Raw genomic sequence first — 44,638 nt, 5'->3', positions numbered from 1 at the left:
CGCCCCCCCCCCGGCGATGGGCCGCAAAGCGGCCCCAGGTTCTTCAAGGTTCACGCCCATGAAACGGCTAATGCTCACCGCCCTCCTGGCCATGGCCTTGCCGCTCTCGGCCGCTCCCGCCCCGTTCTACCAATGGCAAAGCCTGGCCACCGGCCGCTACCTGTGCTCTGCCAACAACCCGGGCGAGGGCTGGGTACGCCATTCCGGCCCTTACAACAACGCCGCTTGCCGCACCTTCTGAGCACGCCCTTGCCGCAGGCGGCAAACTTCCGCCGACAAACTGACGTTTGTTGCCCCTTGCTGCGCTGGAGCCCCTGTAAACAGGCGGTTTCAGACTTGGTTCGATTATTGCTTCGGACCTGGCCAGTGACAGCGCGGCAGCGACGCGCAGAGGAGATACTGTGGACAAGTTGCTTTATGTGGCCATGACCGGCGCCAGCCAGAACGCGCTGGCGCAAAAGGCCCACGCCAACAACCTGGCGAACATTTCCACCAACGGTTTTCAGCGTGACCTGGAGCAGGCCCGTTCGATGCCGGTGTTCGGCGACAGCTTTCCGGCGCGCGCCTTTGCCATGACCGAACGCCCGGCCACCGACTTCAGCGAGGGCCCGTTGGTCGAGACGGGGCGTGACCTGGATGTCGCCGTGACCGGCAAGGGCTTCATTGCCGTGCAGGCCCCGGACGGCAGCGAAGCCTACGTGCGTACCGGTAGCCTGAACATCGACGCCCTCGGCGTGCTGCGTGCCGGCAACGGCATGCCGGTGATCGGCAACGGTGGCCCGATTGCCATCCCGCCAGAGCAGAAGGTTGAGGTGGGTGCCGACGGCACCCTCAGCATTCGCTCCATGGGTGAAGACCCCCGCGTGATGGCCGAGGTCGACCGGATCAAGCTGGTCAACCCAGACACCAAAGGCCTGCAAAAAGGGCTGGATGGCTTGATCCATACCGCTTCTGGCCAACCGGCCGATGCCGACGTCAACGTTCGGGTGGTGTCGGGCTTCCTGGAAGGCAGCAACGTCAATGCTGTCGAGGAAATGACCTCGGTGCTGGCGCTGTCTCGCCAGTTCGAACTGCACGTCAAGATGATGAACACGGCCAAGGAAGGCGACGAAGCCATGGCTCGGGTTTTGCAAATCGGCTAATCACTTTTGAACGGGTGCCGTAAAACAGGCGCACGAGGAGAAACTATATGCTTCCGGCTCTTTGGGTCGCTAAAACCGGCCTGTCCGCCCAGGACACCAACCTGACGGTCATTTCCAACAACCTGGCCAACGTCTCCACCACCGGCTTCAAGCGTGATCGCGCCGAATTCGCAGACCTGCTCTACCAGATCAAGCGTCAGCCTGGCGCGCAGTCGACCCAGGACAGCGAGCTGCCTTCGGGCCTACAGGTCGGTACCGGTGTGCGCATTGTCGGCACGCAAAAAAGCTTCGTCGCTGGCAGCCTGCAAACCACCGAGAACCCGCTGGACATGGCGGTCAACGGCCGTGGCTTCTTCCAGATCCTGCAGCCAGACGGCACCGTGTCGTACACCCGTGACGGCACCTTCCACCTGAACTCCGACGGCCAGATCGTCACCGCCAATGGCTACGCCCTCGAGCCTGCCGTTGTGGTGCCGAACGACGCGCAAACCTTCACCGTCGGCCAGGACGGCACAGTATCGATCACCACCGCCGGCAACCCGGCTGCGCAGGTGATCGGCAACATCCAGACCGCCGACTTCATCAACCCGGCTGGCCTGCAGGCCATCGGCGACAACCTGTTCCTGGAAACTGCCGCCAGTGGTGCGCCGCAAGTCGGCACACCGGGCTTGAACGGCTTCGGTACCACCCAGCAGCAGACCCTGGAAAACTCCAACGTCAGCACCGTGGAAGAGCTGGTGAACATGATCACCACCCAGCGCGCTTACGAGATGAACTCCAAGGTCATTTCCACCGCCGACCAGATGCTGTCGTTCGTGACTCAACAGCTCTAAGCCCTGTCGCTTCGTTACACCCGTGAGGTATGCACCATGAATCGTCTGTTGTCCGTGTTCGCCCTGGGGGGGGCGGTGTTGCTGGCAGGTTGCGTCGGCCCGACGCCCAAGCCCAACGACCCGTACTACGCGCCGGTACTGCCGCGCACCCCGTTACCGGCAGCGGCCAACAACGGTTCCATCTACCAGGCCGGTTTCGAGCAGAACCTGTACAGCGACCGCAAGGCGTTCCGGGTGGGTGACATCATCACCATCACCCTTAACGAGAAAACCTCGGCCAGCAAGAACGCAGGTTCGCAGATCCAGAAAAACAGCAAGGCCGATATCGGCCTGACCTCGCTGTTTGGCAGCACACCGAACACCAACAACCCGTTCGGCGGTGGTGATCTGTCGCTGGAGGCCGGGTACAACGGCGAGCGTGCCACCAAGGGCGACAGCAAGGCCACCCAGGGCAACACCCTGACCGGTTCGATTACCGTGACCGTGGCCGAAGTGCTGCCCAACGGCATTATCGCCGTGCGCGGCGAGAAGTGGCTGACCCTGAACACCGGCGAGGAGCTGGTGCGCATTGCCGGCATGATCCGCGCTGATGACATCGCCACCGACAACACCGTGCCGTCTACCCGGGTGGCCGACGCGCGCATCACTTATTCCGGTACCGGCTCGTTCGCCGATGCCAGCCAGCCCGGGTGGCTGGACCGCTTCTTCATCAGCCCGCTTTGGCCTTTCTGAGTACGGATGACCATGTTCAACGTGAGGCAGCTGATTGCCGCAACCCTGCTCCTGTCCTGTGCCTTCGGTGCCCAGGCAGAGCGCCTGAAGGACATCGCCAGCATTTCTGGCGTGCGTTCCAACCAGTTGATCGGTTACGGCCTGGTGGTGGGCCTGAACGGCACGGGTGACCAGACCACCCAGACGCCGTTCACCCTGCAAACCTTCAACAACATGCTGTCGCAGTTCGGCATCAAGGTGCCGGCCGGCTCCGGCAACGTGCAGTTGAAGAACGTCGCGGCGGTGTCGGTGCATGCCGACCTGCCGGCGTTCGCCAAGCCCGGCCAGGTGGTGGACATTACCGTGTCGTCGATCGGTAACTCCAAGAGCCTGCGTGGCGGCAGCCTGCTGATGACCCCGCTCAAGGGTATCGACGGCAACGTCTACGCCATCGCCCAGGGCAACCTGGTGGTGGGTGGCTTTGACGCCGAAGGCCGTGACGGCTCGAAGATCACCGTCAACGTTCCGTCGGCGGGTCGTATTCCGGGCGGTGCCAGCGTTGAACGGGCTGTGCCGAGCGGCTTCAATCAGGGCAACAGCCTGACCCTGAACCTGAATCGGCCGGACTTCACCACGGCCAAGCGTATCGTCGACAAGGTCAACGAGCTGCTTGGTCCGGGTGTGGCCCAGGCCGTGGACGGTGGTTCGGTGCGGGTCAGTGCGCCTATGGACCCCAGCCAGCGCGTGGATTACCTGTCGATCCTTGAGAACCTCGAAATCGACCCGGGCCAGGCGGTGGCCAAGGTCATCATCAACTCGCGTACCGGCACCATTGTCATCGGCCAGAACGTCAAGGTGTCGCCCGCGGCGGTGACCCACGGCAGCTTGACCGTGACCATTACCGAAGACCCGATCGTCAGCCAGCCGGGGGCCTTCTCCAATGGCCAGACGGCCGTGGTGCCCCGCTCGCGGGTCAACGCCGAGCAGGAAGCCAAGCCGATGTTCAAGTTCGGCCCAGGCACCACACTGGATGAGATCGTCCGGGCGGTGAACCAGGTGGGCGCGGCGCCCGGCGACCTGATGGCCATTCTCGAAGCCCTGAAACAGGCCGGCGCCTTGCAGGCCGACCTGATCGTGATCTGAGGACGGCGCGGATGAATATCAAAAGCCAGGTCTCCGGCAGTGCCGACAGCGGTGCCTATACCGACCTCAATCGCCTGAGTGCTCTGAAGCACGGTGACCGCGACAGCGAAGCCAACGTGCGCAAGGTGGCCCAGGAGTTCGAGTCGCTGTTCATCAGCGAAATGCTCAAGGCCTCGCGCAAGGCCAGCGACGTGCTGGCCGATGACAACCCGATGAACACCGAAACGGTCAAGCAGTACCGTGACATGTACGACCAGCAGCTGGCCGTGAGCATGTCCCGCGAAGGTGGCGGTATCGGCCTGCAGGACGTGCTGGTGCGCCAGCTGACCAAGGGCCGCAGTGCATCGATCAATACCAGCCCGTTCCCGCGTGCCGATGGCAGTGGTCCGGCGCTGTGGGGCAACAAGGTGGCGGAGCCGGTGCATGCCACGGACTCGGTCAGCACCCGCAACGACGTCGCTGCGCTCAACTCGCGGCGCCTGGCCTTGCCGAGCAAACTCACCGATCGCCTGCTGGCCGGTATCGTGCCATCGGCCGCCAGTGCCAATGCCGCCGCCGTGCCTGCCCGTGACGGCCAGCAGGTGGCCAAGGCTTTCGCTGTGCCGGACAACGGCCTGCGCATTGTCGGCCGCGCCGTGGCCCAGCCCCCGCTGGCGCCGAACAAGGCCTTTGCCGACAGTGACGAATTCGTTGCCACCATGCTGCCGATGGCCGAGCAGGCCGCCAAGCGCATTGGCATCGACCCGCGTTACCTGGTAGCCCAGGCCGCACTGGAAACCGGCTGGGGCAAATCAGTGATGCGCAATACCGATGGCAGCAGCAGCCACAACCTGTTCGGCATCAAGGCCACCGGCAACTGGCAGGGTGAGCAGGCACGGGCGATCACCAGCGAGTTCCGTGATGGCCAGTTCGTCAAGGAAACCGCAGCCTTCCGCAGCTATGACTCGTACCAGGACAGCTTCCACGACCTGGTAAACCTGCTGCAGGGCAATTCTCGCTATCAAGATGCGTTGGCCTCGGCCGATAACCCTGAGCAGTTTGCAAGAGAGCTGCAAAAGGCAGGTTATGCGACCGACCCGGGCTATGCGAAGAAGATCATCAGCATCGCCCAGCAAATGCAGACAACCCCGCAATACGCCATGGCTGGCAGAACCACGAATCTATAAAAGGACTAAATCATGTCGAGCCTGATTTCCATCGGCCTGAGTGGCCTGAGTGCCAGCCAGGCGGCCTTGTCGGTAACCAGTAACAACATCGCCAACGCCGCGACCAGTGGCTATTCGCGCCAGCAGACGATTCAGGCGGCGGGGCCTTCGCACAACATCGGCGCGGGGTTCCTGGGTACCGGTACCACGCTGTCGGACGTGCGTCGCATCTACAGCTCCTACCTGGACAACCAACTGCAGACCGCGACTTCGCTGCAGGCGGACTCGGTTGCCTTCCAGGACCAGATCACCAGCATCGACAAGCTGCTGGCCGATCGCGATACCGGCATCAGCTCGGTCCTCACGGCGTTCTTTTCGGCCCTGCAGACGGCAGCGGCCAAGCCCGGTGACGTTGCCTCCCGGCAGCTGTTGCTGACCCAGGCACAAACCCTGAGCAACCGTTTCAACGCGGTGAGTACCCAGCTGACCCAGCAAAACGAAACGATCAACTCCCAGCTCGACACCATGGCTGGCCAGGTCAACAAGCTCACGGCCAGCATTGCCGAGTACAACAAGCAGATCGCGGCGGCCTCGGGCACTGGCAACACGCCGAACAGCCTGCTGGATGCGCGCAGCGAAGCGGTACGCCAGCTCAACGAGCTGGTTGGCGTGACCGTGCAGGAGCGTGACGGCAACTACGACGTGTACCTGGGCAGCGGCCAGTCGCTGGTCACCGGCAACAAGGCCAACACCTTGTCGGTGCAACCGGGTACTGCCGACAAGAGCCAGGCCAGCCTGCGTATCAACTACGAGTCGTTCAGCTCCGACGTGACCTCGGTCGTGACCGGTGGCGCGATCGGCGGCCTGGTGCGCTACCGCCAGGACGTGCTGACACCGTCCATGAACGAATTGGGCCGTGTAGCCCTGGTGGTTTCGGACAGCATCAACAGCCAGCTGGGGCAGGGCCTGGATGCCAATGGCCAGTTCGGCAGCTCGCTGTTCTCCAGCATCAACAGCGCCACTGCCGTTGCCCAGCGCAGCCTGGCCTCGTCGAGCAACAGCACCGGCTCCGGCAACCTGGACGTGACCATTGCCAACAGCGGTGCGCTGACCACCTACGACTACGAGGTGAAGTTCACCAGCGCCAACCAGTACAGCGTACGCCGCTCCGACGGCACCGACATGGGTAGCTTTGACCTCAGCGCCGACCCGGCGCCGGTGATCGACGGCTTCAGCCTGTCGCTGAAAGGCGGTGGCCTGGCGGCAGGCGACAGCTTCAAGGTCATCCCCACTCGTGCCGCAGCAGGCAGCATCACCACAACCCTGACCGATGCCAACAAGCTGGCCTTTGCCGGGCCGATCAGCGCCGCCTCGGGTAGCGGCAACAGCGGCACCGGCACCATTACCCAGCCTACTTTGAGCCAGTCGCTGGATATCTATGGCGGTGCCGACACCGCACTGATCCAGCAGTCTATTCGCGACTCGATGCCGGTGCGCGTGGTGTTCGACACTGCCAGTGGTGGCTCACAAGGCTACAAGCTGTTCGATGCCAAGGGCACCCAGATCGGCACCGGCAGCGTGGTGCCGGGAACGGACAACAAACTGTCGGTGGCCGTGCCAATGCTCGATGCGGCTGGGCAGCCGATTCTCGATGGCAGCGGCAACCCGCGCACGTTCAGTGTCGAGACCACCATCGGCGGCAGCCCGGCGGCCAACGACAGCTTTACCCTGTCGTTCAATGCCGACGGCAAGGCCGACAACCGCAACGCAACGGCGCTGCTGGGCCTGCAGACCAAGTCGACGGTGAACACCGGGTCCGGCGGTGGCACCAGCTTCACGTCGGCCTATGCCTCGCTGGTGGAGCGCGTGGGTGCCAAGGCCAACCAGGCGACCATCGACACCACGGCGACCGAGGCGGTACTCAAGTCCGCCAGCGAAAGCCGCAGCGCGGTGTCTGGCGTCAACCTCGATGACGAGGCGGCCAGCCTAGTGAAATTCCAGCACTACTACACGGCTTCGTCGCAAATCATCAAGGCGGCGCAAGAAACCTTCAGCACCCTGATCAATGCCTTGTAAGGAGTAGACTCTCGTGCGTATTTCCACTGCTCAGTTCTATGAGGCCAGCGCCAGTAGCTACTCCAAGAACTTCTCCACCATGAACAAGACCAACGATCAGGTCACGTCGGGTATCCGTATCCAGACGGCCGCCGATGACCCGGTCGGCGCGGCGGGACTGCTGCTGCTGCAACAGCAGCAGTCGCTGCTGGACCAGTACAGCGGCAACATCAACACGGTGAGCAACGCCCTGCTGCAGGAGGAGAGCGTGCTCTCCACCATCAACGACACCATGCAGCGCGCCAGCGAGCTGGCGATCCGTGCTGGCGGCCCTGGGGTTACCGACTCTGACCGTGTGGCCATCAGTACCGAGCTGAAAGAGATCGAGGCCAACATCTTTGGCCTGCTCAACTCGCGCGATGCCAACGGCGACTACATGTTCGGCGGCTCCAAGAGCACCACGCCACCCTATGTGCGCAACTCCGATGGCACCTACAGCTATCACGGTGACCAGACCCAGCTGAGTCTGCAGGTCTCCGACACCCTGAATCTGGCCACCAACGACACCGGCTTCACCATCTTTGATTCCGCCAGCAACAAGAGCCGCACGCAGTCGACCCTGGTGGTACCGGCAACTGACGATGGCGTTGTCGGGGTATCGTCTGGCCTGATGACCTCAAGTACCACCTACAACAACAGCTTTACTGCCGGCCAGCCGTACAAGCTGACCTTCACCAGCGCGACCCAGTACACCATCACCGATGCAAGTGGCAGGGACATCACGTCTGAAACCGCCACCAACGGTACCTTCGACAGCAAGACCGAGGGCGCCAACAGCATTGCCCTGCGTGGCGTCGAGTTTGAAATCACCGTTACCGTGGAGGAGGGCGCCGACGCCGACGCCGCGGTGGCAGGGCGCGAGTTTTCCCTGGCGGCGCGCCCGGACTCGTTCAACACCACCCGCAACGCCAGCAACACCTCCAGCGCCCAGATCACCAGCAGCACGGTGACCGACCAAGCGGCGTATCGCAGCACCTTCCCCAGCAACGGGGCTGTGATCAAGTTCACCGGGCCCGGCGCCTACGAGCTCTACGCCCAGCCGCTGACGGCTGACAGCAAGGCCGTGGCCACGGGTACCTACACCGCGCCAGCCTTGACGGTGGCAGGTGTGACCTACCAGGTAACCGGTTCGCCGGAGGCGGGTGACCAGTTTGCGGTCACCGCCAATACGCACCAGAACCAGAATGTTCTGGAAACCCTCAGCCAGCTGCGTGCTGCGCTGGATACGCCGGTAACGGGAGTAGGCCAGGCCAATGCGCTGAAGGATGCAGCGGCCTCGGCGATCGCCAACCTGGCCAGTGCCCGTGAGCAGGTCGATATCACCCGTGGTTCGATCGGCGCCCGTGGCAACTCGCTGGAGATCCAGCGCCAGGAGAACACCAGCCTGGGCCTGGCCAACAAGACCACCCAGAACGCCATCGGCAACACCGACATGTCGCAGGCGGCCATCACCCTGACCTTGCAGCAGGCCATGCTGGAGGCGTCACAACTGGCCTTCTCGCGCATTTCGCAACTGAGCCTGTTCAACAAGCTCTGATCTGTCTTGCTGCTCCATCAGGCTGGGAATGCCCTGTGGGAGCGGCCTTGTGCCGCGAAAGGGCTGCGAAAGCAGCCTTGGCATTCTGCATTAACGCTGAGATCGCCGGGGCCGCTTTGCGGCCCTTTCGCGGCACAAGGCCGCTCCTGCAGGGATTTGTGCCCGCCTGGTCATTCCCCGAATTCCCCAGTCTCCACGCCCTCGCCACGGCTTTCGTAGCATTTCAATGTGACCAATGAGTCAAAACGATCATCTTCCCTGTATTCTATGCAGCAGCTGTTGCAGCATTTTGTTACCGGTGCGCAGGTGAGCTCTGCCTTCAACCCCTGGCGGTGACGCCCCGGTATTTGGCGCCCTCAATTCATCGAGTGGTGGTCTTTGGCTGTTTTCATTGGGAAGCCAGAATGATTGGCATCAAAAGCATCGCGAGTTACGTGCCTACCGCTGGCCTGGACAACTACGTCCAGGGTGCGAAGTTTGGCAAGGACGAAGAGTTCATGTTCGGCAAGATCGGCGCGTCGTTCCTGCCGCGCAAGGCCGAAGAGCAAGAAACCTCCGATCTGTGCGTAGAAGCCGCCCGGGCCCTGTTCGCCAGCAACCCTGACCTGGATCCGCAGTCGATCGATGCGCTGATCGTGGTCACCCAGAACGGTGACGAAGAAGGCCTGCCGCACACCGCAGCCATCGTCCAGAGCAAGCTCGGTCTCTCTACCCGCGTGGCGGCGTTCGACGTGTCGCTGGGCTGTTCCGGCTATGTGTATGGCCTGTATGCGATCAAAGGCTTCATGGAAGCTGCAGGGCTGAAAAACGGCCTGCTGATCACCGCCGACCCGTATTCGAAGATCGTCGACCCGGAAGACCGCAACACCACCATGTTGTTCGGCGATGCCGCCACAGCCACCTGGATGGGTGAAGGCGCCGTATGGAACCTGGGTCAGGCGCGCTTCGGCACTGACGGCTCCGGTGCCGAGCACCTGAAAGTGACCGACGGCAAATTCTTCATGAACGGCCGCCAGGTGTTCAACTTCGCGCTGGTCAAGGTGCCGGCGCACCTGCACGAGCTGCTGGATGCCAGCGGCCTGAAGTCGTCGGATATCGATGCGTTCTGCATTCACCAAGGCAGTGCGGCGATTGTCGACGCCGTGGCGCGGCGCTTCGAAGAGCAACACCCGGAGAAGTTCGTCAAGGACATGCTGGAAACCGGCAATACCGTGTCCTCCAGTGTGCCGCTGCTGCTGCAGAAGCACATGCTCGACGGCAGTTGGAAGCGTGTGGCGATCAGCGGCTTTGGCGTGGGTCTGTCGTGGGGCTCGGCCATCCTGTACCGCGACTGATCCCTCAGCAGTCCCCCGAAGCGCCCGGCGGCCACCGCCTGGCGCTTTTTTTTGCCTGCAAAATGCTGTGGCATGGCGCAGCTTCTGTGGGAGCGGGCATGCCCGCGAAGCAGGCGACTCGGTGTATGGCACCGGCTTTGCCGGTGTTCGCGGGCGCGCCCGCTCCCACAGGTGGAGGCTGGTAGGTGATGCTCAGTGTGCTTGGGAGTGGAATTTGACGCCAATAAAATGCCCTTAACCCCTTGATTTCTCGGGGCTGGCCCCATGCCAGCATTTTTTTTTCGAAAAACCCCTCAAGCATCCCGCGCACCCGACGATAACTATTACGAAGGTTCTCTAGGCCAGTCCGGCGGTTGCCAAGGCCGGAAGCCGCAGTACCCATCCAACGAGGATTTCGTCATGGCTTTAACTGTAAACACCAACATTGCGTCGATCACCACTCAGGGCAACCTGACCAAGGCTAGCAACGCTCAGACTACTTCGATGCAGCGTCTGTCCTCGGGTCTGCGTATCAACAGCGCTAAAGACGACGCTGCAGGCCTGCAGATCGCCAACCGTCTGACCAGCCAGATCAATGGCCTGGGCCAGGCTGTCAAGAACGCCAACGACGGTATCTCGATCGCCCAGACCGCTGAAGGTGCAATGCAGGCTTCGACCGACATCCTGCAGAAAATGCGTACCCTGGCCCTGTCCTCGGCTACTGGCTCCCTGAGCGCCGACGACCGTAAGTCGAACAACGACGAATACCAGGCTCTGACCGCTGAGCTGAACCGTATCTCGGAAACCACCACCTTCGGTGGCCAGAAGCTGCTGGACGGCTCCTACGGCACCAAGGCCATCCAGGTCGGCGCCAACGCCAACGAAACCATCAACCTGGCGCTGGACAACGTTTCGGCCAAGAGCATCGGCTCGCAGCAGATCAAGTCGGGCACTATCGCGCCGAGCGCTAGCGGCGTGGCAGCAGCAGATCTGGTTGTAACCGGCAACGGCCAATCCAAGACTGTCAGCTATGATGAAGGCGCTTCGGCCAAAGATATTGCTGCCAAACTCAATGGCGCAATCGGTGGCCTGACAGCCTCTGCCAGCACCGAAGTGAAAATGACCGTTGCAAGTGGTGCCGCAGCCACCCCTGCCAACTTCGAGCTGACCGTTGGTGGCAGCACCGTAAGCTTCATTGGTGTTACTGACACTGCGAGCCTGGCTGATCAATTGAAGTCCAACGCCGCCAAGCTGGGTATCAGCGTCAACTACGATGAATCGACCAAGAGCTTGTCGGTGAAGTCGGACACTGGTGAGAACCTGAAATTCACCTCCAAGGCTGGCGCTGATGCCATTTCTGTCGGTGCGCGGGATGGTAATGGTGATTTCCCGAACTCTCTGACCACGCTTTCCGCTACTGCTGATGACACATCGGTTGTAACTGGCCAGATTTCCCTGGACTCTGCCAAAGGTTACTCGGTAGCCGATGGTACAGTCGGTACTGGTGCTACCGACCTGTTCGGTTCAGCTTCCAAGTCTTCGGCCAAGACCACCATCGCCGACACCGATGTGACCGACGCCGTCAACGCCCAGAACGCCCTGGCCGTTATCGACAAGGCCATCGGTTCGATCGACAGCGTCCGTTCGGGCCTGGGTGCTACCCAGAACCGTCTGCAAACCACCGTCGACAACCTGCAGAACATCCAGAAGAACTCCACCGCTGCCCGCTCCACCGTGCAGGACGTGGACTTCGCTTCGGAAACTGCCGAGCTGACCAAGCAGCAGACTCTGCAGCAGGCTTCGACTGCGATCCTGTCGCAGGCTAACCAGCTGCCATCTTCGGTCCTGAAACTGCTCCAGTAATTCAGGCGCCTGAGTAAAGGGTGAAAGGGCGCGTTTACGTGCCCTTTCACCCTTTTTGACATGAGGAGTTCGAAACATGGACATGAGTGTCAAGCTGAGCCAGGTGTATCCGTCTGTGTTACCCCAGGCGCCAGTCGCTGACCGGGACCCGGTAGTGCCTGCCAAGGTGCAGGAGGCTGCTGCCCCCGATAGCCAGCCGCACTCGCGCGAAGACCTGGAGAAGGCGGTTGGCGAGATTCGTGATTTCGTCCAGTCGAGCCAGCGTCAGCTGGACTTTTCCATTGATGATTCCACGGGGCAGGTTGTGGTCAAGGTGATCGCCACCCAATCAGGTGAAGTGATTCGCCAGCTCCCGTCGGAAACGGCGCTGAAGCTTGCACAAAGCCTCAGTGAGGCCAGTAGCCTGCTGTTCGATGATCAGGCATAGGCTGGCATGATTTTTGTTGCTGCTGGCCCATTGATGGACTTATCCGCCAAGGATCCGGCAGCTACTGAACAAGGAGAGCAATGATGGCAGGTACAACAGTCAGCGGTATTGGCTCGGGCATTGATACCCAGGCGATCGTCGATTCCCTGGTGGCCGCGCAGAAGGCGCCCAAACAGGCGCAGATCAATACCCAAACGCTGAAGGCAACCACCACGTTGTCCTCTATCGGCAAGATTCAGTCGGCGCTGGATGCCTTCCGTGGCGCCTTGACCAACATGACCGACACCAACAGTTTCGGTGGCCTTAGCCTGAAGTCTTCGGATGAGAAGGTGGCGACCGTCACCATGGGTACCGGGGCTGCCAACGGTTCGTTCAAGTTGATTGTCGACAAGCTGGCGACTGCGTCGAAGGTGTCAACGAAGGTCTACGCAAATGGCGCGGGCTCTGTAGTCAACGCCACTGGCAGTCCGACCACGTTGACCATGACCCAGAATGGCAAGGCCTACGATCTGAGTGTTCCTGCTGGCGCAACGCTGCAGCAGGTGCGCGATAGCATCAACAGTCAGTTCAGTACGGCAGGCCTGAGCGCCAACGTACTGACCGACGCCACGGGTTCGCGTCTGATCATCACCTCGACCAAGATGGGTGACGGCTCCGACATCACCCTTTCGGGCAATTCGGGCATTGATACTGGCTATACCGTGGTCGACGAGCCGGCGGACGCCGAGTACACGCTTGACGGTATTGCCATGAAGTCCAAGACCAACGACATCACCGATGCCGTGAGTGGTCTGAACATCAAGTTGCTGGGTACTTCACCGAAAAACGCTACCAGTGGCGAGGTTACAGCCACTGTTCTCTCGCTGACTACCAGCTCCACTACTTTGAAGTCGGGCCTCAAGGGTTTCATCGATACCTACAACGCCCTGCTCAAAGTCATGAATGCCGAAACCAAGGTCACCAAAAACGCTGATGGCACAATGACGTCGGCGGCGCTGACCGGTGATGCCACGATGCGCACGTTGATGTCCTCCATTCGTGAAGAGCTCAATGCGGTGTCGGGCAACGGTACCTTGAAATCGCTCGCTGCCTTTGGCGTCACCTCTGCCCAGGATGGCGGTACGCTGAGCCTGGATGACAAGAAATGGGACAAGGTCGCCTCCACCAATGCGGCGGACCTGACCAGTATCTTCAATGGCAAGGATGGACTGTTGGCACGCCTGCAAAAGGTGACCGAACCGTTTGCCAAGGCCAGTACCGGTACTTTGGCCGAGCGCTCCAAGGTGCTGAGCGAAAGCCTGACCAAGCTCAAGACCGAGCAGGATACCCTGGACACCCGCATGGAAGCCCTGCAGAAGAGCCTGCAGGACAAGTACAACAACATGGATACCCTGGTCACCCAGCTGCGCCAGCAGCAGAGTTCCGTGCTGAGTACGCTAAACGCGCTGAACAAGTCGAGCAGTGACGATTAAACCGTGAACATTGCATGAAGTGCGGGCATGATGCCCGGCTTCATGTCATCGGCCGGTAAAGTTTTTCACCGTCTGCCCGATACAAGGAATATCTCTCCCTTAAGCCTGCCCGTCACGAGGTCGCAAGATGAATCCCATGAGAGCCCTTCGTCAGTACCAGAAGGTCAATTCCCATGCCCAGATTTCCGAAGCCACGCCGCACCGCCTGGTGCAGATGCTGATGGAAGGCGGCCTTGATCGCATGGCCCAGGCCAAGGGTGCCTTGGCGCGTGGCGACATCGCGGAAAAGGGCCTGATGCTCGGCAAGGCGATCGACATCATCATCGGCCTGCGCGATGGCTTGCAGCCTGAAAAGAGCGAAAACCCGGAATACGTCGAAAAACTAGACGCCCTTTATGTCTACATGACCAACCGCCTGATGCAGGCCAATGTCGATAACGATGCCGGCATTATCGACGAAGTTGCCCAGTTGCTGATCACCGTTAAAAGCGGTTGGGACGGCATTGCCGACGCCCAGCCTGCCAGCTGACGGCAAGGAGATTACCGTGACCGCACTGCAACGCCTCGATGACACCTGCGATGCCTTGGTTGGTGCCTTGGGTGAGCGTGACTGGGATGCCATTGCCAAGCTGGATGTGGCCTGCCGCGCGTGCATCGACGAGGTGCTGGAAACCCATGCGATGGACCAGGCGTTGCTGCGCGAGAAGCTGGAAGGGGTGCTGCTGGTCTACCGCAACCTGATCGAAGTGACAACCGGTGAGCGCCAGGCAATTGCCGAAGAGATGATGCAGATCAACCAAGCGAAAAATGCTTCGAAGGTTTACCATCTGTTCAGTTAAGATGCACACAACTTGACAAAAGGCGCCATAAATTTGACTGTGCGGGCCTTTTTGACTTTACTAGTGGCTGTTCTCGAATTTCAGACGTCCGAACACTGACCATTCAGTCGGAATGATGTCGAGCATGCCCCTGCAGGGCGCCGATATGACTAGGGAAGTTGCTATTGCATGTGGCGTGAAACCAAGATTCTGCTGATCGATGACGACAGCGCGCGCCGCCGCGACCTTGCGGTGGTGCTGAATTTTCTCGGCGAAGAGAACCTCGCTTGCTCGAGCCAGGATTGGCAGCAAGTGGTCGAGCCGTTGTCCTCGAGTCGTGAAGTGCTGTGCGTACTTGTCGGCGCTGTAGACGCTCCGGGTAATCTCCTGGGGCTCATTAAGACACTGGCTGGGTGGGATGAGTTCCTTCCAGTGATGCTTTTAGGTGAAATTTCTTCTGCGGAGTTCCCGGAAGACCTTCGCCGTCGTGTGCTGTCCAACCTGGAAATGCCGGCAAGCTACAGCCAGTTGCTGGACTCGCTGCACCGTGCCCAGGTCTATCGCGAGATGTACGACCAGGCGCGCGAGCGCGGCCGCCAGCGTGAGCCCAACCTGTTCCGCAGCCTGGTCGGCACCAGCCGTGCCATCCAGCACGTGCGGCAGATGATGCAGCAAGTGGCCGATACCGACGCCAGCGTGCTGATCCTGGGTGAGTCGGGCACCGGCAAGGAAGTGGTGGCGCGCAACCTGCATTACCACTCCAAGCGCCGTGAAGCGCCGTTCGTGCCGGTCAACTGTGGCGCGATCCCGGCCGAGCTGCTGGAAAGCGAACTGTTCGGGCACGAGAAGGGCGCCTTTACCGGGGCGATCACCAGCCGTGCCGGGCGTTTCGAGCTGGCCAATGGCGGTACCCTGTTCCTCGACGAAATCGGCGACATGCCATTGCCGATGCAGGTCAAGCTGCTGCGCGTGCTGCAGGAGCGTACCTTCGAGCGTGTGGGTAGCAATAAAACCCAGAGCATTGACGTGCGCATCATTGCTGCAACGCACAAAAACCTCGAGACCATGATCGAGGACGGCACCTTCCGTGAAGACCTGTACTACCGCCTGAACGTGTTTCCCATCGAGATGGCGCCGCTGCGTGAGCGGGTGGAAGACATCCCGTTGCTGATGAATGAACTGATTTCACGCATGGAGCACGAGAAGCGCGGTTCCATCCGCTTCAACTCCGCCTCGATCATGTCGCTGTGCCGCCACGGCTGGCCGGGGAACGTGCGCGAGCTGGCCAACCTGGTAGAGCGCATGGCGATCATGCACCCGTACGGGGTGATTGGCGTGTCCGAGCTGCCGAAAAAATTCCGCTACGTCGATGACGAAGACGAGCAGATGGTCGACAGCCTGCGCAGCGATCTGGAAGAGCGCGTGGCCATCAACGGTCACACGCCAAACTTCAGCAACCCTGCGATGCTGCCACCTGAAGGCCTGGACTTGAAGGACTACCTCGGTAGCCTGGAACAAGGCCTGATCCAGCAGGCGCTGGACGATGCCAGCGGTGTCGTTGCACGCGCGGCTGAACGTTTGCGTATTCGCCGGACCACCCTGGTCGAGAAGATGCGCAAGTACGGCATGAGCCGACAGGGCGGCGAGGACCAGGCGGAGGATTGACGCCGAGGTCTGGGTGTTCGCCTCGGCCTTTCTGGTGTCTGTGAGATCGAGCGCCGCCCGCGCGGCGCATCGCGAGCCGCGCTCGCTCCTACGTTTTTTTTCGGGCCAGTTATGCCTGTGACAGGCGCGCGCGGCCGCCTGGTGAGTACGACGCTATCTCGCGCCATGTGCCAAGGCATTCGCGCGCAAATCCCCCAGGAATAATTCGCCCGAAACAAACTTAGGAGCGAGCGCAGCTCGCGATGCGCGGCGCGGGCGGCGCTCGATTTGCGCCCCCTATAAATCTCCAGTCATGCATTGCGATTGCCACCCTAAAGCAGGCATGCGTTTTGCTTTGCCTAGCATAAAGGGCCCGGGGCCAGTTTTTTGTCGCCGCCCCCTCCGACCAATGCGGACCAACAGTACAATGAAAGCAGTCATTCTGGCCGGTGGGCTGGGCACACGCATCAGCGAAGAATCTCACCTGCGCCCCAAGCCGATGATCGAGATAGGCGGCAAGCCGATCATCTGGCACATCATGAAGATCTACTCGCACTACGGCATCAACGACTTCGTCATTTGCCTTGGCTACAAGGGCTACGTGATCAAGGAGTACTTCGCCAACTATTTCCTGCACATGTCGGACGTGACCTTCGATATGGCGGAAAACCGTATGGATATCCACAATCGCCACGCGGAGCCGTGGCGGGTGACGTTGGTGGACACCGGGGAAAACACCGCCACAGGTGGTCGTCTAAAGCGTGTTCGCGATTATGTCGGCAATGAAACCTTCTGCCTGACTTACGGCGATGGTGTGTCCGACGTCGATATCCCGCGCCTGGTCGATTTCCACCGCAAGCACGGCAAGATGGCCACGGTTACCGCCGTCCAACCGCCGGGCCGTTATGGCGCCCTGGATGTGCAGGGCGAGCAGGTGCGCGGCTTTCAGGAAAAGCCGGCGGGCGACGGTGGCTGGATCAACGGTGGCTTCTTCGTGCTTGAACCGGCTGCGCTCGAGTACATCGAAGGCGATGCTACCACCTGGGAAGACGAGCCCATGCGTCGCCTGGCCGAAGACGGCCAGCTCATGAGCCACCTGCACCGTGGCTTCTGGCAGCCGATGGATACCCTGCGTGATCGCACGTTGCTCGAAACACACTGGAAGAACGGCGAAGCAGCATGGCAGCTATGGCGTTGAGCCCGGCATTCTGGGCGGGCCGCCGAGTCCTGCTGACCGGGCACACTGGCTTCAAGGGTGGCTGGCTGGCTGTATGGTTGCGCCAGCTTGGCGCTGAGCTGCGTGGCTTGGCCTTGCCTGCCGCGACCACGCCATCGCTGTGGCAGGTTGCGCACTTGCAACAGCAGGTGCCCGGCGAGTTTGCCGATATTCGTGACGCCTCGGCCGTGGCCCGTGCCGTGCAGGCGTTCCAGCCCGAACTGGTGCTGCACCTGGCGGCTCAGCCACTGGTGCGCGAATCCTACCGGGCGCCGGCCGACACCTACGCCACCAACGTCATGGGCACGCTGAACCTGCTGGAGGCCGTGCGTGCCACGCCCTCGGTTCGTGCGGTGCTGGTGGTGACCACCGACAAGTGCTACGACAACCGCGAGTGGCCCTGGCCCTACCGCGAGCAGGATGCCCTGGGCGGCTTCGACCCCTATAGCAGTAGCAAGGCCTGTGTCGAACTGCTGTGCGCAAGCTACCGCGACGCTTTCCTGCGTTCCGCCGGCGTGGCCCTGGCCACGGCGCGCGCAGGCAACGTATTGGGTGGCGGGGACTGGTCTGCCGAGCGCCTGCTGCCGGATATCTTGCGCGCCTGGCAGGACGGTGAAGAAGTGGTCTTGCGCTATCCCCATGCCACGCGCCCCTGGCAGCACGTGCTAGACCCGCTGATGGGCTACCTGCAGCTGGCGCAGGGCTTGCTCACGGACGCCGAGCGGTACGCTACAGCCTGGAACTTCGGCCCGGACAGCGCAGGGCTGGCCACCGTCGGTGAAATCGTCCGGCGTCTTGCCCAGCGCTGGCCTGGCGAGGCGCGCTGGTCGGTTGCCGCCGATGCCCAGCCGCACGAAGCCGGTTTGCTGGCACTGGATTCCAGCAAGGCGCGGCAAGTGCTTGGCTGGTCACCGCGCTGGTCGCTGGATGACACCCTGAACCACACCCTGGACTGGCACCTGGCCTGGCGCGCAGGGCGTGACATGAACATCGTTACCCGCGAGCAGATCGCGGCTCACCAAGGCGGAACCCATGAGTGACAGTACGGCGCAGCAGTTGCGCCAACAGATTGCCGAACTGGTCGGGCGCTATGCCGAGCTGCAGATGGCACCCAAACCTTTCGTGGCGGGGCAGAGCAACGTGCCGCCTTCCGGCAAGGTGATTGGCGCCGGCGAGCTGCAGTCCATGACCGAAGCCGTGCTGGATGGCTGGTTGACCACCGGCCGCTTCAACGAGGCGTTCGAGAAGCGCCTGGCCAAGTACCTGGGGCGTCGCTGCGTACTCACCACCAACTCCGGCTCGTCGGCCAACCTGCTGGCGTTTTCCGCGCTGACCTCGCCGCGTCTCGGCGACCGTGCGATCAAGCCAGGTGACGAGGTGATCGGGGTTGCCGCCGGTTTCCCCACCACCGTCAACCCGATCCTGCAGTTTGGTGCGGTACCGGTGTTCGTCGATGTCGAGATGGGCACCTACAATATCGACCCCGCGCTGATCGAAGCGGCCATCGGCCCGAAGACCAAGGCCATCATGCTGGCCCATACGCTGGGCAACCCCTTCGACCTCAGCGTTGTGCGCGCCCTGTGCGACAAGTACGGCCTGTGGCTGATCGAAGACTGCTGCGATGCGCTGGGTTCCACCTACCAGGGCCGCATGGTTGGCGGCTTCGGCGATATCGGCACCCTCAGCTTCTACCCGGCGCACCACATCACCATGGGCGAGGGCGGTGCGGTGTTCACCGACTCGCCGTTGCTCAAGCGCATCATCGAGTCGTACCGCGACTGGGGCCGCGATTGCTACTGCGCACCGGGCGAGGACAACACTTGCAGCAAGCGCTTCTGCTGGCAAATGGGTGACCTGCCGCAAGGCTACGACCACAAGTACACCTACTCGCACCTGGGCTACAACCTGAAGATCACCGACATGCAGGCCGCCTGCGCGCTGGCGCAGATGGACCGGGTTGAAGATTTCGTTGCCGCGCGCAAGCGCAACTTCGCCTGGCTCAGCGACCGGCTGGCCGGTTGTGCGGACAAACTGATCCTGCCGCAGGCCACCCGCGAAAGCGACCCTTCCTGGTTCGGCTATCCGATCACCCTGCGCGATGGCTGCGGCATCAATCGCGTCGAGCTGGTGCGCTACCTGGATGAACAGGGCGTGGGCACGCGCTTGCTGTTTGCCGGCAACCTGACGCGCCAGCCCTACATGCAAGGGCTGAATTACCGTGTTTCCGGCGAGCTGTCGGTGACTGACAAGATCATGAACGACACGTTCTGGATCGGCCTCTGGCCGGGCTTGAGCGACGACCATCTGGAACATGCGGCCAGTCACATCGAAGCCTGGCTCAACCGAGGATCCCACTGATGAGCACAGCCCCTACCGCCAACGCGGGAACGTTGTTCGACAAACCGCTGTTCATTCTGGAAATGGCGAACAACCACATGGGCGATGTGGCGCATGGCGTGGCGCTGATTCGCGCCTTTGCCGAGGTGTGCAAGGCATTCCCGTTCCGCTTCGCTTTCAAGCTGCAATACCGTGATCTGGATACCTTCATTCATCCGGCCATGCGCGGCCGTGACGATGTCAAGTACATCAAGCGCTTCAGCGAGACGCGCCTGTCCCGTGAGCAGTTCGATAGCCTGGTGGCGGAAATCCGTGCCAACGGTTTCCTTTGCCTGTCCACGCCGTTCGATGAGGCATCGGTGGAGGTGATCGAGCAGCAGCAGCTGGATGCGATCAAGATCGCCAGTTGCTCGATGAGCGACTGGCCATTGCTGGAGCGTGTGGTGCAGACTCAGCATCCGCTGATCGTTTCCACTGCCGGTTCGACCCTGGAAGAGCTCGATCGCCTGGTCAGCTTCCTTGCCCACCGGGAAAAGAATTTCGCCATTCTGCATTGTGTAGGCGAGTACCCGACCGCCGATGCCAACATGCATCTGTCGCAGGTGGATTTTCTACGTCGGCGTTATCCGGGCGTGCGCGTGGGCTTTTCAACGCATGAGAACCCGGACAATACCGATATCGTCAAGATTGCACTGGCCAAGGGCGCGCGCATCTTCGAAAAGCACGTTGGTTTGCCCACCGAGCAGTTCCCTCTCAACGCCTATTCGGCAAGCCCTGAGCAGGTTCGACGCTGGCTGGAAGCCGCGCAGTATGCCTTGCTGCTCTGCGGTGAAGGCGAGCAGCGCTTGCCGGTAAACGAGAGTGAAGTCGCCAGCCTGCGCTCCCTGCGTCGTGGTGTATTTGCGCGCAGGGCCATTGCCGCAGGCGAGGTAGTACAGGCTGACGATGTGTATTTCGCTTTCCCGCCGCAGGACGGGCAGATCACTGCCAACGACTGGTCGAAATACGCCACCTTTACTGCCCAGGCGGACATTCCCGAGCATGCAGCGCTGAGCACACAGAACAGCACGCGGCGCGATGTGCGTGACAAGGTCTGGGAGATCGTCCAGCGCGTTCGCGCCCAGCTGAGCAGCAGCCACGTGGTGGTGCCGGGCCGGGTCGATCTGGAAATATCCCACCACTATGGTCTGGACCATTTCGACGAGATCGGTTTGACCATGCTCACCGTGGTCAACCGGGGTTACTGCAAGAAACTGCTGATGCTCCTGCCGGGTCAGCAGCACCCGGAGCAATATCACCAGCGCAAGGAAGAAACCTTCCACGTCCTGCATGGCGAGCTGACGCTGCAGCTGGACGGTGTGAATCGTGCCTGCCGTCCGGGGGATGTGGTCACCGTCGAGCCGGGTGTTCGCCATGCCTTCCACAGTCAGGAAGGGGCAATCATCGAAGAGCTGTCTTCCACGCATTTCAGCAATGATTCGTTCTATACCGACGAAGCGATCAATGCCAATCGCGACCGTAAAACCCTCTTGAGCTATTGGATGGACTGACGTGCCAAGCCCTTATCGTGTTGCCGACTACATTGCTGACTTCATCGCCGATCTGGGCGTGGAGCATGTCTTCCTGTTGCCAGGCGGAGGTGCCATGCACCTCAACGACGCAGTCGGCAAGCACCCCGGCCTGGAGGTAGTGGCCTGCCACCATGAGCAGGCTGCCGCGATTGCTGCCGAAGCCTACTGCCGCATCAACGAGAATATCGGTGTGGCCATGGTCACAACCGGGCCGGGTGCGACCAATGCCGTGACTGCCGTCGCTGGCGCCTGGATCGAGTCGGTGCCGTTGCTGGTTATCTCCGGCCAGGTCAAGCGTGCCGACCTGTTGCGTGGTGCGCCACTGCGGCAGAAGGGCGTGCAGGAAGTGGATATCGTCAGCGTGGTCGAGCCGATCACCAAGTACGCGGTAACCATCCAGCAGCCAGAAGACATTCGCCGAGCGTTGGAGCGGGCTGTCTTTGTGGCACGAGATGGCCGTGCCGGCCCGGTATGGATTGATGTACCGCTGGACGTGCAGGGCGCGCCGATTGATCCCGACAACCTGGTGGGTTGGGACGAGGCCGCTGCACCTGTTGCAGCGCTGGAGGCGCAAACGCTGACGCAGATCCGCAGCTTGCTTGAGGGGGCCCAGAGACCGCTGATCCTCGCCGGCCATGGCGTTCGCTTGAGCGGAGCGGCAGCAGCTTTTCGTGATCTGATCGAATCCATGGGCGTGCCGCTGGTGACGACCTGGAATGCAATGGACCTGCTGCCTCATGAGCACCCGTTGTATGTGGGGCGGCCAGGTGTGGTTGCACTGCGTGCGCCGAACTTCGCGGTACAGAATGCCGACCTGCTGATCACCCTCGGCTGTCGTCTGGACAACATCATCACTGCCTATGCTCCACGCGACTTTGCCCGCAATGCACGCAAGGTCGTCGTGGATGTGGATGCCAACGAGATCGCCAAGCTCGACATGGATATCGATGTCGCCGTTACCAGCGACGCCGCCAGCTTTGTCGACACACTGGCTGCCTCTCTGAAAGGCGCTTCGTTCAGCCGTCCACAATGGTTGGAGCGTTGCCGCGACTGGAAGTCACGCTATGGCGTCAACGACGGCAAGCCCTTCGCCGCCAGCGGGCCGATCAGCCACTTCCAGTTTGCTGACTCGCTTTCCAATGCAGTGCCGGAAAATACCTTGGTCAGCACCGGCAGCTCCGGGCTGGCGGTCGAAGTGTTTTACACCGTATTCCGCAATCGTCCAGGCCAGCGTGTGTTCCTGACCTCGGGTCTGGGTGCGATGGGTTACGGCCTGCCAGCTGCGATTGGTGCTTGCTTCGCCAACGGCTGCAAGCCGATGGTGGCGGTGGAGAGCGATGGCAGCCTGCAATTGAATATCCAGGAGCTGGCCACGCTACGCGGTTTCAACCTGCCGATCTGCCTGGTGGTGATGAACAACGGCGGTTATGCCTCGATCCGCAATACCCAGCGCAACTACTTCGAAAGCCGCTATGTGGGCACAGGCCCTGAAGCTGGCTTGTGGATGCCGGACCTGGAAGAACTGGCGCGTGCCTACCATTTGCCGTTCAAGCGTATCAGCGATGCCGCCGAATTGGATCAGGGCCTGGCCGAGGCGATGCAAATGCCGCGGCCGATGATTCTGGAAGTACTGTTGATGAAAGATGAGGCATTGAGCCCGAAAGTCGCCGCGATTCCGCAGGCCGATGGTTCGATGACCTCCATGCCGCTTGAGGATATGTCGCCCTTGCTGCCGCTGGCAGTACTGGAGGAAGAAATGGCTGGCAACATCGCCCCGGTATCGCGCCAGGTTCGGCAGCAGGTCAAGTGATGAAGCGCCACGTCCTGTTCGACTTCGACGGCACCTTGGTTGACTCCGCGCCGGCCATTCTGGCCTGCTTTGCCCGTGTGCTGAAGGCACACGGCCTGCACGCCATGTGCCCGATAGACGCCAGCCTGATCGGGCCGCCTTTGCGCCAAACGCTGGCGACACTCAGCGGTAGTAGCGACGCAGCATTGCTGGATGCCCTGAGCGCTTCGTTCAAGGACATCTACGACGCCGAAGCCTGCCTGGAAACGGCCGCTTATGAAGGGTGCCAGGCGGCCTTGGAACAGCTGCGCGCGCAGGGCTTCAATCTGTCGATCGCGACCAATAAACGGCTGCTGCCAACCCAGCGCATCATTGCGGCATTGGGGTGGCAAGGGCTGTTCAGCGAAGTGTATGCCAGTGACTCCTACCCTGGTCGCTATTCAGACAAGAGCGGCATGATCGCTGCCTTGCTGGAAGACGGCGGCATTGCAGCGCAATCGGCCATCTACATTGGCGATACTGTAGCGGATGGTCGCGCAGCGGCTGCCAATGGTGTCGAGTTCTGGCCAGTAGTTTGGGGCTATGGCCAGTTTGCCAGCGATGAGCAGCCGTTGCCTTCGCCGCAACAACTGTTGGAACGCCTGGTACGCGCATGATGACAACCACTACAGCCAGTGCATGCCCCTGCTGCGGATCCATCGAGATGCTGTTGCCCAGCCCGGAGTACACACCTTGCCGGCTGTGTGGCCATCGTTGGCGGATGCCGTTGGACCAGGCGGGCTACTATGAGACGTTGGTTGCACGTAACGATCTGAACACACCCTGGTTCAAGCGCAAGATGCGTGAACGCGTCGCTGCGGTATCTGACCTGCTGAAGACGGGTAAGGAGCGCGTGCTCGAAGTCGGCTGTGCGGAGGGTGAGCTTGGGCGCGAGATCAAGGCGCGCTTTGCCGTCAGCTATGAGGGTGTGGAGTTGTCGCAAGACAGGGTGCTGGCCGAGCAGAAGCTTGACCGCGTCTTCCATACGCCGACCAGTCAGATCGAGGCAGCGCCGTACCAGTTGATCGTGTCCTTTCATGTGCTGGAGCACATCGCCCGACCCGAGCAGGAGCTTGCGGCCTGGTCGAGTCTTCTTGGTGCGGACGGGCGTGTGCTGATCGAGGTACCGAACCAGGCCGGGCATCCACTGCTGGCCAGTGATCGCAATCTTGAGCACTTGCACCAGTTCACCCCGGCTTCGCTGACCCTGCTACTTGCACGTTGCGGGTTTAGCTGTGATGGGGTGTCCGTGGGGCATTACGAATCACCGGTCTACTCGGACTCGATCCGCATCGTCGCCCGCCTGCAACCTGGGGCAGAGCGCCGCGAGCAGCTGCTGCTGCAGCGTTTTCGTGAAAGAACCGGTGGCCCGTTCCTGGTGTACGGAATTGGCGGCGACTACCTCAATTACCTGGCACCGTTAGCCGAGTCGCTGGATATTCACGCCTTGCTGGACTCATCCGAAGCGAAATGGGGGCAACGCCTGGGTAAACACGTGGTGTGTGCCTACGACCCGCAAGCGCATGCGGAATTACCCATCGTCATCTGCTCCATCCGCTTCGCCGCAGAAATCCGTCAGCACCTGCTCAACCTCGGGATTGCAGCGCAGCGTATCATCGGTCTGGACAGCATTTATGAAGACGCCTGATTCCATTCTTGCGGGGGATTTGAGCGGTATGCTCGCCGCCCCGTTGCCTTGGGAGGCCCTGTACGGTCGTCACATCCTGGTCACTGGGGCCTCGGGTTTTATCGGTGGGCACGTAGTCGAGGCCCTGGCCTGGCTCAATCGCCTTCAGCCCCAGGCGAACCTGCAGGTGTATGCCTTGGCTCGGGACCTGGAAAAACTGCGTCAACGCATGCCCTGGCTGGATATGCCTGGTGAAGTGACGCCCCTGATCCAGGATGTCACCCAGCCCTGTGGCCTTGCTGCACCACTGGATTTCATCATCCATGCCGCCAGCCCTGCCAGCCCCAAGGACTATCTGCAGCGGCCGGTCGATACGATTCGCGCCAATACCGATGGCACCCGGGCACTGCTTGAGCTGGCCCGGGACAAGCAGGCACGTGTTCTGTTTCTCAGCAGCGGTGCGGTGTACGGCGATAATCCCTGGCAAACCGATGCAATCGCGGAAGGTGATTTTGGCCGTGAAGACCCGTTGGCTCCTCGGGCCTGCTATGGCGAGAGCAAGCGGCTGGCTGAAACGCTGTGCCGGGCCTACCACACCCAGTACGGCGTGGATGCCAGGATTGCGAGGATTTCCCATTGCTATGGGCCGGGTATGCGTCTGGACGATGGCCGGGCGATTTCCGATCTGCTTGCCGATGTACTTCACAATCGGGATATCCAGCTGGATTCCGATGGAAGCGCCTCGCGTCCGTTCTGCTATGTCTCCGATACCGTGCTCGGGCTGTTCCACATCCTGTTCCGGGGCCAAGCGGGCCATGCCTACAACGTCGGTGAAACGCAGGAAACCAGTATCCTGGAATTGGCCGAAAAGTTGATTGCCTCAGCCGGTAAGGCTGGGCAGCTCAAAGTCAGGCCGAAGGCGCGCAGTGGTCCGGCGCCCGCCGTGCGAAGCGCCGGGCATTTCAATATCGACAAGATCCGCGCTTTGGGGTGGGTGCCACTCACATCTCTGGATGTGGGTCTAACCAGACTCTTGCAGGCCAATACATGAACGCTCCCGATTCGCGTCCGACTCTGATTGGTTACCTTCCCCCGCCTGAGGGGATTAAAAAGACAGGGGCCAATTACCAGTATCATTCCCAATTTATCAACATTGGGGATATTGTTTACGCCCATGCCGGCGCGCTGTTGACTTCGGGGCGCAATTTTGAGGCCTGGAACTTTCGGATGACCGCAGAAGAGGTCAATGAACGATTCTCCAAGGTGATATTTTTCATCCCTTGCAGGATTGCGCCGCCTCCGTATGACCAGGATGGTTATCCTTACGCCTACGTTACGGACTTTATCGAAAAACTGAAGATTCCTTTTTTCAGCCTTGGCGAATCCATTCAAGCCAGGGAGTACGATTATCAGCCTGGGTTCCACAAGCAGCTTTCGCCTGCGGTGGTCCGCTATCTGAATGTGATCGCTGATAGGTCGCCGGTGGTGGGGACGCGCGGTTATTATTCAGCGGATGTGCTGAATAGCCTCGGGATCAAGAATGCCGTTCCCTTAGGCTGCCCATCCCTCTACTTGAATGGCCCTGCGCTGCGCACGTCCTTGCTGGAGGTGCCGAGCAACCCTGAAAAGGTTGCGGTGTGCTACTCGAATTATCAGGGCAATCGGCATAGCCGGATCGACGACTTTCTTCGCCTTGCGAGTGAGCAGAATTATTACTATGTCGAGCAGGTCTTTGGCCTGCTTACGCAGGCACTCTATTACCCCGGGAAGGTCAGCGGGGCCGATATCCATGCGGCGCGGCGGTTCTATAAAGACTTGGCGCCTGTGCTTGCCTTGTTGAAACAAAAGCGCGTTCGCTACTTTACAAACTACAGCCTGTGGAAGGAATTCCTCGGGTCGATGGATTTTGTGTTCGGGGCCAGAATGCACGGTTTGACGCCGGCGATCCATGCCGGAAAACCTGCCGTTTTCATTGCGCACGATTCAAGGGTGCGGGAAATGTGCGAGTTCTTTTCACTGCCGTTTGTGGCGGAACATGAACTGCCCGCATCAATGGATATCAACTTCTTCTTGTCACGCTGTGACTACACCGCAACGCTTTCGCAGTATCAGGACACGTATGCGCGATTCGTTCAGACGCTGCGCGCGCTTGGGCTGGACGGCAATATCGATGCAGCGGGTTCGATTATTGACTGCTGGGAGCCCGCGCCTGACGTGCAGGTGGCCGGCGAGGAGCGAATCCCCCGTTACTCACCCGAAGAAATGTTTAACCTGGAGCAGCAACTTGCCATTTGCGCCGGGATTCCGGACGAGGCCTTTGTGAGGCTTGCCCAGATCCGTGATATTTCTCAAAGTTGGTACCGTTCTCGCCTCAATACACAGGCGGGCTAAGACCGCTTTTTTGGCCAGTTATTGTTGCGTCTTCTGTTTTGGCAAGGCCGTTCGTAAAGTTCAGGGTAGGCGATATGAGAGCGTGTGAAATTTGTGGCGCAAGCCATCCGGAGCAATTGCACCGTCAGCATTTTCTGTTCCCGGGGCTTCCCCAGGCAGTCCATTACGATGTGGTGGCCTGTCGGAACTGCGGTTTTGCCTACGCCAGCGACATTCCGGATCAGTCGGCGCTCGATCAGTTCTATCAGAACGTCGAGCATCACCTGCATACTGACCTGCCGCCCGGATTGGCGCGGATTCATGGGGATTTTTTCCACTTCGTCGAGCAGTATGCAGACTTGGCAAGCGACGCTCGCATCCTCGATATCGGTTCGGGCATGGGGCATTTCCTTGCACATTTCCAGCAGGCCGGCTTCCAGCGGCTACTCGGTATGGAACCTAGCCCGGCTGCTGCCAAGCTGGCGCGCGAAATCTACGGGGTGGAGATCAGAAGCGCGACCGTGGATGCTTTCGTCACTGAAGAGCGCTTCCAGTTGATCAGTCTTTGCGGCGTGCTGGAGCATATTGCCGACCTGCGCAACAGCCTGGCGAAGATTGCGGCGCTGCTGGCGGATGACGGCTATCTGTTCATCGCTGTTCCCGATGCCGAAGCCTTCGGCAAGACGCCGCCGGCTGAGCCCTTCCTCGAGTTTGCACTGGAACACATCAACTTCTTCAGTGCTGCCAGCCTCGACAACCTGCTGGCGGCTAACGGCTTCGAGAAAGTGACGGTGATCTCCCAGCACAACGATTTCTACGACAACCATTACCTGCTGGCCATGTACCGCAAGACCAGCCCGGCCGCGAAGCGTTTCACGGTTGATGCTGTGGCGGCTGCCAGCCTGCTCAGTTATGTCGAGCTTTCACGGCAGGTATTGCGCCCGGTGGAAGCGCTGGCCCAGCAACTGGAGGCCAGTGCTGAGCCGGTGCTGATCTGGGGTGCTGGCGCGCTTACCAGCCGGTTGCTCTGCGATACCCGGCTGGGCAAGGCCAATATCTGCGGCATCGTCGACCGGAACAGGAACCTGCAGGGCAAATCCCTGCTCGGTTTGACCATTACCGGCCCCGATGAGCTGGCGCAGCACCAGGGGGCCACGGTCTTCATTGCCAGTACCACTTACGCTGCAGAGATCCGCGACACACTGACCCAGCAACATCACTGGCGCGGCAGAATCCTCAGCCTCGCAACCGGAGCCCGGTAATGCCGATGAACACGCTCAACCACATCCGTACGGCCTATGAGGCCGGGGGCTCTGCCAAGCAGGATTACATCGAAGCCATTCACGCGCGGCACACCAGCCTGTTCGAGTACCCTGAGTTTATCGCCGGTACCGATGTGGAGTCTTTGCGCATTCTGCCAGAGGGCATCTTCGTGCGTTCCCGCTCGCAGCAGATCGAGTTGTTTGTGGACCCCCAGGACCAGCATCTGGTGCCCTGCACCCTGATGAACTTCCGTGCCTATGAAACACAGGAAACCGAGTTCCTCAAAGCCATAACCCAGGAAAACGCGGTGATTCTGGACATCGGCGCCAATTGCGGCTGGTATGCCCTGGCGCTGGCTCGGCATTGCCCGTCGGCGCGGATTTACGCCTTCGAACCGATCCCCCATACCCATGAGATTCTCGAGCGCAACATCCGCCACAACGGCTTGTTCAACATAGAGGCGCACCGGCTGGCCTTTTCCAACCAGCAGGCGACGCTGGAGTTTCTTTACACGCCCAACTGCTCCGGCGCCACTTCCCAGGTACTGGCCGGGCAACCCGGCCGCCAGGAAAGTCTTCAGAAGGTATGCTGCCCGGCCACGACGCTGGATAGCTTTTGCGCCCAGCATGAGCTGGCGCCCCAGCTCATCAAGTGCGATGTGGAAGGGGCGGAGTTGATGGTGATCCAGGGCGGCGAGGCGATGCTCGCCCAACACAAGCCTGTGATTCTGATCGAACTGTTGAGGAAGTGGGCCAGGAAGTTTGACTACCACCCCAATGAGGTCGTGGAACGGCTTGGTCGTCTTGGCTATCAGGCCTATACCCTGAGCAACGAGGGACTACGTCCATGCCCGGGCATTGACGAGCAAACCCAGGAAACCAATTTCGTCTTTCTACACGGGCAGAAGCACCGTGATATTCCTGACCTGGTGCGCGCCTTACCATGAAACCCGCCATTCCGCCGCTGACTGTTGCCCTGCTGACTTACAATCGGGTGCACTACTTGGAGCAGTCCATTGCTGCCGTGCTCGGGCAGAGCTATGAGCATTTTGAACTGCTGGTTCTCGACAATAACAGCAGTGACGGGACTGCGCAGTTCATCCTCGGCTTGCAGGACCCGCGAATCCGTTATGTCAGGAACGCCAGCAATGTTTCCACCGTGGAGTTCAACTGCCTTTCGGCTTATCACCTTGCCTTGGGGCATCGGGTGATTGTGACCCACGACGATGACATCATGGAGCGCGATATGCTGGAGCGGCAGATGCGTTTCATGGACTGCCACCCTGAGGTGCGGATGGTATGGACGCGCGTCAGCGACATCGATCAGGATGGCCATGCGCTGGTCGACGGCAGCGCCATGCTCGGCTCGGAGCGGGTTTTCGCGCCCGGGGAATACGTCAGCAGTTTCCTCAAGGAGCGGCTGTGGCCGATGCCCAGCGGCGTGATGCTGGAGCGGGCCGTACTGCCCAAGTCCTATGCGGTACACCGCTACCTCGGCGACGCTCCTCGCAAGCAGACAAAGGACGCGGCGGGCATCGAGGACGTGCTGTTACCGGCGCGCATCAACCGCCGGCATGCCATAGGCTACCTTGACCAACCATTGCTGCGCCGTCGCGTGCATACCAAGCAGTTCTCCCATGTGGCAAGCCTGTCGCTGCCAGGCGTCGCCCTCTATCAAGGGCTCAAACGCATCGCCAAGGGTGTGCCCGGTATGCAGGCAGAGGCTCTGCATTTCGATGCCTGCACAGCGCGCTTCGAAATTCAGGAGGCGATTACCACCCAGCCGGGCAGGGCAATCAGCAAGGGCGTTCTGAGCAAAACCGGCAAAGCTGCCGCGAACCTGCAGCGCAATATGCAGCAAGCACCCGACGCCTTTCTGGCGGGCTTGCCTGTGGTTCTGCTTGCCCAGTTTCTATCGTTGACTGAACAAACAAGCCAGCTGGAGAAACTGTCGGTCTGCGGACATGCCGGCGCAACCCAGAAACTCCTGAGCTGGGCGCGCAGAGCTAGTGAGAGTCCATCGGCGAGCATTCTCGCCAGCCTGGAGGGGCGCCGAATCATCATCTTTGGCAGCGCCTTCATCGCTGCGCTGCTGATTCTTGAAGCCGAGAAGAGCAGCAGCCAGGTCGTTGCCTGCATCGATTCCAACCTCAACCGCCAGGGCAATCAAATGCTTGGCGTACCCATTCAGCCGCTGGCCTGGATAAGCGAACAGGTCGGGGCGGACGATGTCGTGATCATCAGTTCCGAGCGCGACCATGAACATTACATCGAAGCGATCATTCGCCAACATCTCAGGACGCAGGCGCGCATCGTGTCCTGGAAAGAACTGGCTGAATCCGCGTGATTCAGGGCATACCGGCTGCGTGCCGACAGGCGCCGCATTGCCTGCAGCAAGCGAGCAACAATTTAGGGGAGTGACAGCATGACGAATTGGGCTTTGATCGCGGGTGGTCGTTGTATCGGGCAACCTTGGCGGGTACGGGTTGCCGGCTATTGCCTGGGCGATCAGCAGGCATTCCTGCTGTCCGATGCTGATTGGCAAGCACTGAAGGGGCAATTGCCGCTGGAGCCCCTGGCGGTCTATGGCGTCAGCAACGGAATCTGGTTCGAACGGGCTACCAGTGCCGAAGATGAGGCCGATGCTGTCCTGCTGATTGCCCATCCGCGCCAGGCTCAGTTGCCGTTGCAGTTGCCAGCGCAGGCGCAACGGTATCTGCTCCTGCGTAATGCCGAGCAGTCGGAGGCGCTGCAAGAAGACGCGTCTTTCAGTAAAGTGTTGGTCCAGGCATGGTCAGGGCGTACGGCTCATTCGCGGACCTACATCGGCAGTTTGAGGCTTGCTGATGGCGATGGGCTCGAATTGCAAGCGTGGCCAATTACGCGGGAAGCGCAAGACCGTGATCACTCCCGCAATTACCACTGCTCGGCAGACTACTGGCTTTATCAGGTAACCTGCGCCATCGCCGATGATGCGGCCGCCGTACGCCACGTCGAGCCGCTGCTGAGCGTAGTCATCCCCACCTACAACTACGGGCGTTATCTGGCCCAGTGTGTTCAGTCGGTGCTCGATCAGGGTGTGGACAATATCGAGATCCTGGTCCTGGACAACGCTTCCACGGACGATACCGCTGAGGTAATGGCGGCATTCGCGAGCAACCCGAAAGTGCGTTACATCCGTAACCGATACAATTACGGCCCGGGTTACAACTGGCGAAATGGCTTGCGTATCGCACAGGGGCGTTATTTCACGTTCCTTTCCGCCGATGACTATTTCAACCCGGGGCACCTGACGCGTTTGCTGCCCACGCTGGAAAACAATCCCAACGTTGCAGTGGGCTATACCGGCATTCGCTGGGTCGATGGTGCCGGGCAGCCCTTGAACCGGTCTCGCCATCCGGGATACCGCAATGGCGATTACGTAGGCGACCGCAATGAAGTCGCTGATCTGTTGATCCACGACCTTTACATGACGCCCTCGGCGGTAATCTACCGGCGTGAAGCGTTTTGCAGTGTCTGGAAGCCGGGGAACACCTACGGTGCTGGTGACTGGGAAATGGTCGTGCAGATGGCGGAGCGTTACCCCGATTTCGCCTACGTCGACATGCCGGGTGTCAGCTATCGCTGGCATGGTGCGCAGTATTCGAGCGGGTTTTATGCCTCCAGCGAGCCATTGATGGGGCACCTGGCCATTGTCGAAGGCGTATTCGAGCGCAATGCGCAGCATCACCTTCACGGGCGTGAGCGCGAGGTGGCGGGGCACCTCAAGCGGCGTCTGGATCTGTATCCTGACGAGCAGGGTTCCGAGCTGGGGGCCCGGGCGCGCCGGCTTTGCGAGCGCCTGGAAGAACAGGCGCGGCAGCAAGATGAGACGTTGTTCTCTGTTATCCTGACCACCTACAACCGCCCGCAATTGCTCAAGGATGCGCTGGACAGCATTGCTCATCAGTCCTTCAAGGACCTTGACGTCATCCTGGTCAATGACAACGGTGACCCGGTCGAGTCGCTGCTGGCTGAGTACGATTTCCCTGTCACGTACATCCGCCAAGGCCGTAATCGCGGCCCTGCCGCAGCCCGTAATACCGCGTTGCACGTGGCCCGGGGTCGGTACGTCGTGTATCTGGACGACGACGACCTCTACCTGCCTGACCATCTTGAAACATTGGCCAAAGCGCTGGATGCCCACCCCGACAGTGTGGTGTACACGGATGCAGTCTTCATTCAGGAAACCATTGCGGCAGGCAAGCGGACCGAGGTGTCGCGTGAACAACGCTATCCACACGAGGCCTACTCGCGAGAGCGTTTGCTTGTAAACAACTACATCCCGATCAACACCTTTGCCTGCCCGCGCGCGCTTGCCCTCGCCGTGGGGGACTTCGACGAGTCGCTGGCAGGGCTGGAGGATTGGGATTTCCTCATGCGCCTGAGTGCGCGAAGCGCTTTCCATCATGTGCGCAGCGAGACGGTGGAAGTCCGTATGCGCCGGGACGACAATGCACCTGCACGACGCTCCGAGCAGGCGCTGAAAGATTACCCAGCGCTTTATCGCGAGTTGTATGCGCGCCATGGCGACGTTGGCAGTGAAGAAGTACAGCGCGGGCGCCAGCAAATGCTGGAGCATCTGGGTGGCAAGCCCAAGGCGTTGACACTGCAAACCTGGCTGGCCGAACGCGTTCCGGATGCCATGCAAAGCCGCATGATCCAACAGCGTCTGCTCGGTAACCAGGGCGGCCCTGTGATCGGCATTATCGTAGTGGACGCTGATGGGCGCGCAGATTCATTAAAGGCCTCTCTGCAAAGCCTGAATAGCGATCACTGCCTTTATCACTCGTTGAAAATTGTGGCGCTGACGCCGGGCGAGGCACCCGCGACTTCGGCGCAGGACAAGCTGCATTTCCTGCGTTTGACCGATGCCAGTCTGGGCGATCAGCTGAACCAGGCAGTTCAGGCGGGTGAGTTCGACTGGTTCATGCTGGTAGAGGCGGGGAGTGAGTTCACTGCGAGCGGCTTGCTGATTGCCGCGCTTGATCTGTTGGCGGCGCCAGGCTGTCGTGCCGTATATGGCGATGAAGGGTTGCGTTTCGATGGGGCGGAAATGGGCGCCGCGCTGCGCCCTGATCTCAACCTTGATCTGCTGCTCAGTTTGCCGGCAAGCCTGTCACGCCATTGGCTGTTCAACCGTCAGGTGTGGCTGGAGATGGGGGGCTTCCGCCAGGAGGCCGGCCAGGCATTCGAGCTGGATTACATTCTGCGCCTTATCGAGTCTGCCGGTTTCGAGGGGTTGGGGCATATCAGCGAGCCGTTGTTGGTCTGTGATGCCCCGTCGCTGCGCGACTGCCCGGACGAGCGTGGTGTCATTCAGCGCCATCTGCAGACCCGCGGCTTTGCCCACGCCCGCGTCGGGTCTCGTCTGCCCGGTCGTTATGATCTCGACTATGGCGCCCCCGGTGACGCACCGGTCAGCATCCTGATTCTGCTCCAGGGCAACAGCACCGAGCGGGTGCAGCGTTGCATGGAAACCATTCTGGAGAAGACAACCTATCGAAACTACGAGGTGCTGCTGCTGGCGCGTGATAATGCCAGCCCGGCAGTAAACAGCTGGCTCGACAACGTTGCCCGGCTTGGCACCGATGCCATTCGTTGCATGCGATTCCCGGCAGGCATGGCGCCTGTGCAAATGCGCAACCAGGCTGCCGGGCAGGCCCGTGGTGATTTCTTGCTGTGGCTGGACGAAGGCGCAGCGGTGCTCGATAACGATTGGTTGCAGCAGATGCTCAACCACGGCATGCGCCAGGAAGTCGGCGTAGTGGGGGCCAAACTGGTGGCGGGGGACGCCACCATCAGCCATGCCGGTTACGTGCTTGGCCTGAATGGCCCTGTTGGCGAAGCCTTTGCTGGTCAGCCGATGGACGCGTCCGGCTATCTGCAGCGCCTGCAAATCGATCAGAACTATGTCGCAGTCAGCGGCAAGTGCTTGCTGGTGAGCAAAAGCCTGTTCCTGGAGGCAGGCGGTTTCGACGAGGCGCCCGAGTTGCAGCGCTGGACGGATGTTGATCTGTGCCTGCGCCTGCACCGTGGCGGCTACCTGAACGTGTGGACGCCGCGTGTGCAGTTGCTGCTCAGTGAGGATGCTGTAACGCCGGCCACCGCCGCAGAAGAAGATGCGTTGTATGACCGCTGGCTGCCTGTATTGGCACGCGACCCGCTCCACAACCCGAATTTCTCGCTGTCTTCCAACAATGGCCTCGGCCTGGCGCCCTCCGGTCTGAGCTGGCGACCGTTGTCGTCCTGGAACCCGCTGCCGACTGTCCTTGCCCATGCGGCGGACAGAGGGGGGTGTGGCAACTACCGGGTCATTCAGCCGCTGGATACGCTCAACCGCGAGGGGCTGGCCGAGGGGGTGGTGGCGTGGAATTATCTGGCGCCAGCGGAGCTTGAGCGCTATCAGCCGGACAGCATCATCCTGCAGCGCCAGGTGGGCGACGAGCAGATTGAGCACATGCGCCGGATGCACGCATTTTCGCGGGCCTTCAAGGTCTTCGAGCTGGACGACTATCTGCCCAACCTGCCACTCAAGAGCGTGCACAGGGCGCACATGCCCAAGGACATTCTGCGCTCTCTGCGTCGCGGCCTGGCCTATGTGGACCGCTTTGTCGTCTCCACCCAGCCGCTGGCCGAGGCCTTCGCAGGCCTGCATGGCGATATCCGGGTGGTGCACAACACGCTGGACACCCGCTACTGGAAAGACCTCAAAGCCCTGCGCCGGCAGTCGCGCAAACCGCGTGTCGGCTGGGCGGGTGGGGCGAGCCACACGGGCGACCTGGAAGTGATCGCGGACGTGGTCAAGGAATTGGCCAATGAGGTGGAGTGGGTGTTCTTCGGCATGTGCCCGGACAAGCTGCGGCCTTATGTTCATGAGTTCCACCCGAGTGTCTCGATTGAGCAATACCCCGCGACGCTGGCCAGGATGAACCTGGACCTGGCCCTGGCGCCCGTCGAACAGAACCTGTTCAACGAGTGCAAGAGCAACCTGCGCCTGCTGGAGTACGGCGCCTGTGGTTTCCCGGTGATCGCCAGCGACCTGCGTTGCTACCAGGGCTACAGCGATTTGCCGGTCACACTGGTGAAAAACCGTTTCCGAGGCTGGGTAGATGCCATTCGCATGCACATCTCGGATCTGGACGCCACGGCCAAGGCCGGTGATGCGCTGCGCGATGCAGTGCTGGGCGGCTGGATGCTCGAAGGTGACAACCTGAGCAACTGGCGCAAGGCCTGGCTGCCGGACTGATACATCGCCGTAGGCTTGGGCCGGCCTCTTCGCGGGCTTGCCCGCTCCCATAGGTACAGTACAGGGCTTAAACCCATGCTGGCCCCGTGGGAGCGGGCAAGCCCGCGAAGAGGCCGGCACAGGCAACTCAAATCCCCATCTCCGGCACGGCTATTGCTACACCGCTGGCAACACACCGTTTTTATGACGGTCAGCCACGCGAGAGAGCACGATGCCCCAGGCCGCCCACGTAACCCGAGCCCCCAATCAGCAGGGGCATGCCCCGATCGAGCAGGACAGCCACCAGGGTATCGAGCACGCCTTCGCCCTGTTCAACCAGGTGTCCAGCCAACTCAGCCAGTCCTACAGCCTGCTCGAAGCCCGGGTCAGTGAGCTGAAAGGCGAGCTGGCGGTGGTCAGTGCGCAGCGCATCGAAGAACTCAGCGAAAAGGAACGCCTGGCCAACCGCCTGCAGAACCTGCTGGACCTGCTGCCTGGCGGGGTAATCGTGATCGATGGTCATGGCCTTGTACGTGAAGCCAACCCGGCTGCCTGCGAACTGCTCGGCGAGCCGCTGATCGGCGAATTGTGGCGCCAGGTAATCGCCCGCAGCTTTGCGCCGCGCAAGGACGATGGCCATGAAATCTCGCTGCGCGATGGCCGCCGCCTGTCGATCTCCACCCGCTCGCTGGATGCCGAACCCGGCCAACTCGTGCTGCTCAACGACCTGACTGAAACCCGTCGCCTGCAAGACCAACTGGCCCGCCACGAGCGCCTGTCATCGCTGGGGCGGATGGTCGCCTCGCTGGCCCACCAGATTCGCACGCCGCTGTCGGCAGCCATGCTCTATGCCAGCCACCTGGCCGATAGCGAGCAAGCGTTGAGCGCGGAAACCCGCCAGCGTTTCGCCGGTACCTTGAAGGAGCGCCTGCACGAGCTGGAGCATCAGGTGCGCGACATGCTGGTGTTCGCCCGTGGCGAGTTGCCGCTGGGTGACCGGGTTACCCCAAAAGCCCTTTTCCAGGCCCTGCAGCAGGCGGCCCAGGCCCATGTGCAGGGGCACGCTGTGCGCTGGCAGTGCGACAGCCATCTGGGTGAGCTGCTGTGCAATCGCGATACCTTGGTCGGTGCCTTGCTCAACCTGATCGAGAATGCCCTGCAGGCCAGCGACAGCCCGGCGCGGTTGAAGGTGCACCTGTTCCGCCGCGAGCGCACCTTGCAGCTGTGCGTAAGTGATGCGGGCAGTGGTATCGACGCCGGGTTGTTGGCGCGTCTGGGTGAGCCGTTCCTGACTACCAAAGCCACTGGCACCGGCCTTGGCCTGGCGGTGGTCCAGGCCGTGGTGCGTGCCCATCAGGGCCGTTTGCATCTGCGCTCGAAAGTGGGCCGTGGCACCTGCGTGCGGGTAGAGCTGCCGTTGATCGACGGGCAATTGGCGGAGGGGGTGTAATGGCAATCAAGGTGCTGCTGGTCGAGGACGACCGCGTATTGCGCCAGGCGCTGGGCGATACCCTGGAAATCGGCGGTTTCGCCTACCAGGCGGTGGGCAGCGCTGAGGAAGCGCTGGAGGCGGTGCTGGATGATGCCTTCAGCCTGGTGGTCAGCGATGTGAACATGCCCGGTATGGACGGGCACCAGTTGCTGAGCCAGTTGCGCCGTCAGCAGCCCCAGTTGCCGGTGCTGTTGATGACGGCGCACGCCGCCGTCGAGCGTGCCGTCGAGGCCATGCGCCAGGGGGCTGCCGACTATCTGGTCAAGCCGTTCGAGCCCAAGGCGCTGCTCAGCCTGGTCGAGCGGCATGCCGCGGGGCGGGTGGTCGCCGAAGAAGGCCCGGTGGCCTGCGAGCCGGCCAGCCGCCAGTTGCTGGAGCTGGCCGCGCGCGTGGCGCGCAGTGATTCGACTGTGCTGATTTCCGGGGAATCCGGCACCGGCAAGGAAGTGCTTGCACGTTACATCCACCAGCAATCGCAGCGGGCAGCGCAGCCCTTCGTGGCAATCAACTGCGCGGCCATCCCCGACAACATGCTCGAAGCTACCTTGTTTGGCCATGAAAAGGGTGCCTTCACCGGTGCTATCGCTGCCCAGGCCGGCAAGTTCGAGCAGGCCGAAGGGGGCACCTTGTTGCTCGACGAAATTTCGGAAATGCCAATGGCCTTGCAGGCCAAGCTGCTGCGCGTGTTGCAGGAGCGCGAGGTGGAGCGGGTCGGCGGGCGCAAGCCGATCAGCCTGGACATCCGTGTGCTGGCCACGACCAACCGCGACCTTGCTGGCGAAGTGGCCGCCGGGCGTTTCCGTGAAGACCTGTACTACCGCCTGTCAGTGTTCCCCCTGGCCTGGTGCCCATTGCGTGAGCGCCCGGGCGATATCTTGCAACTGGCCGAGCGCCTGCTGGCGCGCCACGCGGCCAAGATGAAACACGCCCCGGTGCGCCTGTCGCCGCAGGCCCGGGCTTGCCTGCAGGCCTATGCCTGGCCGGGCAACGTGCGCGAACTCGACAACGCGCTTCAGCGGGCGCTGATCCTGCAGCAGGGCGGGGTGATCGAGGCGGCGGATTTCTGTCTGGCAGGCGCCATTCCATTGTCAGCTGGCACAGAGCCATCACCTGGAGTGTCAGTCGAGGCCAGCGGGCTGGGCGATGACATGCGTTGCCATGAGTACCAGATGATCATCGACACCCTGCGCGCCGAGCGCGGTCGGCGCAAAGAGGCGGCCGAACGGCTGGGCATCAGCCCACGCACCTTGCGCTACAAGCTGGCGCAGATGCGCGATGCCGGGTTCGACGTCGAGGCCAGCCTGTTCGGCTGACACTGCGCCCCGCTGTGAATGGATACCACCCTGTGGGAGCGGGCATGCCCGCGAAGAACCCCACGCGGTGGCTGGCACCGGCTGCGCCGGTGTTCGCGGGCTCGCCCGCTCCCACAGGGGCCGCACCAACCCGTGAAGGTGATTGCCAAGGCTGGCACCTTTGTTGCTTTACGTAGGCTATTCGCCGCATGAGTGTCAAAAAAATGCGGCCGCAGGAGAGAGAAGGGTCATGAGCCAAGGTGTTGAATTCAATCGTCTGATGCTGGACATGCGGGCCATGCAGGCCGATGCCATGTCGCTGCCTAAGGTCACCGCAGCCCCCGAGCTGGCACCGGGGCAGAGTACCTTTGCCGACATGCTTGGCCAGGCCATCGGCAAGGTGCATGAGACGCAGCAGGCATCGACCCAACTGGCCAATGCCTTCGAGATCGGCAAGAGCGGCGTCGACCTGACTGACGTGATGATCGCTTCGCAAAAGGCCAGCGTGTCGATGCAGGCCATGACCCAGGTACGCAACAAGCTGGTCCAGGCGTATCAGGACATCATGCAGATGCCGGTTTGAGGACGGACGTAAACCATGGCTGAAGCAGTCGTCGACAACGCCCCCGCCAAGACGGGCCCGGCAGCGGCCAAGCGCCCGCTGCCAGGTATGTCGTTCCTGGAAAACATCGCGCAGATGCCCATGCTGCGCCAGGTCGGCCTCATGGTCGGCCTGGCGGCCAGCGTGGCGATCGGCTTTGCCGTGGTGCTGTGGTCGCAACAACCCGATTACCGTCCGCTGTACGGCAGCCTGTCGGGCATGGACACCAAGCAGGTCATGGACACCCTGGGTGCCGCTGATATCCCTTATAACGTTGAGCCCAACTCCGGTGCTCTGCTGGTCAAGGCCGACGACCTCTCCCGTGCGCGCCTGAAACTGGCGGCTGCCGGCGTAGCGCCCAGCGATGGCAATGTTGGCTTCGAACTGCTCGACAAGGAGCAAGGCCTGGGCACCAGCCAGTTCATGGAGGCCACGCGCTACCGCCGCAGCCTGGAAGGCGAGCTGGCGCGTACCGTTTCCAGCCTGAACAACGTGAAGGCCGCGCGCGTGCACCTGGCCATCCCGAAAAGCTCGGTGTTCGTGCGTGACGATCGCAAGCCCAGCGCCTCGGTGCTGGTCGAGCTGTACCCGGGCCGTGCCCTGGAGGCCGGTCAGGTGTTGGCCATCGTCAACCTGGTGGCGACCAGTGTGCCGGAGCTGGATAAATCCCAGGTCACCGTGGTCGACCAGAAGGGTAACTTGCTGTCCGAGCAGTTGCAGGACTCTGCCCTGACCGAAGCCGGCAAGCAGTACGACTACAGCCGCCGCATGGAAAGCATGCTCACCCAGCGCGTGCGCAACATCCTGCAGCCCGTGCTGGGCAATGACCGCTACAAGGCCGAAGTGTCTGCCGACCTGGACTTCAGTGCCGTCGAGTCGACCGCCGAGCAGTTCAACCCCGATCAGCCAGCATTGCGCAGCGAGCAGTCGGTTGAAGAGCAACGTGCCAGCAGCCAAGGCCCGCAAGGCGTGCCTGGTGCGCTGAGCAACCAGCCGCCAGGCGCCGCTTCGGCACCGCAAACCACCGGTGGCGCCGCTACCCCGGCCGCCGCCATTCAGCCTGGCCAGCCGCTGGTGGATGCCAACGGCCAGCAGGTCATGGACCCGGCCACCGGTCAGCCGATGCTCGCGCCGTACCCGTCGGACAAACGCCAGCAAAGCACCAAGAACTTCGAGCTGGACCGCTCCATCAGCCACACCCGTCAGCAGCAGGGGCGCATGACCCGCCTGTCGGTGGCGGTGGTCGTGGACGACCAGGTCAAGATCGACCCGGCCACCGGCAACACCAGCCGTGCGCCGTGGGCTGCCGAAGACCTGGCGCGCTTCACTCGCCTGGTGCAGGACGCGGTCGGCTTCGACGCCAGCCGTGGTGACAGCGTGACGGTGATCAACGTGCCATTTGCCGCCGACCGTGGCGAAGAAATCGCCGATATCGCCTTCTACCAGCAGCCGTGGTTCTGGGACATCGTCAAGCAAGTGCTGGGCGTGGTGTTCATTCTGGTGCTGGTGTTCGGCGTGCTGCGGCCGGTGCTTAACAACATCACAGGGGGCGGCAAGCAGGCGGCTTCCGATAGCGACATGGAGCTGGGCGGCATGGTGGGGTTGGATGGCGAACTGGCCAACGACCGCGTCAGCCTGGGTGGCCCGACAAGCATTCTGCTGCCTAGCCCGAGCGAGGGTTACGAGGCACAGCTCAACGCAATCAAAGGCCTGGTGGCCGAAGACCCGGGCCGTGTAGCCCAGGTCGTCAAAGACTGGATCAACGCCGATGAGTGATAACCGAGCCGTTACCGCCAAGCTGAGCCGCGTCGACAAAGCGGCAATCCTGTTGCTCTCGCTGGGCGAGACCGATGCGGCCCAGGTACTGCGGCACATGGGCCCCAAGGAAGTGCAGCGGGTGGGTGTGGCCATGGCGCAGATGGGTAATGTGCACCGTGACCAGGTGGAGCAGGTGATGAGCGAGTTCGTCGACATTGTCGGCGACCAGACCAGCCTGGGCGTGGGGTCCGATGCCTATATCCGCAAGATGCTCAACCAGGCGCTGGGCGAGGACAAGGCCAACGGCCTGGTCGACCGCATCCTGCTGGGTGGCAACACCAGCGGCCTGGACAGCCTGAAGTGGATGGAGCCGCGCGCCGTCGCCGACGTGATCCGCTACGAGCACCCGCAGATCCAGGCCATCGTGGTCGCTTACCTCGACCCTGACCAGGCGGGTGAAGTGCTGAGCAACTTCGACCACAAGGTGCGCCTGGACATCGTCCTGCGCGTGTCGTCGCTGAACACCGTGCAGCCGGCGGCGCTCAAAGAGCTGAACCAGATTCTGGAGAAGCAGTTCTCGGGCAACTCCAACGCCGCGCGCACCACCTTGGGCGGTATCAAGCGCGCTGCCGACATCATGAACTTCCTCGACAGCTCCGTGGAAGGTGCACTGATGGATGCGATCCGCGAAGTCGACAGCGACCTGTCGGAGCAGATCGAAGACCTGATGTTCGTCTTCAACAACCTGGCCGACGTCGACGACCGGGGTATCCAGGCGCTGCTGCGCGAAGTGTCGTCCGACGTGTTGGTGGTGTCGCTCAAGGGCGCCGACGAGCGGGTCAAGGACAAGATTTTCAAGAACATGTCCAAACGTGCCTCGGAACTGCTGCGCGACGACCTGGAGGCCAAAGGGCCGGTGCGGGTCAGCGACGTGGAAACGGCGCAGAAGGAAATCCTCACCATCGCCCGCCGCATGGCCGAGGCCGGCGAGATCGTGCTCGGCGGCAAGGGTGCCGAGGAAATGATCTGAGTCACTAGCGGCGGGCCTTGAGGGTTCTGTGTAGGAGCGGGCTTGCCCCGCGAACACCGGCAACGCCGGTGCCATGCACCGCGGCGCCTGCTTCGCGGGAAAAGCCCGCTCCCACAGGGGCCAGACCTGTATCCCTTTGAACAGGGTTGTGAGTACCTGAAAACATGTCCAGCAAAGAACATCACCCCAGCGACCTGATCCGCGCCCGCGACCTCGAGGGCGTGGACGTGTGGACGCTGCCCAGCTTCGACCCGGAGCCAGAGCCCGTACCCGAGCCTGAGCCGGAACCCGAGGCGGTCGAGGAAGAAATCGAGGAAGTGCCGCTGGAAGAAGTCCAGCCACTCACCCTGGAAGAGCTCGAGGCGATCCGCCAGGAAGCCTACAACGAAGGTTTCGCCACCGGCGAGCGAGAGGGCTTTCACAGCACCCAGCTCAAGGTCCGCCAAGAGGCCGAAGCGGCCCTGAAGGCCAAGCTCGACAGCCTCGAGCAACTGATGACCAACCTGATGGACCCGATCGCCGAGCAAGACACGCAGATCGAGAAAACCCTCGTTCACCTGGTGGCGCACATGACCCGCCAGGTGATTGGCCGCGAATTGCGCAACGACTCCAGCCAGATCACCCAGGTGCTGCGCGAAGCACTGAAGCTGCTGCCCATGGGGGCGGACAATATCCGCATTCACCTCAACCCGCAGGACTTCGAGCTGGTCAAGGCCCTGCGCGAACGCCATGAGGAAAACTGGCGGTTGCTGGAAGACAGCGCACTGCTACCGGGGGGCTGCCGTATCGAGACTGCCCATAGCCGCATTGATGCAACCATGGAAACGCGCATCGAGAAAACCGTGGCGCAGCTGTTCGACCAGTTGCACGATCATTCTCTGCACCCGGCGGCGCCAGACATGTCGGTAGACCTGGACGCCCCCGTCGAGCGTTCGGTGGAAAGCCCTGATGCACCTTAAGCGCACCAGCTTCGGCAAGCGCCTGGGCAGTTATGCCGAGGCCATCGCGCTGCCGACCCAACCCATCGTCGAAGGCCGCCTGCTGCGCATGGTCGGGCTCACCCTGGAGGCCGAAGGCCTGCGCGCTGCCGTGGGTAGCCGCTGCCTGGTAATCAACGACGACAGCTACCACCCGGTCCAGGTGGAAGCCGAAGTCATGGGGTTTGCCGGGCCCAAGGTGTTCCTCATGCCGGTCGGCAGCATTGTCGGTATCGCCCCCGGCGCCCGGGTGGTGCCGCTGGACGACGGCGGCCGATTGCCCATGGGCATGAGCATGCTCGGTCGGGTGCTGGATGGCGCCGGCCGTGCGCTGGATGGCAAGGGCGGGATGAAGGCTGAGGACTGGGTGCCGATGGATGGGCCGGTGATCAACCCGCTCAACCGTGACCCTATCAGCAAGCCGCTGGACGTGGGCATCCGCAGTATCAATGGTCTGCTGACCGTTGGTCGCGGCCAGCGCCTGGGCCTGTTCGCCGGTACCGGCGTGGGTAAGTCGGTGTTGCTGGGCATGATGACCCGCTTTACCGAAGCCGAAATCATCGTGGTTGGCCTGATCGGCGAACGGGGCCGCGAGGTGAAGGAATTCATCGAGCACATTCTGGGTGAGGAGGGCCTCAAGCGCTCGGTGGTGGTGGCTTCACCTGCCGATGATGCGCCGCTGATGCGCCTGCGTGCTGCCATGTATTGCACGCGCATTGCCGAGTACTTCCGTGACAAAGGCAAGAACGTGCTGTTGTTGATGGACTCGCTCACCCGTTTCGCCCAGGCCCAGCGGGAAATTGCCCTGGCCATCGGTGAGCCGCCGGCCACCCGTGGTTACCCGCCGTCGGTATTTGCCAAGCTGCCCAAGCTGGTGGAGCGGGCGGGCAATGGCGAGCCGGGCGGTGGGTCGATTACCGCGTTCTACACCGTATTGTCCGAAGGTGATGACCAGCAAGACCCCATCGCCGACTCGGCGCGCGGTGTACTCGACGGCCACTTCGTGCTGTCGCGCCGGTTGGCCGAAGAGGGCCATTACCCGGCCATCGACATCGAAGCCTCGATCAGCCGGGTGATGCCCCAGGTGGTCGACGCCGACCACTTGCGCCAGGCGCAAAAGTTCAAGCAACTGTGGTCGCGCCTGTCGCAAAGCCGCGACCTGATCAGCGTGGGCGCCTACGTGGCCGGCGGCGACCCGGAAACCGACCTGGCCATTGCCTTGCAATCCAGGCTTGTGGATTTTCTGCGCCAAGGCCTGCAGGAGAATGTGGGCATGGCGCAGAGCCGCGAACAGTTGGGGGCGATCTTCACGCCCCCGGCAGGCTGATAGGGCATGGCCCTGCCTGGGCGCGCGGCGCGCCTGACGCCGGTGGTGGGCATGGCCGAAGAGGCCGAGCGCAAGGCCGCCCAGCGCCTGGGGCATTTCCAGCAGCAAGTGGCCACGGCTCAGGCCAAGCTGGCCGAACTGGAGCGTTTTCGTGAGGATTACCAGCTGCAGTGGATCAACCGTGGCGGGCAGGGGGTAAATGGCAGCTGGCTGGTCAACTACCAGCGTTTTCTGGGGCAGCTTGAAACGGCCATGACCCAGCAGCGTCAGAGCCTGGTCTGGCACCAGAACAACCTCAACAATGCCCGTGGCATTTGGCAGCAGGCCTATGCCCGGGTAGAGGGGTTGCGCAAGCTGGTGCAGCGCTACATGGACGAAGCCCGGCGCGCCGAAGACAAGCGTGAGCAGCGGTTGCTGGACGAACTGTCGCAGCGCCTGCCCCGCCAAATCCTTTAGCCAAAGCCTTGCGCTGTGCCTTGTAGGAGCGGCCTTGTGCCGCGAAAGGGCCGCAGAGCGGCCC

36 protein-coding genes are annotated in these 44,638 nt (G+C 61.6%); all 36 read left to right on the top strand.

From position 1 onward, the window contains the following. Positions 1-58 precede the first annotated feature (58 nt). The 36 genes from AC07XM_RS13310 (at position 59) to fliJ (ending at position 44,574) form a co-directional block, all read left to right on the top strand. Complete coding sequence (locus AC07XM_RS13310) at positions 59-241, top strand: hypothetical protein (RefSeq protein ID WP_024717754.1); 183 nt, start codon at positions 59-61, stop codon at positions 239-241. A 160-nt stretch (positions 242-401) separates the two neighbouring features. Further along, complete coding sequence (locus AC07XM_RS13305) at positions 402-1,142, top strand: flagellar basal body rod protein FlgF (RefSeq protein WP_016488461.1); 741 nt, start codon at positions 402-404, stop codon at positions 1,140-1,142. 47 nt (positions 1,143-1,189) lie between these two features. Further along, positions 1,190-1,975, top strand: coding sequence for a flagellar basal-body rod protein FlgG (gene flgG / locus AC07XM_RS13300; RefSeq protein ID WP_012273525.1), 786 nt, complete (start codon positions 1,190-1,192; stop codon positions 1,973-1,975). A 36-nt stretch (positions 1,976-2,011) separates the two neighbouring features. Next, positions 2,012-2,707: a flagellar basal body L-ring protein FlgH gene (gene flgH / locus AC07XM_RS13295; RefSeq protein WP_016488460.1), complete on the top strand. Its 696-nt coding sequence runs from the start codon at positions 2,012-2,014 to the stop codon at positions 2,705-2,707. A 12-nt stretch (positions 2,708-2,719) separates the two neighbouring features. Next, entirely contained in the window at positions 2,720-3,829 is a 1,110-nt protein-coding gene (locus AC07XM_RS13290) for a flagellar basal body P-ring protein FlgI (RefSeq protein ID WP_024717755.1), read from the top strand. Between the two features lie 11 nt (positions 3,830-3,840). Beyond that, the gene (flgJ, locus tag AC07XM_RS13285; RefSeq protein WP_016488458.1) at positions 3,841-4,995 is read left to right on the top strand and encodes a flagellar assembly peptidoglycan hydrolase FlgJ; all 1,155 of its coding nucleotides are present in this window, start codon (positions 3,841-3,843) and stop codon (positions 4,993-4,995) included. 12 nt (positions 4,996-5,007) lie between these two features. After that, entirely contained in the window at positions 5,008-7,050 is a 2,043-nt protein-coding gene (flgK, locus tag AC07XM_RS13280) for a flagellar hook-associated protein FlgK (RefSeq protein ID WP_102690279.1), read from the top strand. Positions 7,051-7,063: 13 nt separating this feature from the next. Then, positions 7,064-8,626 carry a flagellar hook-associated protein 3 gene (locus tag AC07XM_RS13275; protein ID WP_102690350.1) on the top strand — a complete coding sequence of 521 codons (1,563 nt, stop codon included), beginning with the start codon at positions 7,064-7,066 and terminating at the stop codon, positions 8,624-8,626. A 404-nt stretch (positions 8,627-9,030) separates the two neighbouring features. Then, entirely contained in the window at positions 9,031-9,960 is a 930-nt protein-coding gene (locus tag AC07XM_RS13270) for a ketoacyl-ACP synthase III (protein WP_016488455.1), read from the top strand. Between the two features lie 399 nt (positions 9,961-10,359). Further along, the gene (locus tag AC07XM_RS13265) at positions 10,360-11,802 is read left to right on the top strand and encodes a flagellin N-terminal helical domain-containing protein (RefSeq protein ID WP_016488454.1); all 1,443 of its coding nucleotides are present in this window, start codon (positions 10,360-10,362) and stop codon (positions 11,800-11,802) included. 76 nt (positions 11,803-11,878) lie between these two features. Beyond that, positions 11,879-12,229, top strand: a complete 351-nt coding sequence (locus tag AC07XM_RS13260) for a flagellar protein FlaG (protein ID WP_016488453.1) — start codon at positions 11,879-11,881, stop codon at positions 12,227-12,229. A gap of 83 nt (positions 12,230-12,312) precedes the next feature. Further along, positions 12,313-13,701 (top strand): flagellar filament capping protein FliD, encoded by a 1,389-nt coding sequence (gene fliD / locus AC07XM_RS13255; RefSeq protein WP_016488452.1) that lies wholly within the window; start codon positions 12,313-12,315, stop codon positions 13,699-13,701. Between the two features lie 127 nt (positions 13,702-13,828). Further along, positions 13,829-14,230 (top strand): flagellar export chaperone FliS, encoded by a 402-nt coding sequence (gene fliS / locus AC07XM_RS13250; RefSeq protein WP_016488451.1) that lies wholly within the window; start codon positions 13,829-13,831, stop codon positions 14,228-14,230. A gap of 16 nt (positions 14,231-14,246) precedes the next feature. After that, positions 14,247-14,540, top strand: coding sequence for a flagellar protein FliT (gene fliT, locus AC07XM_RS13245; protein WP_024717756.1), 294 nt, complete (start codon positions 14,247-14,249; stop codon positions 14,538-14,540). A gap of 168 nt (positions 14,541-14,708) precedes the next feature. Beyond that, a complete protein-coding gene (gene fleQ, locus AC07XM_RS13240) occupies positions 14,709-16,184 on the top strand; it encodes a transcriptional regulator FleQ (RefSeq protein ID WP_016488449.1) in 1,476 nt (491 codons plus the stop codon). A gap of 406 nt (positions 16,185-16,590) precedes the next feature. Beyond that, entirely contained in the window at positions 16,591-17,361 is a 771-nt protein-coding gene (gene rfbF, locus AC07XM_RS13235) for a glucose-1-phosphate cytidylyltransferase (RefSeq protein WP_102688985.1), read from the top strand. Further along, positions 17,352-18,419 carry a CDP-glucose 4,6-dehydratase gene (gene rfbG / locus AC07XM_RS13230; RefSeq protein WP_096426596.1) on the top strand — a complete coding sequence of 356 codons (1,068 nt, stop codon included), beginning with the start codon at positions 17,352-17,354 and terminating at the stop codon, positions 18,417-18,419. The genes rfbF and rfbG overlap by 10 nt, the downstream gene beginning before the upstream one ends. Further along, positions 18,412-19,737: a lipopolysaccharide biosynthesis protein RfbH gene (gene rfbH, locus AC07XM_RS13225; protein WP_102688984.1), complete on the top strand. Its 1,326-nt coding sequence runs from the start codon at positions 18,412-18,414 to the stop codon at positions 19,735-19,737. The genes rfbG and rfbH overlap by 8 nt, the downstream gene beginning before the upstream one ends. Then, entirely contained in the window at positions 19,737-21,266 is a 1,530-nt protein-coding gene (locus AC07XM_RS13220; RefSeq protein WP_016488445.1) for an N-acetylneuraminate synthase family protein, read from the top strand. Before rfbH ends, AC07XM_RS13220 begins: the two co-directional genes overlap by 1 nt. Position 21,267: 1 nt before the next feature. After that, a complete protein-coding gene (locus AC07XM_RS13215) occupies positions 21,268-23,097 on the top strand; it encodes a thiamine pyrophosphate-binding protein (protein ID WP_016488444.1) in 1,830 nt (609 codons plus the stop codon). Further along, on the top strand, positions 23,097-23,732 hold the full coding sequence (locus AC07XM_RS13210) for an HAD family hydrolase (RefSeq protein ID WP_016488443.1): 636 nt from the start codon (positions 23,097-23,099) through the stop codon (positions 23,730-23,732). Before AC07XM_RS13215 ends, AC07XM_RS13210 begins: the two co-directional genes overlap by 1 nt. A 47-nt stretch (positions 23,733-23,779) precedes the next feature. Beyond that, positions 23,780-24,763 carry a class I SAM-dependent methyltransferase gene (locus tag AC07XM_RS13205; protein WP_256596922.1) on the top strand — a complete coding sequence of 328 codons (984 nt, stop codon included), beginning with the start codon at positions 23,780-23,782 and terminating at the stop codon, positions 24,761-24,763. Further along, entirely contained in the window at positions 24,714-25,793 is a 1,080-nt protein-coding gene (locus AC07XM_RS13200) for an NAD-dependent epimerase/dehydratase family protein (RefSeq protein ID WP_232896375.1), read from the top strand. Before AC07XM_RS13205 ends, AC07XM_RS13200 begins: the two co-directional genes overlap by 50 nt. Then, a complete protein-coding gene (locus AC07XM_RS13195; protein ID WP_023047010.1) occupies positions 25,790-27,133 on the top strand; it encodes a polysaccharide pyruvyl transferase family protein in 1,344 nt (447 codons plus the stop codon). Before AC07XM_RS13200 ends, AC07XM_RS13195 begins: the two co-directional genes overlap by 4 nt. 74 nt (positions 27,134-27,207) lie before the next feature. Then, positions 27,208-28,374 carry a class I SAM-dependent methyltransferase gene (locus AC07XM_RS13190; protein WP_224372372.1) on the top strand — a complete coding sequence of 389 codons (1,167 nt, stop codon included), beginning with the start codon at positions 27,208-27,210 and terminating at the stop codon, positions 28,372-28,374. 5 nt (positions 28,375-28,379) lie between these two features. Then, the gene (locus AC07XM_RS13185; protein WP_224372370.1) at positions 28,380-29,321 is read left to right on the top strand and encodes an FkbM family methyltransferase; all 942 of its coding nucleotides are present in this window, start codon (positions 28,380-28,382) and stop codon (positions 29,319-29,321) included. Next, positions 29,318-30,721, top strand: a complete 1,404-nt coding sequence (locus AC07XM_RS13180) for a glycosyltransferase family 2 protein (protein ID WP_023047007.1) — start codon at positions 29,318-29,320, stop codon at positions 30,719-30,721. The genes AC07XM_RS13185 and AC07XM_RS13180 overlap by 4 nt, the downstream gene beginning before the upstream one ends. Before the next feature lie 78 nt (positions 30,722-30,799). Further along, positions 30,800-35,662, top strand: a complete 4,863-nt coding sequence (locus tag AC07XM_RS13175; RefSeq protein WP_256596921.1) for a glycosyltransferase — start codon at positions 30,800-30,802, stop codon at positions 35,660-35,662. Positions 35,663-35,873: 211 nt separating this feature from the next. Next, positions 35,874-37,091 (top strand): sensor histidine kinase, encoded by a 1,218-nt coding sequence (locus tag AC07XM_RS13170; protein ID WP_060519401.1) that lies wholly within the window; start codon positions 35,874-35,876, stop codon positions 37,089-37,091. Continuing rightward, positions 37,091-38,446 carry a sigma-54-dependent transcriptional regulator gene (locus AC07XM_RS13165; RefSeq protein ID WP_102688982.1) on the top strand — a complete coding sequence of 452 codons (1,356 nt, stop codon included), beginning with the start codon at positions 37,091-37,093 and terminating at the stop codon, positions 38,444-38,446. Before AC07XM_RS13170 ends, AC07XM_RS13165 begins: the two co-directional genes overlap by 1 nt. Before the next feature lie 229 nt (positions 38,447-38,675). Then, positions 38,676-39,008 (top strand): flagellar hook-basal body complex protein FliE, encoded by a 333-nt coding sequence (fliE, locus tag AC07XM_RS13160; RefSeq protein WP_003254438.1) that lies wholly within the window; start codon positions 38,676-38,678, stop codon positions 39,006-39,008. A 15-nt stretch (positions 39,009-39,023) separates the two neighbouring features. After that, positions 39,024-40,802: a flagellar basal-body MS-ring/collar protein FliF gene (gene fliF, locus AC07XM_RS13155; RefSeq protein ID WP_016488433.1), complete on the top strand. Its 1,779-nt coding sequence runs from the start codon at positions 39,024-39,026 to the stop codon at positions 40,800-40,802. Further along, the gene (gene fliG / locus AC07XM_RS13150; protein ID WP_016488432.1) at positions 40,795-41,814 is read left to right on the top strand and encodes a flagellar motor switch protein FliG; all 1,020 of its coding nucleotides are present in this window, start codon (positions 40,795-40,797) and stop codon (positions 41,812-41,814) included. The genes fliF and fliG overlap by 8 nt, the downstream gene beginning before the upstream one ends. Before the next feature lie 164 nt (positions 41,815-41,978). Then, complete coding sequence (gene fliH, locus AC07XM_RS13145) at positions 41,979-42,773, top strand: flagellar assembly protein FliH (RefSeq protein WP_016488431.1); 795 nt, start codon at positions 41,979-41,981, stop codon at positions 42,771-42,773. Further along, positions 42,763-44,118, top strand: coding sequence for a flagellar protein export ATPase FliI (gene fliI / locus AC07XM_RS13140; protein WP_060519404.1), 1,356 nt, complete (start codon positions 42,763-42,765; stop codon positions 44,116-44,118). Before fliH ends, fliI begins: the two co-directional genes overlap by 11 nt. Before the next feature lie 6 nt (positions 44,119-44,124). After that, a complete protein-coding gene (gene fliJ / locus AC07XM_RS13135) occupies positions 44,125-44,574 on the top strand; it encodes a flagellar export protein FliJ (protein WP_016488429.1) in 450 nt (149 codons plus the stop codon). Positions 44,575-44,638: the final 64 nt, after the last annotated feature.

The organism is Pseudomonas sp. GW460-LB5, from assembly GCF_059423245.1.
This window is presented reverse-complemented; position numbering and strand designations above follow the sequence as displayed.

What these genes read in the sequence shown, in the direction of transcription:
- AC07XM_RS13270 (WP_016488455.1), top strand. Translation starts at nt 9,031, where the DNA reads ATGATTGGCATCAAAAGCATCGCGAGTTACGTGCCTACCGCTGGCCTG.
- fliJ (WP_016488429.1), top strand. Translation starts at nt 44,125, where the DNA reads ATGGCCCTGCCTGGGCGCGCGGCGCGCCTGACGCCGGTGGTGGGCATG.
- AC07XM_RS13205 (WP_256596922.1), top strand. Translation starts at nt 23,780, where the DNA reads ATGCTGTTGCCCAGCCCGGAGTACACACCTTGCCGGCTGTGTGGCCAT.
- flgH (WP_016488460.1), top strand. Translation starts at nt 2,012, where the DNA reads ATGAATCGTCTGTTGTCCGTGTTCGCCCTGGGGGGGGCGGTGTTGCTG.
- AC07XM_RS13165 (WP_102688982.1), top strand. Translation starts at nt 37,091, where the DNA reads ATGGCAATCAAGGTGCTGCTGGTCGAGGACGACCGCGTATTGCGCCAG.
- rfbH (WP_102688984.1), top strand. Translation starts at nt 18,412, where the DNA reads ATGAGTGACAGTACGGCGCAGCAGTTGCGCCAACAGATTGCCGAACTG.
- AC07XM_RS13260 (WP_016488453.1), top strand. Translation starts at nt 11,879, where the DNA reads ATGGACATGAGTGTCAAGCTGAGCCAGGTGTATCCGTCTGTGTTACCC.
- AC07XM_RS13265 (WP_016488454.1), top strand. Translation starts at nt 10,360, where the DNA reads ATGGCTTTAACTGTAAACACCAACATTGCGTCGATCACCACTCAGGGC.
- AC07XM_RS13170 (WP_060519401.1), top strand. Translation starts at nt 35,874, where the DNA reads ATGCCCCAGGCCGCCCACGTAACCCGAGCCCCCAATCAGCAGGGGCAT.
- fliE (WP_003254438.1), top strand. Translation starts at nt 38,676, where the DNA reads ATGAGCCAAGGTGTTGAATTCAATCGTCTGATGCTGGACATGCGGGCC.
- fliF (WP_016488433.1), top strand. Translation starts at nt 39,024, where the DNA reads ATGGCTGAAGCAGTCGTCGACAACGCCCCCGCCAAGACGGGCCCGGCA.
- rfbF (WP_102688985.1), top strand. Translation starts at nt 16,591, where the DNA reads ATGAAAGCAGTCATTCTGGCCGGTGGGCTGGGCACACGCATCAGCGAA.
- fleQ (WP_016488449.1), top strand. Translation starts at nt 14,709, where the DNA reads ATGTGGCGTGAAACCAAGATTCTGCTGATCGATGACGACAGCGCGCGC.
- AC07XM_RS13210 (WP_016488443.1), top strand. Translation starts at nt 23,097, where the DNA reads ATGAAGCGCCACGTCCTGTTCGACTTCGACGGCACCTTGGTTGACTCC.
- AC07XM_RS13185 (WP_224372370.1), top strand. Translation starts at nt 28,380, where the DNA reads ATGAACACGCTCAACCACATCCGTACGGCCTATGAGGCCGGGGGCTCT.
- AC07XM_RS13175 (WP_256596921.1), top strand. Translation starts at nt 30,800, where the DNA reads ATGACGAATTGGGCTTTGATCGCGGGTGGTCGTTGTATCGGGCAACCT.
- AC07XM_RS13195 (WP_023047010.1), top strand. Translation starts at nt 25,790, where the DNA reads ATGAACGCTCCCGATTCGCGTCCGACTCTGATTGGTTACCTTCCCCCG.
- flgJ (WP_016488458.1), top strand. Translation starts at nt 3,841, where the DNA reads ATGAATATCAAAAGCCAGGTCTCCGGCAGTGCCGACAGCGGTGCCTAT.
- flgK (WP_102690279.1), top strand. Translation starts at nt 5,008, where the DNA reads ATGTCGAGCCTGATTTCCATCGGCCTGAGTGGCCTGAGTGCCAGCCAG.
- AC07XM_RS13220 (WP_016488445.1), top strand. Translation starts at nt 19,737, where the DNA reads ATGAGCACAGCCCCTACCGCCAACGCGGGAACGTTGTTCGACAAACCG.
- fliD (WP_016488452.1), top strand. Translation starts at nt 12,313, where the DNA reads ATGGCAGGTACAACAGTCAGCGGTATTGGCTCGGGCATTGATACCCAG.
- flgG (WP_012273525.1), top strand. Translation starts at nt 1,190, where the DNA reads ATGCTTCCGGCTCTTTGGGTCGCTAAAACCGGCCTGTCCGCCCAGGAC.
- AC07XM_RS13180 (WP_023047007.1), top strand. Translation starts at nt 29,318, where the DNA reads ATGAAACCCGCCATTCCGCCGCTGACTGTTGCCCTGCTGACTTACAAT.
- AC07XM_RS13290 (WP_024717755.1), top strand. Translation starts at nt 2,720, where the DNA reads ATGTTCAACGTGAGGCAGCTGATTGCCGCAACCCTGCTCCTGTCCTGT.
- fliH (WP_016488431.1), top strand. Translation starts at nt 41,979, where the DNA reads ATGTCCAGCAAAGAACATCACCCCAGCGACCTGATCCGCGCCCGCGAC.
- fliS (WP_016488451.1), top strand. Translation starts at nt 13,829, where the DNA reads ATGAATCCCATGAGAGCCCTTCGTCAGTACCAGAAGGTCAATTCCCAT.
- AC07XM_RS13190 (WP_224372372.1), top strand. Translation starts at nt 27,208, where the DNA reads ATGAGAGCGTGTGAAATTTGTGGCGCAAGCCATCCGGAGCAATTGCAC.
- fliG (WP_016488432.1), top strand. Translation starts at nt 40,795, where the DNA reads ATGAGTGATAACCGAGCCGTTACCGCCAAGCTGAGCCGCGTCGACAAA.
- AC07XM_RS13310 (WP_024717754.1), top strand. Translation starts at nt 59, where the DNA reads ATGAAACGGCTAATGCTCACCGCCCTCCTGGCCATGGCCTTGCCGCTC.
- fliI (WP_060519404.1), top strand. Translation starts at nt 42,763, where the DNA reads ATGCACCTTAAGCGCACCAGCTTCGGCAAGCGCCTGGGCAGTTATGCC.
- rfbG (WP_096426596.1), top strand. Translation starts at nt 17,352, where the DNA reads ATGGCGTTGAGCCCGGCATTCTGGGCGGGCCGCCGAGTCCTGCTGACC.